The organism is Acidiphilium sp. (assembly GCF_049977125.1).
Taxonomy (GTDB): domain Bacteria; phylum Pseudomonadota; class Alphaproteobacteria; order Acetobacterales; family Acetobacteraceae; genus Acidiphilium.
Genome location: NZ_JBMFGY010000020.1, coordinates 1 through 41,384, shown reverse-complemented (window position 1 = coordinate 41,384; position 41,384 = coordinate 1). Strand labels below are relative to the sequence as shown.

Below are 41,384 nucleotides of genomic sequence, written 5' to 3'. Positions count from 1 at the left end.
CCACGGCGCAAACGCGAAAAACCCGCCACCCCCCGCCCGCGCCGACCGCGCCCGGTTGTGGTGTTCCCACCGATCACCTCATCGCCACCGCCGCTCGGTCCGGGCAATCATTATTTCATCCCCGATCGCAAGATTTTCAAAAATCGCTGATCGGCGGGCGGCGCATTGGCACGCAAAAATCGTTACGTTATCGTAATAAAACCGGTTGAGCCACGGGTGAGACCCATCAACCTTTCCCTGATTTCCCCCTCGCAACCTTGCCCCGAACCGCCCGACGTTGCAGATTGCGCCGGATGAAGGAAACCGTCACGATCTGCGAAGTCGGCCCGCGCGATGGGCTTCAGATGGCCGCGTCCATCATGGCCACCCCGGCGAAATGTGCCTGGATCGCCGCTCTCGCCGCGTCCGGTCTGCGCGAGATCGAGGTCGGCAGTTTCGTCCCGGCCCGATTGATCCCCCAGATGGCCGATACCGATGCTGTGGTCCGCTTCGCCCGCGCCATCCCCGGTCTCACCGTGGTCGCTCTCGCGCCCAATCTGCGCGGCGCCGAGGCGGCGGTTGCCGCGGGGGCGCACCGCATCAGCGTGCCGGTTTCGATCAGCGCGGGTCATTCGCGCGCCAATCTCAACCGCACGCCTGACGAACAGGTCGCGGTGGTCGCCGGCATCCTCGCCTGGATGCAGGACAACGCCCCCGGCACCGAGCTGGAAGTCGCCTGTTCCACCGCCTTCGGCTGTTCGATCGATGGCATCATCCCGCAGGCCGAGGTTGTCCGCATCGCCGCCGCCCTGGCCGAGGCCGGCGTGACCCAGATCGGCCTGGCCGACACGGTCGGCTACGCCAACCCGGCCCAGATCAAATCAACCATCCGCGCGGTCCGCGCTGAAATCGGCCCGGCCCTGGTCGGCCTGCACCTGCACGATACTTTGGGCCTCGGCATCGCCAACGCGCTCGCGGGGCTGGAGGCGGGGATTCGCGATTTCGATGCCGCTCTCGCCGGTCTCGGCGGCTGCCCTTTCGCCCCCGGCGCGTCCGGCAACATCGTCACTGAAGACCTCGTGTTCATGCTGGAAAGCATGGGTTTTGACACCGGCATCGATCTCGCTCGCCTGCTCGCGGCGCGCGCCCCGCTCCATGCCGGTCTGCCGGACGAGACGCTGCATGGCCAACTCGCCAAAGCCGGCATCCCCCGGATTTTCCATCCCGCCGCATGAGCGCCACCCCGTTATCCAACCTGCGAGTCGTCGAATTCACCCATATGGTCATGGGGCCGACCACCGGGCTGATCCTTGCCGACCTCGGCGCCGATGTGGTGAAAATCGAACCCGCCCCCGAGGGCGACAACACCCGCCGCCTCACCGGCTCCGGCATCGGCTTCTTCACCATGGCCAGCCGCAACAAGCGCAGCGTCATGCTCGACCTGAAATCTCCCGCCGGTCTTGAGGCCGCCAGACGCCTGATCGCCCGCGCCGACGTGCTGATCGAAAATTTCCGTCCCGGCGCGCTCGACAAACTCGGTCTCGGCTACGATGAATGCGCCGCCGCCAATCCGCGCCTGATCTATTGCTCGCTCAAGGGCTTCCTGCCCGGCCCCTACGAGCACCGCACCGCCCTCGATGAAGTCGTACAAATGATGGGCGGCCTCGCCTACATGACTGGCCCGGTCGGCCAGCCGCTCAGGGCCGGCGCCTCGGTCATCGACATCATGGGCGGCACCTTCGGCGCCGTCGCCATTCTCGCCGCTCTCGCCGAGCGCGCACGCACCGGCACCGGCCAGCGTGTCCAGTCCGGTCTGTTCGAATCGGTCGCGATGCTGATGGCCCAGCACATGGCCCAGGCCGCCATCACCGGCATCGAACCCCGCCCGATGAGCGCGCGCGATGTCGCCTGGCCGGTCTATGACATTTTCGCCACCGCCGATGGCGGTCAGATCTTCATTGGAATCGTGACCGACACGCAATGGCGGGTCTTCTGCACTGAATTCGACCTCACCGCCCTCGCGACCGACCCGTCCCTGACCACCCAGGCCGAACGCCGCGCCGCCCGTCCGCGCACCCTGCCGATCATCGCCGCCACCTTCGCCCGCTTCACCACGGCCGAGCTCGCCGCGACCTGCGAGCGCCTCGGCCTGCCCTTCGCCCCGATCGCCCGCCCGGCGGATCTGTTCGACGATCCCCATCTGCGCCAGTCCGGCGGCCTGCTCGACGTCTCCCTGCCGGATGGCCGCGTGGTCGGCCTGCCCGGATTGCCGATCAGCATGAACGGCACCCGCCCCGGCGTGCGCCGCGACATCCCCAAGCCAGGGGCGGACACGCACGACGTTCTGATCGAACTGGGATACGACGAGGCCGAGATCGCCGCGCTGCGTGATGGTCGCACCGTTCGATTCTGAACCAAGAGAACTCTGAATTCAAAGGATGTAAAACATGGCTAACGTCGCATTCATCGGCCTTGGCGTCATGGGCTTCCCGATGGCGGGTCATCTCGCCACCGCCGGACATCGCGTGACGGTCTATAACCGCACCCCCGCCAAGGCCGCCGCCTGGGTCGCCCGTCATGGCGGCACCGCGGCCGCGACGCCGCGCGACGCCGCTTCAGGCCAGGATGTCGTCTTCTCCTGCGTCGGCAACGACGATGATCTCCGCGCCGTGACGATCGGGCCGGATGGCGCCTTTGCCGGCATGGCGGCGGGCGCCCTGTTCGTCGATCACACCACGGCCTCGGCAAAAGTGGCGCGGGAACTGGCCGCGGCTTCGGAGGGCCGGTTCGGCGTTCTGGACGCGCCGGTCTCCGGCGGCCAGGCGGGCGCCGAAGCCGGCAGGCTGACCGTGATGATCGGCGGTGCCGCCGATGATTTCGAGCGGGCAAAGCCGGTGATCGGCTGTTACGGCGCCGCGATCAGCCATATCGGCGCGGCGGGTGCCGGGCAGTTGGCCAAAATGGTCAATCAGATCTGTATCGCCGGCGTGGTGCAGGGCCTCGCCGAAGGTCTGGCCTTCGCCCAGGCGGCCGGGCTCGACCCCGCGGCGGTGATCGGCGCGATCTCGAAAGGCGCGGCGCAAAGCTGGCAGATGGACAATCGCTGGAAGACCATGGTGGCCGGCTCATTCGATTTCGGTTTCGCCGTCGACTGGATGCGCAAGGATCTCGGCATCTGCCTTGATCAGGCGAAGGAAACCGGTGCGCGGCTACCGGTGACCGCTCTGGTCGATCAATTCTACGCCGATGTTCAGGCGATGGGGGGCCATCGGTGGGACACCTCCTCCCTCATCGCGCGCCTGGGACGCTCAAAATAACTGTGCGTTGATCGCGAGCGCCTTGCGACATCGCGGCGTATCGGCAAGCGCGCCGCCGTTATTTTCACATCTCACCACCTCCCGCATCAGACGATGCGGGTGTTTGTGATAATAGCTGGTCACGCTGTCGGCACAGCCCGCGAGCAGAACCAATGCGGAGACAAGAAGGATGAAACCCATTTGTTTCATATCGCGCTCGCTAACACCTCAGAGGCCAGGGCGGCAACAATCCAATCCACCCGCGCGGTCTTGGCCGATTGCATTTCGTTACCCATTCGCCCGATCCGCGCCATGTTCGGCCATCATAAACTTTCCGTGTGATCAACCACCAACGGAGATTTATCATGATCCTCAGCAACAAACGCCTGGCAGCCATGTTCGCAGCGACATGGATGGCCGGAGCCGCCATGGGCGGCGTCGCGATGGCCGATCAGGGTCATATGATCGCCGCCCGCAACGCGCTGTTTGCCGCGCGTGCGCAGCTTCTCGCGGCGGCGCACAACAAGCATGGCCATCGGCTTGCGGCGCTCCGTGCGGTGGACGCGGCGATCCGGCAGGTGAATATCGGCATTCGAGTCGGAAGATAACTTGTCGCCGCGGCGTCGGGCGCGTATTTCAGCCGCTATGAAACACGCACCCTTCCTGTTCCTGCTCGCCATGGCGGTCCCCGGCCTCGGTTTCGCCGCGACCACCCCTGCCACCAACGCGCCCAAACCGCTCGGCGTATTCAAATCATGGACCGCCGCGACCTATGGAACCGGGCCAGACAAGGCCTGCTACGCCTTCGCCCTCAGCACCCCGCCCAAGGGCAGCAAGGCGACCCCGGCTATGCTGACGGTCACGGAGCGGGCGGCGTTTCGCGATGAAATCTCGCTCAGCCAGGGCATCACCTATACCAAGGATGCGAAAGTGAGCCTTGCGGTCGGTGGCACCAGTTTGAAGTTTTTTACCAAGGATAACATGGCCTACGCGATGAAGGGCGCTGCAACCACCAAGGCGTTCCTGGGCGGATCGACAGTGACGGCGACAGCGAGCGCGCCGAACGCCAAACCGGTGACCGACACGTTCGGGCTGGACGGTTTTTCGGACGCCTACAAGGCGATCCAGAAAGCCTGTCCCGCCAGCGCCACCGCACCGAACAAGAGCTAGATCATGTCCGTCATGCTCGATCTCGACGAGGCCGAGCGCACCCGCATTCTGGCCAAGGCCGCCTTGTTCGCCCCACCGCCGGCCCTGCTGGAGGATGGACGCCGCGACCTCGTCGGCATGTCGCGTGCCGAACTCGCCGAAGCCGTGGCCTCGATCGGTGAGGCCCCGTTCCGCGCCAAGCAATTGTGGCACTGGATCTATCATCAAGGCGTCACCGATTTCGCCGCCATGGCGAATATCGCGAAACCGATGCGCGAAAAACTCGCCCGACATTTCGTGATCGGTCGGCCCGTCGTGGCGGTGGATCAACGCAGCGCCGACGAGACCCGCAAAATGCTGTTCCGCTTTCGCGACAACGAAGCGGTCGAGACGGTCTATATCCCGGATGTCACCGAGGATCGCGGCGCGGTCTGCATTTCCTCGCAGGTCGGCTGCACCCTGTCGTGCCGGTTCTGTCACACCGGAACCCAGCGACTGACCCGCAACCTCTCCGCGGCAGAAATTGTCGGTCAATTCATGGCAATGCGGGATGCCTACGGCGAATGGCCGAGTCCGAAGGGCGATACCCCGCGCCTGCTTTCGACCATCGTTCTGATGGGCATGGGCGAACCGCTGTATAATTACGAGAACGTCGCGACGGCGATGCGGATCATCATGGATGGTGAGGGTATCGGCCTGTCGCGCCGGCGCATTACGCTTTCGACATCCGGTGTCGTGCCGATGATGGATCGCTGCGGCGCCGAACTCGGCGTCAACCTCGCCGTCTCGCTTCACGCCGTGCGCGACGAGGTACGCGACGTGATCGTGCCGCTGAACCGCAAATACAATATCGCTGAACTGATCGCCGCCTGCCGACGCTACCCCGCGGCGTCGAACGCCCGTCGCATCACCTTCGAATATGTGATGCTCAAGGGCATCAATGATTCCGAGGCAGATGCCCATGAGCTGGTGCGCCTGATCGAGGGGATTCCGGCCAAGGTTAATCTGATTCCGTTCAACCCGTGGCCGGGCTCGCGCTATGAAACATCGAGCGGCAATGCCATCCATCGCTTCGCCGCGATCGTGATGAATGCGGGGTATTCCGCTCCGGTACGCACCCCGCGTGGGCGCGACATTCTGGCCGCGTGCGGCCAGTTGAAATCCACGGTCGAAACCGCGGCGTGACGGCACGGCTTCAGCTTTGGCCAGTATTGACCAGGCAGCAGTCAAAACTGCCAAGCGCGGTTCCCGCCTTCGCGGTCGCGGGGAAAAACCCGTTTGGTGCGAAGTGCTTGGCCTGAAAATAGGTCAATACGCCAAGGTAGTGGGGGACACCCTCGAACGATCGATCGGTGCATAATTCGGTTTGTATCGCGGCGATCGATGTCAGGGTTTTTTCCGCCCCCTTGAAGACGTCCCGATCCTGTCCGCGCGCATTCAGCTTCAGAAAGACATGCTTGGCCTTGTAGCGTGATCGCAGCAGCGGCAGGGCTTCATCGAGCGTGCGAATTGGAACAATCAGGCGACTGACGCGCGCGGTCTGCCGCTCCGGGCGCGCCGGTGGCGGCACCGAGGCGTCGGCGCGACGAAAATCCTTCAGGTCGATCACGTTGAGCGGCAGGTCGCCGCCGGCGGCACCCAAGGCGGCCTGCTCAACCGCCCAGAACTCATCGGCCGCGGCGCGCGACTCCAGCGCCTTGAAAAGGCAGGGAATCGGTTCGAACGAGGCGATCACGCCCTTGTAGCCGACGTGATCACGCAGGAAGCCACCAAACTGGCCTTTGTCGGCGCCGATATCGATCACCAGATCAATGTGCAACGCTGCGAATAAAGCCGATAGATGCGCCGCCATTTCGAGCGCGCCTTTCTGGGCGGTTGCGGCGAGTTGGAGGCCAAGACTATCGAACATGGCGCCAAAGGTGGATTTCAGTGTCGATCTCATGGACCGATCATGCCCGCAAATAATGAAGATGACGTAAACAAGCGCGCACGAAGCCATTTTTCCCCAGGATCCGGGTCTGCTCCGGTTTTTTTGAAATAGGAGGGGCTGATGGCCCCGTGACGGCGGCGGGAGACTTGACCAGATCGGCGGTTTTGGCGATACAGCATCGCAACGCCGTTCCACGGGGCCCGTGGCGCGGTCGGTTTCATGTTTTCTATCACCACCTGGCGCAAGTCGGGTTCTTTGGATCGAGGCTTTCGTTATGACCCGTCGCTGCGAAATCACTGGCAAGAGCGTGCTCACCGGCAATAATGTCAGCCATGCGAACAATAAATCGCGTCGCCGCTTCCTGCCGAACCTGCAGGACAGTTCGGTACAATCCGACGCCCTGGGCCATTCGGTTCGGTTGCGGGTGACCCCGCGTGGTCTTTCGACCATCGAACACAAGGGCGGTCTCGATGCATTCCTGCTCACCACGCCGAACCGTAAACTGACCCCTGAGGCTCTCACGCTGAAGCGTCGGGTCGTCAAGGCCGCGGCAAAGCGCGAGGCGAAGTCGGCCTGAGGCCAGTTTTCCTCCGGTATCGCCGGGAATCAACCCGTCCTTCGTGGCGGGTTTATTGTTTTGTAACCATTACCTGACATACCGCGATTGCGGTGCGCTACAAATTTCCGGTAGAGTCCGATTCGGCGAAGGCGATCCCGCCGTAAGCTTGGCTTCTGAACTCTGGAGGAGACCCCGAATGACCTCCCTGGCCTCCCATCATGCCGAATCGGTCGGCAATCCGCTCGATATCGTCGAACAAGTCATCGCTGCCAACGACTGGGCGTTCGACCGCCGCAGCGATAGTGAGATTGCCGCCGAAGCCCCCGGCCGGTGGTGCGATTACGGACTTTATTTTTCCTGGTCGCATGAAATCTCGGTGATGCATTTCTCCTGTGCGTTCGACCTCAAGGCACCGGAGCGCCGGCGCAAGGCGCTCTACGAGTTGCTGGCCCGGGCCAATGAAAAACTCTGGATCGGTCATTTCGGCATGGATCAGGACGATGGCATGCCGATATTCCGCCACTCGGTGCTGCTGCGCGGCGCCTCCGCCGCCTCGGCCGAAAGCGTCGAGGACATGGTCGATATCGCGGTCACCGAGTGTGAACGGTTTTTCCCGGCGTTCCAGTTCGTCCTCTGGGGCGGCAAGAACCCCGATGACGCGTTGGCCGCCGCCATGCTGGAGTGCGTCGGCGAGGCATGACGGATGTTCTGCCGCCGCTGCTGCTGATCGGCGGCGGCAAAATGGGCGGCGCGATGCTCGCGGGCTGGCGCGAGCGTGGTCTGTCCCGTGTCGTCGTCGTCGATCCCGGTGCCGCCGCCGCGACGTTGCAGGGCGCCGGCGTTATGGTGGTGTCCTCGATCGATGCGGTTCCGGACGATTGTATGCCGCTTGCCGTCGTTCTCGCGGTGAAGCCGCAGATTGCGCCGATCGCGGTTCCGCCGGTGGCCCGATTCGCCGAAGCGGCGGTGTTCATATCGATCATGGCGGGCAAGCCGATGGCCTGGTTGTCGCGTCTGCTCGGCCCGAATGCGGCGATCGTGCGGGCAATGCCGAATACGCCGGCGGCGATTCGCCAGGGCATAACGGTGGCTTGCGCGGGGGATGCGGTGTCGCCCGTCCAGCACGATCTGGCGCGGGTCCTGCTTGCGTCGGTCGGCGCCGTTGAATTCGTCACCGATGAGGCGCTGCTCGATCCGGTGACCGCGGTCTCAGGCGGCGGCCCGGCCTATGTGTTCCTGTTGACGGAATTACTGGAGGCGGCGGCGATCGAACAGGGCATTCCAGCCGGTCTGTCGCGCATTCTGGCCCGGCAGACCGTGATCGGCGCGGCTGGGTTGCTCGCGGCCGGCGATGAACCGGCCGCGGCGCTGCGCCGCGCCGTGACCAGCCCGAACGGAACGACCGAACGCGCACTGGCCGTTCTGATGGCGCCCGACGCCTGGTCAAAGGCGATGAGCGAGGCGATCGCCGCCGCCACCGCGCGGTCACGCGAGCTCGGGCGCGACACCGCTTCAGGCTGAAGCGACACGAACCCGGGGCAAGCCACGGCCCTGGCGCAAATGGTACCCTGATACGGGTCGATCGGATCGGCCGCGCGAACCGGCGTCATTCCTGACGCTTGTCGCCACGCACCGCCCGCGTGATCGCCGTGGCCAGCGCCTGCGCGGTGCAGCCATAACCGCGATCGTTCATGTGCAGTCCATCGGTTGCCAGAAACCCGTCGAGCGCCGCGCCGGAACGCTGCCAGTCGCGCATCAACCGGTCGCGCGAGAACAGGCTGGCGTGCTCGGATGCCGCTAGGCGCGCCAGGGCGCGGTTGATCCGCCGATTGTCCGGCGAGGCGACCAGCAATCGCGACCGCTGGTTATCCATCAGGATGACATCGGCCGGCGCCGCGCGCAGCCGCTGCAAGCCACGGCGCACCAGGCGATCGAAATGGCCGATGCCCTCTCGCCGCGCCGCCGCGTTGGCGCCGACCTGCCAGATCACCACGGTCGGTTCCAGCGCCAGCACATCCCGCGCCATGCGCTGGTCTTCCCGTCCGGCGTCCTCGCCGCCGACGCCGCGATTGATCACGCTGATCTCGGCCTCCGGCAGCAGCCTCGCCAGATCATCCTGCAATTCAGCCGGATAGGAATCCGCGATATCATGCGCCATCGCCCCCCAGGTCGACGATGAGCCGAGTGCCGCGATCACGATCGGCTGGCCGGCTTTCAACGCCGCCTTGAGGTGAGGCAAGACCAGATGCTGCACTGGCACCACCGGGCAGGCGGCCGGCTCGGCACGGGCCCGCGGCGGTGCCAGCAGCGATGCCAGCAGAAGCGGAACCAGAACCCTAGATCGTCGCCGGTTTTGCATCTTTCACCTTATACCACGCCCCGATTGCCGCCACGCCCAGCAAGGCCCCCAGACCGATGCCGTTGACCAGCACCTGCATCAACCATCCCCGATCATGATCGAGCGCAACCCGCCCGGCGAACGACAGAAGGATGCTCGCGCAGTAGGTGGTCAGGCCATGTTGCCCGATCAACACGAAAATCGACCCCGCCCGCGTCCCGATGAATGGCGCCCCCGGCGGCACGTAGCGCGACGCCAGCCACGCGAGGGCAAGAATCGAGAGCAGCCGATAGGGGTGCAGACCGGTCTTGTCGATATCATGGATCAGCGGCTTGATCGCCAAGGGCACGTGTCGGGCGAGTTGCGGTTCGATCCAGGTGGTCAGGAGAATCAGAAATCCGGTAACGAGCAACACCGCGGCCCCGATGTCGGTCGCCACATTCGGCAACCGGGGCCGGCCGAATCGCGCGAAGACCATGCCCAGGACGAACAGGAACTGCCAGGTGAGCGGGTTGAAAAACCAGACATGCCCCCCGGCGGTCGGCAGGTTCCAGCCGAATTGCCGGGCCGCGACATAGAGGGTGAAACTCGCCATCAGCAGCACGGCCGGTCGGCGCAGCAGCACCAGCAGGGGCGCCATGCCGCCCATGATCACCACATACAACGGCAATACGTTCAGAAACGACGGCTGATACAGCATGGGCACCGCATCGATCATCGCGACCAGCGGTTCCTTGATCAGCCGGTTCATCCCGACATGCGCGAGATAGGAAGGATCGGCGAACCACGTGGCAAACGCCGCCACCTCGCCGGTAAAGATCACGAATATGAAGATATGCGCGATATAAAGCGTCCAGGTCCGCTTGAGCATGTCCGCGCCGGCCGAAACCGGTCCCGCCCGGTCGAGCTTGCGGCCATAGACCAGCGATGCGGCATAACCCGCGAGAAGAATGAAAATCTCGGTCGCATCGTTCAGCGCCAGATTGCGCACGGTGAAGCGCGCCAAGGTATCGTGGGGGATATGATCGAGAAATATGCAGAACAGAGCGATGCCACGGAAAAAATCGACCCGCAGATCCCGCCCCGCGCGGACCAGCGTCATGCGGCGGAGCGCCGTGCCGACATCGCCAGCGCCAACGTGCCTTCATCCAGGATCTCGATGCTGCCACCCACCGGCACACCCTGCGCCAGGCGCGTCACCATCACCCCGAATCCGGCCAGACGCTCACCCAGATAATGTGCGGTCGATTGACCATCGACCGTTGCCGGCAGCGCCAGGATCACCTCACGCACCGAACCATCGAGCCGTGCCAGCAACCGCCCGACTCCCAATTCCTCCGGCCCGCGCCCGCCGATCGCGGAGAGCAACCCGCCCAGCACATGATACCGGCCGCGATACACCGAAGCCCGCTCCAGCGCCCATTGATCCGCCACCGATTCGACCACGCAGATCATCGGCTCCCGCGCGGCATCGCCACACACCGAACACGGATCGACACTGTCCAGCCCGCCACAGACCGAACACACCACCACACGCTGCGCCGCCGCCGTCAACGCCGCCAGCAACGGCAGCAACCGCGCCTCCCGCTCGCTCAACAAACGCAACACAATCCGCCGCGCACTCCGCGGCCCCAACCCCGGCAATCGCGCCACCTGCGCCACCAGACCCTCGATCTCAGGGCCCATCATGGGAGGGTGCCGCAAAGGCGGGGCGCTGCCCCGGACCCCGGCAAGGGGCGCTGCCCCTTGCATCCCCGCCAAAGACTTAGTCTTTGGAATCCATTGGTTCGGGTGAGGGGCCGGGGGGTATGCGCCGGGCCCCTCACCCGAAAAAACCGGGTTCTAAGGACTAAGTCCTTAGTGAGGGGTGCAGGGGGGCAAAGCCCCCTTGCCGGGGTCCGGGGCAGCGCCCCGGCCTTGCAGACACCCCCCATGACGCCCCTCAGAACGGCAGTTTGAGGCCGGGGGGTAGGGACAGGCCGCCGGTGGCTTTCTGCATTTCATCGGCGGTGATCGCTTCGAGTTTGGTTTTGGCGTCGTGATGGGCGGCGACGATGAGGTCCTGGAGCATTTCGGCGTCGTTGGGGTCGAGCAGTTTGGGGTCGATCCGGGCGGATTTCAGAACGCCTTTGCCGGAAAGGGTGAGTTTGACCAGGCCGGCGCCGGATTCGCCCTGGATTTCGAGGGCTTCGAGGCGGGCCTGCATGTCCTGCATGTTCTGTTGCATGGCCTGGGCTTGTTTCATCAGGCCGGCGAGGTTTTTCATGGGTCGATCTCCAAAGCGTCAGCGATGTCCTGATCTGACATCGGCGGGGCGTCATCGACGGTGTATGAGGGCATTGCCGCGGTGGCTGCAAGGGGTTGGGGGTCTTCGGGTTCGACGCTGGCGATTTTGGCGCCAGGGAAGGTTGCGAAAATCGCCTGGACCAGCGGATCGGCGAGGGCGTCTTCGCGGGCGGATTCCCGCGCGGTCTCACGAGCCTCGACCACGCTGGGGCGGCCGGCTTCCCGCGAGAGGGCGATGGTCCAGCGGCGGCCGGTTTCGGCTTCGAGGAATTTGGCCAGGCGCGATGACAGATCACGCGGGGCAGCGGGCGAGAGGTTGAGTTCGATGACGGGCGGGGCGAATTTCACAACCCGGGCATCGTGGCGGAGCTGGCTGGTGAGCAGCGCGTCGCGGCGCTCCTCGGCGAGGGCGATGACGTCTTCGAAGCGGCTCAACCGCGGGGCCGCGCTGGTGAGGGGAGGGCCGTTGACCATGGCGCGGGGGGCGGGATCGGGAGACTCCCGGCCGAGAGCGGGGCGGCTGGCGGCGGTTTCGGTGGTCAGGCGCCGCACCAGATCGCCCGGCGGCGGCAGGTCAGCAACGAAGCACAGGCGGATCAGGATCATTTCGGCGGCGGCGCGGCGATCGCTCGCCTGCTCGACCTCGGTGATGCCTTTCAGCAGCATTTGCCACAACCGGCCGAGCCAGGGCACCGAGAGGGTGGCGGCGAGCGCCGCGCCCCGCGTTCGTTCAAGCTCCGGCAGGGCATGTCCGGTCGCCAGATCAGGGATGGCCTTCAGCCGCGATAGAATATGGGCGAGACCGAGCAGGTCCTGCATCAGCACCACCGGGTCGGCGCCCTGGGCGTGCGCGCGATCCATCACGCCGAGCGCGTCGGCGACGCGCCCGCGCGCCACCGCCTCCATCAGCTCGAACACGGCGCCGCGATCCGCGAGGCCGAGCATGTCGCCGACCAGGGTTGCGGTGATCGTGGTGCCGTCATCGGCGCGCGCGATCGCCTGATCGAGGAGCGAGAGCCCGTCGCGTACCGAACCATCGGCTGCCCGGGCAATGGCCTCGACGGCGGCGGGGTCGATGGTGATCGCTTCGGCGGCGGCGATCCGGGCGAAATGCGCCGCCAGTATTTCGACCGGAACCCGCCTCAGGTCGAACCGCTGGCAGCGCGACAGCACCGTGATCGGCACTTTGCGGATCTCGGTGGTGGCGAACACGAATTTGACGTGCGGCGGCGGCTCCTCAAGCGTCTTCAGCAGAGCGTTGAACGCATTGCGCGAGAGCATGTGCACTTCGTCGATGATGAAGACCTTGGTCCGTGCGATCATCGGACGGAACCTTGTGGCTTCGATGATCTCGCGCACGTCATCGACGCCGGTGTTCGAGGCGGCATCCATCTCGATGACATCGGGGTGCCGGTCGGCCAGAATCGCCACGCAATTGTCGCATACCCCGCACGGATCGGGGGTTGGGCCGCCAGTGCCATCCGGCCCGGTGCAGTTCAGCGCGCGGGCGAGGATACGGGCCGTGGTGGTTTTACCGACGCCGCGCACCCCGGTGAGCATGAACGCATGCGCAATCCGGCCCATGGCGAAGGCGTTGCGCAGGGTGCGGACCAGGCCGTCCTGCCCGATCAGATCATCGAAGGTGGTCGGGCGATATTTACGGGCGAGAACGCGATAGGCTTGGGCATGCGCCGGCTCAGGCAAGATCGGCGCATCTCCGAACAAGGAGGGACCCGATGGGGGGGATGCCGCGGCGCGGCCAACGAGATCGTCATCATCGTCGAACAACCCGGCCATGCGTCCCCGATGCGGTGAGAGGTGAGGGTGGGAGACCGGGTCCGCGACCCGTGCGGAAACTCGTTGCGGCTGCTGCCTTCCGGCCCTGACCGGGTTGGCGAGGCGCCCGTCCGCGGCCGATCTCCCGGTGCCTGTATCGGATTTTTGCGCGACATTGGCAAGCTTGCCTCGGTGCGGGGGCGATGCCACGATATTTCCATGCCCGACACACCCATGCGCGATGCAAACGCCGCCAGCGCCTTGCTTTACAGTTCCGCCAGCCTCGATCGCGCCGGTCATTATCGCACCGACACGGTCTGGATCGCCGCGGCGCGCGCCGGCGAGGATGCGCTGTTCATCCCCTATTGGCGCGGGCGGATGCTTGTCGCGCTCGAACCGTCGCCGCGAGCCGTTCTGAGTGCACGACCGCGCGACGCCGCCATGCCGGCGGTGTTTCTCGGCCTTGAGTCGGGCAGGCCGGTCTTCGCGATCGACCTCTCGGCCGATGAGGCACCATTGGAGGCACTCATCGGCGCCGCGGGTGAATTCCTTGATCTGCGCGGCCTGACGGCAACCCTGCCGGCCGCCCAGGCCGGTCTGCTCGCCACCGCCAAGGCGCTGCTCTACTGGCAATCCCGTACCCGGTTCTGCAGCGTTTGCGGTGCCGCATGCCGTCCCGAACGCGCCGGGCATACGATGCAGTGCAGCGGCTGCGGCACCGAACATTTTCCCCGCACCGACCCCGCCGTGATCATGCTGGTCACCCGCGGCGACCGCGTCCTGCTCGGGCAGTCCCATAAATTCCCGGTCGAGCGCAATTTTTTTTCGACCCTGGCCGGCTTCGTCGAACCGGGCGAAAGCCTTGAAGACGCGGTGCGACGCGAGACGTTTGAGGAAGTCGGCGTCACCATCGGTGCCGTGACCTATATCGGCAGTCAGCCCTGGCCGTTTCCGGCGTCGCTCATGCTGGGTTACCGGGCCGAGGCGCTCAGCGAAACGATCACCCTCGATACCGAGGAAATGCGCGCGGCGGCGTGGTTTACGCGCGACGATCTGGCGAACCGCAGGCAGGCGGGCTTTAACCTGCCGCCCAAGGATTCCATCGCGCGCCGGCTGATCGAGGATTGGATGGCCGGCGCCACCGAGAGCGATATGCGATTAAGTTGACGCGACAGCGGCAACATAATCGCATGAAATCGCTCGAAAAAACATAGAGCTAGAGCGTTAAGCTGAAAGCATAACGCTCTAGCTCGCGACGACATCATAACGGGCGAAGGGGAAATGATCCGCACCGCCCAAAACCGCGCGACACGCACCGCTTGAGGAGATTGCAACGCTCCCGAAAGCCAACGCCACCATAGTCAACCGGCACCAAAAAGATTACCACGAAACGCGCCGCGATGATGGTGCGTGACCATTGGGCGCACCGGCGTAGAGGCTGCTTCGGTCGATGAAAAGCGAATTGATGAATTTTTCTGGGCGCCTGATCATTTACGCTTTGCTCTGGGTGAGCTTCGGCCTCAGCCATAGCCTGCTCGCGACACCGTCAGGTCGCACGCGATTGGCGCTTTTGGTCGGTTCGGGCGAGCGACTGGCGTATAACGCGATCGCGGCGGTGCATCTTGCGATCGTTCTGGCTATCGGCAGTTGGCTGCTCGCCGCCACCCCCGCCTTCGTCGTGACGCTGCCGCTGCGCGTGGTAATGCTTGGTGCGGCGGTCTCGGGCGGGATCATTCTGAGTGTTGCCGGGCGCTCATACGATCTCGGTCGTTTTCTGGGCACCACGCCCTGGCGTCAGGGCATCACCGAATCGGCGCTGCCGACCGAACCATTGGCGACACGCGGGATGAATTCTGTGGTGCGCCATCCGCTTTATCTGGGTCTGATTTTGTTGATGTTTGGCCTCAGCACAACACCGTTTCGACTTGCGACGTCGATCGCCGCGTTGATTTACATCCTGATCGGCATTTATTTTGAGGAACGCAAGCTACTGATCGTGTATGGTGACGCGTATGAGCGGTATCGGCGCCGTGTGCCGATGCTGATTCCGATGCGCTTTCCCGGTCGGGTACCCTAGGGATGCTGCGCATCTGCGCTGATTGATCCGTTTAGTTTTTCTTAATTGAAAAATATTTTTTTTACCTTTACTTAGTTATCCTATATCTGTCATATTCGTAAAGAGTGATGTGAACAACATCGCGGGGGTAAACCGGCACGAACCAGAAGGTGGTGCCTCACAAGAGGAAACGCGGTGACACAACTTATTACGGTCGTATTACGTCCCGATTGTTTTATCGGGAACCCATGAACCCGATGGCATCCGGATCGGAGTATCTTGGGCTCGGCCTCTACCTCGTTGCGATCGTAGCGATGGTGTCCGTCATGGTTGGAGGCTCGTACGTTCTCGGTCCGCGCAAGCGAGGGCCGGCAGATCCCAATCCATTTGAATCCGGCATCATGCCGATTCATGACACTCAGATCCGGTTTCCGAGCCAGTTCTACCTCGTTGCGATGTTCTTCGTGGTGTTCGATCTCGAAATGGTGTTCGTTTTCGCGTGGGCTGTCTCCGCCCGTGCGGTTGGCTGGGTCGGCTATGGGGCGATCGTCACGTTTCTTGGCTTGCTGCTGGTGGCTCTGGCTTATCTCTGGAGATCTGGTGCTCTGGAATGGGGGCCAAAGCTGCGTCATCGTCCACGGGTATCAATGAAGGGGCCGATCGCATGAAACAAACCGCACCGAATCCCGCGGGCGACAATCAGAAATTCATGCTTGGCAAGCTTGAGGATTTGGTCTCCTGGGGTCAAAAAAATTCGCTCTGGCCGTTTAACTTCGGACTTTCGTGCTGTTATGTGGAAATGGCAACCTCATTTACCTCGAAGTTTGACATTGCCCGCTATGGCGCGGAAGTCTTGCGTGCGACACCACGTCAGGCCGACGTGATTGTGATCGCAGGGACCGTATTTCTGAAAATGGCACCGGTCGTGAAGTATCTTTATGAACAGATGCTTGAACCCCGCTGGGTCATTTCCATGGGGTCCTGCGCGAACTCTGGCGGGATGTACGATGTTTACAGTGTCGTGCAGGGTGTCGACAGTATCCTGCCGGTCGATGTCTATGTGCCAGGTTGTCCGCCGCGGCCTGAAGCCCTGTTCGAAGGGCTGATGTTACTGCAGAACTCGATCGGCGCGACCAAGCGGCCATTGAGTTGGATGATCGGTGAAACCGGACCGGTGCCTTATGTCAAACCGAGTCAGCGTGACCTGAAAAACGACGCACGCATGGCGATGCGCACCTCGCCGCTTCCGGATCATGTCTGATGGAGGGGGCCGCAACCATGCCCGATGATCTGGCGCGTTCCGATGCCCGGGCCAATGAAACTGCACCACGGCGGCTACCTGCGCTGCCGCCCTCGCCGCAGACCATGACCGATGGAATCGAAACGCTCTGGTGCGACGTCGATGATCTGATCGCAATGATGCAGGGGCTGAAAACCGATCCCGCGCAGAATTACCGTCTGCTCCTCGACATCACCGCGATCGACGAACGTAACCGCACCCATCGGCCCCATCCCGATTGCGCCGATGTCACCCTGCTCTATCACGTCCTCCGTCATGAAGACGGCCGCGAGCTTCGCGTGAAAGTGCCGCTCACCATCGATGCGCTGGTCGCTCCGACGCTGTGCTCGATCTATCCCAATGCCAACTGGTACGAGCGCGAAGTGTGGGACATGTTCGGCGTTCGCTTTGCTGGTCATCCCGATCTGCGCCGCATGTTGATGCCGGAAAGCTGGCCGGGGCACCCGCTGCGCAAGGATCACTATTGCCGCGCCACTGAGCAGGGGCCGTTCGTGATGCCGGCCTCCACTGAAATGGCCGAGCAGATCGCGTTGCGCGACGTTCCCGCCCTCGCGGGAATGATCGACTCAGCCGATACCGATCCTGAAACCATGATCGTCAACTTGGGACCTAATCATCCCAGCCTGCACGGCGTGTTGCGTCTGGTGGTCAAGTTACACGGCGAAGAAATCCTCGACGTCGTGCCCGAAATTGGATTTCATCATCGGGGTGCCGAGAAAATCGGCGAGCGGCAGTCCTGGCACAGTTTCATTCCCTATACCGACCGGATCGATTACGTCGCTGGCGTCATGAATAATTTCCCCTACGTCATGGGGGTCGAACAACTCGCCGGCATCACCGTGCCGCCGCGCGCTCAGATGATCCGAATCCTGCTCGCCGAGATTTTCCGCATTATCAGCCATCTCGTGTTCTTCGGCACCATGGTGCAGGATGTCGGTCAATTATCACCTGTTTTCTATGTGTTTACCGACCGCGAACGAGCGCTCGAATTGATCGAGGCGATCTGCGGCTTTCGGATGCACCCGTCGTTTTTCCGGATCGGCGGCGTTGCGGCGGATCTGCCGCAGGGATGGGATGGCAAGGTACGTGAGTTTCTGGCCTATTTGCCCAAGCGCCTCGATGAATATGATTCGATGGTTATGCGCAATAAAATCTTTCAGATTCGCACGATCGGGGTCGGTGAATACACTGCGCAAGAGGCGCTCGACTGGGGGGTTACTGGTCCGGGTCTGCGTGCAACCGGAATCGATTTTGACTATCGAAAATCTCATCCGTATTCCGGCTATGACCAGCTCGAGTTCGATGTACCGATTGCGCATCGCAGCGATTGCTTCAACCGTGTGCAACTCCGCCTCGATGAAATGCGTCAAAGTCTGCGAATCATCAAGCAATGTCTTGAACAGATGCCACCGGGCCCGGTCAAGGCGATGCATCCGCTCGCCATGCCGATGCCGCGGGAGGCTGTGCTGCGCGACATCGATTCGCTGATCCCCCATTTCCTCAACTCTACCTGGGGTGCCGTCATTCCTCCTGGTGAGGTTTCCTGCACGATTGAGGCAACGAAGGGGCTGAATACCTACCATCTCGTGAGTGATGGTCAGACCACGCCCTATCGTGTGCGAATCCGCACGCCGTCATTTGCCCATCTGCAAACGATCCCGTTGATCAGTCGCGGTGCTTATCTGGCTGATCTGATTGCTATTATTGGAAGTATTGATTTTGTGATGGCCGATGTCGATCGTTGAACGTCAATCACCACTCGACGGCGTCGAACGCGCCGCGATCGAGGAGCTGATCAGCCACTACCCGACCGCGCGCGCCGCCGCGATCGATGCGCTTAAATACGTGCAACAGCGCCGTCGCTACGTCTCCGATGGCACGTTGCACGAGGTCGCTCATCTGCTGGGCATGTCGGCCGCTGAACTTGATGAGGTCGCGACTTTCTATAATCTGATCTATCGAAAGCCGGTTGGTGAGAACGTAATATTGCTGTGCGACAGTATAAGCTGCTGGGTTGCCGGGCGTGACAAGTTGGCGCAACACATTGAGAAGACCATCGGCATCAAGCCTGGCGAAACGTCGGCCGATGACCGGTTCACGCTGCTGCCGATCGTTTGCCTCGGCCATTGCGATCACGCGCCGGCGATGATGGTGGGCGATGTTCTGCACGGTGACGTTGACGTCGCCAAACTCGACGAAATCCTCGAGGGACCGAAGGACCTGGCGCCATGAGTCCCATTCCGACCCGTCCTCTTACGCGCAACATCGCACGCGGCAGGGCGCCACTGACGATCGGTGAGTATGAGCGCGCCGAAGGTTATGTCGCCGTGCGCGACACGCTGGGAAATCTCGACCCGGCCGCTGTTGTCCAGATGGTTGCTGACTCGGGCCTCGGCGGTTGCGGCGGTGGTGGCTTTCCGACCGGGCGGAAGTGGCAGTTGATGCCGGGCGTGGCGCAGCGGCCGGGGCCGCGCTACCTGGTGGTCAACGCCGATGAGATGGAGCCCGGCACCTTCAAGGATCGTCTCCTGCTCGAAGGCGATCCGCATCAGATGATCGAAGGCATCATTCTGAGCGCCTACGCGGTTCAGGCCAATGCGGCCTATATTTTTGTTCGAGGCGAATACGTAACGGCGATCGAACGGCTGAACGTCGCGATTGCCGAGGCTGAAGCCGCCGGTCTGTTAGGCCAGAATATTCTTGGGTCCGGCTATGATCTCTCGATCCAGGTCCATGGCGGGGCCGGGCGCTACATCTGTGGCGAGGAAACCGCACTGCTGAATTCGCTCGAAGGGCGTCGTGCCATTCCGCGATCCAAACCGCCGTTTCCGCAGGTCAACGGCCTGTGGGGGCACCCGACGATCGTGAATAATGTCGAGACGATCTGCAATGTGCCTCACATCGTGCGTTACGGCGCTGCCTGGTACCGCGACCTCGGGGTCAATGGCGCTGTCGGCACCAAGATCTATGGCGTGAGCGGCAAGGTCAATCGCCCGGGTGCGTTTGAACTGCCGATGGGGACCACGATGCGCACGATGATCGAGGATTGCGCCGGCGGCATGAAGCCGGGCTATCATCTGCGTGCGGTTCTACCCGGCGGGGCCTCCACGGCGTTCTTGCTCGAAGATCAGATGGACGTGCCAATGACCTTTGCCGACATGGCGAAACGCGGCACGAGATTGGGCACCGGCACGGCCATCGTGCTCGACGACCGTACCTGCCCGGTCGGATTCATTGCAAACCTACAACAATTTTTCGCACGCGAATCATGTGGTTGGTGCGCGCCGTGCCGTGATGGTCTGCCCTGGGTTGAACGCACGCTGAAATCGATCGAGGCGGGTAAGGGGGTCGAGAGCGATCTGGATGTTCTGCTGGAAATGACTGAAAATCTGGGGCCGGGTCGTACGTTCTGTGCCCTGGCACCGGGCGCGATGGCCTCGCTGCAAAGCGGCCTCGCGTATTTCGCCGACGATTTCAAACAGCATATCGACACCAAGGCTTGCCCATGGACCTGAACCATCTCGACATCACGGTCGATCACATCACGATCACCGCTCGCCCCGGTCAGAACGTGCTGGAGGCCTGTCTGTCGGCCCAGCGCGATATTCCCTATTTCTGTTGGCATCCCGCGCTCGGCTCGGTGGGGTCGTGCCGTCAATGTGCGGTTAAAGTATTCAACGGACCGGATGATCAGACCGGACAGATCGTGATGGCCTGCATGACGCCGGTGACGCCCGGCATGCGCCTCTCGATCGCTGACCCTGACGCGACGCAGTTTCGTGACCGGGTGATCGAATTCGTTCTGACCAATCATCCGCATGATTGTCCGGTCTGCGAAGTTGGTGGCGAATGTCATCTGCAAGACATGACCGCGATGGTGAAACATTCGCAGCGGCGTTACCGGTTTACCAAACGCACCCATCTCAACCAGGATCTCGGCCCGTTTATTCGCCACGAAATGAACCGCTGCATTGGTTGTTATCGCTGCACGCGATTCTATCGTGATTATGCCGGTGGCCATGATTTCGGTGTGTTCGGTGCCAATCGCAATATTTATTTCGGTCGTGCCGAGCCCGGCGTGCTTGAAAGCGAATTTGCCGGCAATCTCGTCGAGGTCTGTCCGACCGGGGTATTCGTCGATAAGCCATTTTCGGCCCGGTTCCGCCGCAAATGGGACATGCGGGCAACCCCCTCGGTTTGTCCGCATTGCGCGGTTGGCTGCAACATCACGGTGCAGGAGCGCGAGGGCGAATTCAGGCGTGTGACCAATCGCTACAACGAAACGCTCAACGGCTATTTCTTGTGCGATCGTGGCCGCTTCGGCACCGGGTTTCTGGAAACCGCCGCGCGTCTGCGCGATGCGCGGCGCCGAGGCGCCGATGATGTGACGTCAGCGATCGACCTGCCTGTGGCAAGGGCCGATCTGGCCTCGCTGCTCAAACAAGGCGGCGTTATCGGCATCGGATCGCCACGCGCTTCGATCGAGGCTAATTTCGCGTTGCGCGCGGTGGTTGGCGTCAGTCATTTCTATGCGGGTATCAACGATCACGACGCTGAAATACTCGATCGCGCGGTCGGGCTGATGCGTGATCACGCCATGCCGATCGCAACCCTGGCCGATGCTGAACATGCCGATGCGGCTTTGATCCTTGGTGACGATCCTTCGGGCATCGCGCCGCGGTTGGCCTTGTCGCTGCGCCAGATCACCCAGCATGCCAACACCGCGACGCTCGACGCCCGGCAGATCCCGGACTGGAATGATACGCCGGCGCGTATTGCGGCGGAGGGCCATCGCAATCCGGTGATCATCACAACACCGATGCCAACACGCCTCGACGATTGCGCCGCGATGGCGTTGCGGCTGTCCCCTCGGTCGGTCGTTGCCCTGGGGTTTGCCGTTGCGCATCATCTCGACGACGCGGCACCGAGCTCTGCCAGCGATCCGGATATCGCCGCCCAAATCGCCACCATACTCGGCCGGGCGAAGTCACCCGTGATCGTGGTCGGCGGTGAGGCTTGTGGCAGTGATCTGCTGCTGGCCGCTGCGAATATTGTGATCGCCCTGCGTCGCGCCGGATCTGCGGCGCGACTGTCAATTCTGCTGCCGGAGGTGAACAGCCTCGGTCTCGGTCTTCTGGCCGCGAAGCCGCTCTCGGCGGCGCTGGCCGCGATCGCGGAGGGTGCGGCGAATCGTGTGATCGTGCTGGAAAACGATTTGTTCCGCCGCGCCGAGCCGGAGGTGCTTGAGCGCAAATTTTCCTCCGTCGCCGCGCTTTGCGTGCTCGACCATATCGAAACGCCAACGACCGCGACCGCCGATCTTGCCATCGGCGTTGGCAGTTTCGCCGATAGCGATGTCACCTACGTCAACCTCGAAGGTCGTGCGCAGCGTGGCTTCAAGGCGATATTCAGCCCCGACGCGCCGCCACAATCGTGGCAGTTGCTGCGCGATGCCGGCATTGATGCCGGGCGGCTGGCGCCGGGTACCTGGCACAATCATACCGCGATGATCGGCGCCATAACGACGGCAATTCCGAGCCTTGCGGGTTGTGCGATCGTCTGGCCGGAAGCGCCCTATGGCGACATGCAACGACCGGCCACACTGCCGCATCGCTATAGCGGCCGCACGGCGGTCAATGCCGGTGTGAATGTTCGTGAACCCAAGCCGTTCGCGCATCCTGATTCACCGCTCGGAACAACCATGGAAGGGCCGATCCTGCGACCGGATTCGGCACTGGTGCCCTATTTCTGGTCACCTGGCTGGAATTCCGCCCAGGCTATCAACAAGTTCCAAACCACCATCGGTGGTGGTTTGATGTCTGATAGCGGTGGGATCATCCTGTTCACCGGCAGTGCGAGCCGGACCAGCTATTTCGTCGTGCCGCCCGCTCAGCCACAGCGGGATGGTCTCATGTTCCTGCCGGTTACCGAGGCATTTGGTTCGGAAGAACTCAGCGCGCTCGCACCGGCGATCGCCGCGCGCATGACTTCACCAATGGTGAGGATCAACCCAAGTGACGCCGCGTTATTTAATCTGACTGCAGGTTGTCATGCGGATTGTACCATCGGGACCACCACGGTCGATCGCGTCGTCGTGATCGATCCCACTTTGCCCTGCGGAATCCTTGGCGTGGCCACCGGCTTTCCCGGCGAGCCGGCACTCCTGCTGCCTGGCATTGGAACTATCCTTGCTGCGGCGCGGGAGATGTCATGATTACTGTCCTGATCGAACTCGCCGAAGCGGCCGGCATTTTGCTCGGCGTCACGCTGCTCGCCGCGGGCCTCACTTTCGCCGAGAGACGCCTCCTTGGTTTCTGGCAGGATAGGCTCGGCCCTAACCGTGTTGGCTGGCAGGGCACGCTGCAAATCGTTGCCGACATGGTCAAAATTTTCTTCAAACAGGATTGGACGCCGCCGTTCGCCGATCCGGTCATTTTCGTCGCGGCACCGATCATTGTGCTCGTCACTGTCGTGCTGGGTTTCGCGGTGGTGCCGATTACGCCACTGGTCGGCATCATCCCTGACATGAACATCGGCCTGTTATTTTTTCTCGGCATGACATCGCTGTCGGTCTATGGCGTTATTTTGGCGGGATGGTCATCGAACAGTAAATTCGCCCTGCTGGGGGGCATGCGCGCCGCCGCGCAAATGGTCAGCTACGAAGTTTTCATGGGCCTTGCCGTCATCGGCGTTGTGATGCTGACCGGCTCGTTCAACCTCGGCAAGATCGTTGACGCACAAACCCATCTCTGGTTCGTCATTCCACAGTTTTTCGGTTTCCTGCCGTTCCTGATCGCCGGCATCGCCGAAGCCCATCGCCTGCCGTTCGATCTGCCGGAAGGCGAGAATGAATTGGGTGCAGGGTTCCACACCGAATATTCCAGCATGAAATTCGGCATGTTCTTTGTCGGTGAGTACGCGAGCATCGTGCTGATCTCCTCGATCACCGTGGTGCTCTATTTCGGTGGATGGCACGGGCCGTTTCTGCCGCCAGCGCTGTGGTTCGCGCTGAAGATCGGATTTTTTATCGCTTTCTTCATCCTGCTCCGCGCCGCCTTGCCGCGTCCGCGCTACGATCAATTAATGTCCTATGGCTGGAAGCTGATGCTGCCTCTCTCGATTGCGAATCTCGCGATCACCGGCGCGCTCATGCTCGCCGGCATCGGCTGAAAGGGCAACGCCGTGTTCATCATCAGTGCCATCCGTACCTTGTGGCTCACCTTTCTGCATCTGTTCCACAAGACCGAAACCATCCAGTATCCTGAGGAAAAACCCTATCTTGCCCCGCGCTACCGCGGCCGGATCGTGCTGACCCGCGATCCCGATGGCGAGGAACGGTGTGTCTCCTGTTATCTCTGCGCCGCCGTCTGTCCCGTCGATTGCATTAGTCTACAAAAAACCTCTGAGCCCGACAAATGGACCCCGGAACACTTCAGGATCAATTTCTCCCGCTGCATCTTCTGTGGTTTTTGCGAGGAGGCTTGCCCAACCTCCGCGATTCAACTCATCCCCGATTTCGAGATGAGCGAGTTTTCTCGTCAGAACCTTGTTTATGAGAAGGAGAATCTGCTGATCGCCGGCACTGGAAAGGTTCCCGATTACAATTTTTACCGCGTCGCTGGCGTTAACGTCGGTACCAAGGACAAAGGCATGGCTCTGAATGAAGCCGCACCGGTTGATCCACGAGGATTGATGCCATGAGCGTCTCAGGATTTGATCTTGTCTTCTATGCGGCCGCCGGGTTCAGCGTTGTTACCACTGTGGTCGCAATTACGCGTGCCAATCCAGTTTATGGTCTGCTCTTTTTCGTGCTTTCCCTGCTCGGCATGGCGATTGTGTTCTACACGCTCGGCGCCCCCTTCGCGGCGGCCCTGGAAGTGATCGTCTATGCCGGTGCCATCATGGTATTGTTCCTGTTCGTGGTGATGATGCTGAAACTCGATCGCGCCGCCGCGGCACGCGAAGTCAGCTGGATCAGCCGAACGATCTGGATTGTGCCAATCGTGCTCGGCGCGATGCTCGGCGGCGAACTGATCTATGTGCTCTTGCAAAAAACGGCAACGGGCGGTGCGCATCAGGTCATTTCGCCACAGGCGGTCGGGTTGCGCCTGTTTACCACCGACCTCGGCGCGGTCGAGCTTGCCTCGATGTTGTTGCTGGCCGGATTGATCGGCGCCTATCACCTCGGTCGACCCTCCAGAGAGGGACAATAATCATGGTCGATATTTCCTGGCAGTTGCCGACGGCGCTGTCCGCCGTCCTGTTCGTCATCGGCCTGCTGGGCCTGCTGGCTCGGCGAAGTCTGGTCTTCGTGCTGATGGCGATCGAGATCATGCTCAACGCGGTTGCGCTCCTGTTCGTCACCGCTGGCATGCGGTGGGCCAATCCCGAAGGCCAGATCATGTTCATCTTCGTGATCAATCTAGCCGGAGCCGAAATCGCTCTCGGCCTGATTCTTCTGCTGCGTCTGCGCGCGCGGGTAACCTCGCTCGACAGCGATGCCGCCAATCTGTTGCGGGATGTGCAGGCATGAACCATCTCCTTTGGCTGATCCCGGCTTTGCCGCTCCTTGGCGCGTTATTGCTCGGTCTGTTTGGCGGTGTTCTGCCCGAGTGGGGCGCTGCCCTGATCGGCGCCGGCAGTGTCGGCATTGCGGCGATTATTGCAGCCGCGATCGGCATTCACTGGTACAGCGCTGCCCCGGCCTCGCATGTGTTCATTCAACATCTATGGACCTGGGTCGATCTGCCCCATCTGAACATTGGATTAAGCCTGTACCTCGACCCGATTTCACTGTTGATGACGCTGGTCATCACCATCGTCGGTTTCCTGATTCACGTGTTTTCCAGTGAATATATGGCAGGCGATGAGGGATATAGCCGTTACTTTGCGTATCTTAACCTGTTCGTCGCGGCGATGCTGCTTTTGGTGCTGGCGAGTGATTTGCTGGTTATGTTTGTCGGTTGGGAAGGTGTTGGCGTATGCAGTTATCTTCTGGTCGGATTTTGGTTTCATAAAGCCGCCAACGGCTATGCTGCGCGCAAATCATTCGTTGTCACCCGCATCGCTGACATTGCAATGTTGATCGGGATTCTGTTGCTCGCGGTTAAACTCGGCACGTTGTCGATCCAGCCCATGATGGTGCGTGCCGTCCAATTATGGCCGCTTGGCGGCTTCCTGCCCAGTCTTGCCGCCGGATTGTTGCTGATCGGCGGCCTCGGCAAATCCGCCCAGGTGCCGTTCCAGACATGGCTGCCCGACGCCATGGCCGGCCCGACGCCGGTGAGTGCGCTGATCCATGCGGCCACGATGGTCACGGCCGGCGTCTATCTGATCGTGCGAACCCATGTGCTGTTCCTGCTCGCGCCGGATGTGCTGGTCGCCATATCGATCGGTGCCGCGATCACGCTGCTGCTCGCCTCGCTGGCTGCGCTGGTGCAGAGCGATATCAAGCGGGTGCTGGCGTATTCAACGATCAGCCAGATCGGCTACATGTTCCTTGCGGTTGGTGTCGGCGCCTGGTCGGCGGCGATGTTCCATTTCCTGACCCATGCGGTGTTCAAGGCGCTGCTGTTCCTTTCGGCGGGCGCGATTTCGATGCGGCTTCATCATGAACAGAATATCTTCAAAATGGGGGGGCTGCACAATAAAATCCCCCTCGCGTTCTGGAGTTTCCTGATCGGCAGCGCCTCGCTTGCAGCACTCCCGGTCGTCAGCGCGGGATCATTCAGCAAGGAAATGATCCTGGGATCGGTCTGGTTCGATCCCACGATCGGCCCGATATTGTGGGGGGCCGGCCTACTCGGCGCCTTGATTACGGCGACATATATTTCTCGCGTGGTCTTTCTGGTCTTCTTCGGTCCGGTTCATTCTGAAGTGTCGGGTCGCTACGGTCTGCGCATCATGGTTCCGTTGATCATTCTTGCGGTTGGCTCCCTTCTGGTCGGCTGGCTCGAAACCCCCGGTTTCCTTGGCGGCAACCGGATGGTCACGGTCCTCCTGCGTCCGGCCGTTGGGGCAGCCGGCATTCATCCGGCGATGGATATTCTCGCCGATGCCAGCGGCTATATCGCGCCGCTCCTCGGTGTTGCCATCGCGTACACGCTCTATCGTACCGGCTATTGGCAGCGCGCAGCCACCACCCAGCCAAGCGCCCTTCGGCGGCTGATGCACTCGGGTTTCGGCTTCGATGCCGTGTATGATGTTCTTCTCGTGCGCCCGTTCATGGCGCTGGTTCGTGGCCTGCGACATGACCCGGTCGATTTGTTTGTCACCGGCCTCTCCGCTCTCGCGATCCGGCTGCATCGTACCCTGCGGCGAAGCCAGGTTGGTCAAGTCCGCCGCTATGCCGGTTGGTTGATGGTCGGCTCAATCGCAACTGTCGCTATTCTGGTGTTCAAATGATCCTCGTCTGGCTTCTTCTTGTCCCCCTTGCCGGCGGTCTGCTCGCGTGGCCGTCCGACCGGATCAATCCGCTGCTGCCGCGCGTCATCAGCTTTGCTTCTCTCCTGCTCGAGCTTGTACTCCTGCTCCCCCTGCTACACGCCTCCACGCCGGCCAGCCTGATCGAACCCGGACACTGGCTCGCGGCGTTCGACATGCCATGGATACCGGCTTTCGGCATCAGCTTCCGTCTTGACCTCGATGGATTGAGTTGGTTGCTGATCGTGTTGACTGTGGTTATCGGTCTATTCTCAATCGTCGTGTCCTGGACCGAAATCGAGGATAATGTCGGCTTTTTCCACGCCAACCTGATGTGGTCGCTTGCCGGCTCGATTGGTGTATTTCTGGCACTTGATCTCTTTCTCTTCTTTTTCTTCTGGGAAATCATGCTGGTGCCGATGTATTTCGTCATTGCCATCTGGGGCCATGAGAATCGCCGTCGTGCCGCGATTAAGTTTTTTCTGTTTACGCAGGGCAGCGGTCTGTTGATGCTTCTGTCGATCCTCGCTCTCGCCTTCCAGCACGACCAAGAGACCGGAACGCTTACCTTCAACTACTTCAAACTTCTCGCAGACCAACCCGCTGGCATGTTCGGCTATCTGATCATGCTTGGCTTCTTCATCGCCTTCCTCGTCAAGCTGCCCTCGTTTCCCTTGCACACGTGGCTGCCCGAAACCCATACCGAAGCGCCCACCGCCGGCTCCGTCATCCTTGCCAGCATCCTGCTGAAAACGGCCGGTTACGGTCTGTTGCGCTTTGCTGTGCCGCTGTTCGTCGCCGCCGCCCACAATATTGCTCCGATCGCAATGTGGCTCGGTGTGATCAGCATATTCTACGGTGCCGTCCTCGCCTACGGTCAAAACGATTTGAAAAAACTGGTGGCCTATTCGAGCATTAGCCACATGGGCTTCGTTCTCCTCGGTATCTATAGTTTTAACATGCTCGCGTGGCAGGGTGCCGTGATCCTGATGATTGCGCATGGCGTCAGTACCGGAGCGCTGTTCATCACCGTTGGTAGTATCCAGAAGCGCCTGCACACTCGTGATCTTGGCCGCATGGGCGGACTCTGGACCGATCTGCCCCGCCTGTCCTCCTTCGGTACCTTTTTTATCCTGGCATCGATGGGAATCCCCGGTCTGGGTAATTTTGTGGGCGAATTCCTGATCTTGCGCGGTGTCTATGCCGTTGCGCCGAATATCGCGATTTTTGCCGCGGTCGGCCTGATTCCCGCCGCCCTCTATTCTTTGATTGCGATCCAGCGGGCCTTCCATGGCGATGCCAGCGAATCCCGCGGCGCCGAAACCTCAAGCATTGATGCAACGGCACCGCACGCGCCCGTCATGCACCACGCGACGGCAAATAACGCCAGAACGCATGCATTGGCCGATTTTGGCGCCCGCGAAACGGTGATCATGCTTGCCCTCGGTGCGGCCATCATCGCCATCGGCGTCTATCCGCAGCCAATCCTCAACATTGCCGCGCCTGGCCTTGCCAATCTGACCCCGGCCAAAACCACCGCCGCAATGCACGCAACGAGGACCGGAACATGATCGCAACGCTCCAGCCAGCCGCACCGCTGCTGATTCTCGCCATCGCCATCACGCTTCTACTCGCCGCCATCGCGGTGAAACGCTCATTCGCCAGTTCCCTGGCGATCGCCGCGATTGGATTAATCGCCGCCGTCGGCAGCATCCCATGGGCCATGCGCGGCGAGAGCACTTTCATGGCCAGTTTGTTCAGCTTCACCCCGGCATCCCTCGGTTTCGTCGGATTGCTTCTCCTCGCCTCGCTCATGACCCTGGTTCTTGCCGCCGATTACTTTGAAACGGGTATCCCCGTCCCGCGGGAGGAATATCCATTACTTTTACTGCTCAGCAGCCTCGGCGCCGTCGCCTTGATCACCAGCGCAAGCTTCATCACCCTATTCCTCGGCATGGAGACCATGAGTCTCGCGATGATCGGCATGATCGCCTATCCGCGATTCCGCCCTGGTGCCGAGGAGGCCGGGTTAAAATACCTCGTTCTGTCCGGCATGTCGTCAGCCATCGTTCTGTTTGGCATTGGATTGATCGAGCTCGCGACCGGTCATCTGCAACTTACCGCCGCAGTTGCCTCCGGCATCACCAGCCCGATTCTCCTGACGGCCCTCGCCTTGATCGGCGTCGGCGCCGGCTTCAAACTCGCCGTGGTGCCCTTCCACATCTGGGTTCCGGATGTGTACGCCGGTGCCCCGGCACCCAGCGCAGGATTTGTTGCGGTTATCCCGAAAATCGCGGTCCTCGCGGTGATCATCAGGGTCATGGCGATGCCCGGTGCGGCCTTCTCACCCGCCACGATCACCGCGATCAGCGGCGTTGCCATCCTCTCGATGCTGATCGGCAATCTACTCGCCCTGATGCAGGAAAACCTGAAGCGCGTGATGGGTTACTCGTCGATCGCCCACCTCGGCTACGTTTTGGTCGCCCTGCTCGCCACCAGCGCCATCGGGCGCGCTGGCGTGGTATTTTACCTGGTTACCTATACCATCACCGTGATCGGGGCTTTCGGTGTCATTGGCGTCCTGTCGCGCGCGGCCGCCGCGCGCGATCTTGATCAGATCGCCGAGCTGCAAGGTCTGTTCTGGTCTCGACCCTTTTTGGCCTCAGTCATGACACTGATCCTACTCTCTCTCGCGGGCATTCCCCCGGCTATCGGCTTCATCGCGAAAATGTACATCATGGCCGCCGGCGTTAGTGCAAATCTACGCATTCTCACGGCCACTTTGGTGATCAGTAGCGTGATTGGCTTGTTCTACTACCTCCGCATCATTCTGGTTATGTCTCTCAAACCGACCGAACGTGGCGTCACCCCCTATGGCGTGGTCGTCATGCCAATGACTGGCTGGATCGCCATGGCAGCCGTTGGCACTCTCATTGTTGCGTTCGGAATCGACCCCCAATCCCTGATCGTGATGCTTAAATCTTTATTCGGCTAGAGCGATATGCAATTAAGTTGACGCGGTAGCGGCAACATAATCGTATGAAATCGCTCGAAAAAATAAAGATCTAGAGCGTTACGCTGAAAGCATCACGCTCTAGATGTTTGATCGCGGTTTTGAATGGCGCGAAACCATCCCTTGGTCGGAACAAGGTGTTTTCGTCCAAATATGACCTGAGCGCGCCACGGCGAAAGCCTTGCTGCATCGAGCGATGCAACGGGAAAGCGACGAGAGAGACGAAAACAATCGTCCCGCCGCGTTGGGATCAGGGTTCGTTCCGCCACGCGACGGTCACCGAAAGCGCGGCCAAAGCGCACGCGACGGCTCAGTGTCCGATCATCCACGGCCGCTTGCCGGGGAAGGATTTTTTCACGCTGGCGTTCGGCACCACCGGCTTGCAGCAGCCGCAACTGGCTGGGTGTTTGCCGGTGCGGCGGGAGGTTTCGGGGGCGTTGGCGCTGCGCTCGTTGGTGGCGAAGGCGTTCCGCCGTGCTGATCCCATCATCGCCAGCATCGGCACCGACAGCAGAGCCCGCGGCGCGGCATCGCCGCAATCCGGACAGGGCTGCGGCTGGTCGAATTGCGCGATCGGGGCGATGGTTTCGAACCCGCCGCAACTGGGGCATTCGTATTCGTAGACCGGCATTTCGGCTCCGTGGGCTAGGGGCAGGGGAGGGAGGCAAGCGCGTCTTTTTTGTAAAAAAGAAGCAAAAAACTTTTGTTAATCTGGGGGATCGGCGGTTTCACCGGTATTGACCAGACTAATAGAAGTTTTTTTGCTTCTTTTTTTTCAAAAAAAGAAGTCCTTTCTTCGCCTTCCCTACACTTCATAGATCAGGCGCAAGCAGCACATCCGACCCTGCCATATCGCGCGGCACTGGTCCATCCGCGTTCGGATTGATATCGAAATCGAAAATTTCGGTCGGCAGATAGAGGGTGGCGCAGGCGTTGGGGATGTCGACCACGCCGGAGATGTGGCCGTGGACTGGGGCGGTACCGAGGATGGAGTAGGCCTGGGCGCCGGAGTAGCCGAATTTTTTGAGGTAGTTGATCGCGTTGAGGCAGGCTTGCTGGTAGGCGACGAAGACGTCGAGGTAGTGTTGGCCACCGTGTTCGTCGACCGAGATGCCTTCGAAGATCAGGAAGTCGTTGTAATCGGGTTTGATCGGGCTGGGTTTGAAGATCGGGTTTTTGATGCCGTATTTGGCGACGCCGCCTTTGATGAGGGAGTGGATGCCGAGGTGGATCCAGCCGGGCATTTCGATGGCGCCGCAGAAGGTGATTTCACCGTCGCCCTGGCTGAAATGGAGGTCGCCGACCGAGAGACCGGCACCTTTGACGTAGACCGGGAAGTAGACGCGCGCGCCGCGCGAGAGGTCCTTGATGTCGCAGTTGCCGCCATGTTCGCGGGGCGGGACGGTGCGGGCACCGGTTGCGGCGGCGGCATCGCGGGCTTCGCCTTTGAGCCGGCCCATATGAGCGGTGCCGGCGAAGGGGGCGTTGGCCAGGGGCGGGATGCGGGTGGGGTTGGTGGCGATGAAATCGGTCTCGCGTTTGTTCCAGGTGGCAAGCAGCGAGGGGTCGGGCAGGCAGCCGATCAGGCCGGGGTGGACCAGGCCGGCGAAGCGGACACCGGGGATATGGCGCGAGGAGGTGAACATGCCCTTGATATCCCAGATTGATTTCTGGGCCTGGGGGAAATGGTCGGTCAGGAAGCCGCCGCCGTTGTTTTTCGAGAAGAAGCCGTTGAAGCCCCATTCATTGCCGGGGAGGGTGCCGATGTCGAGGATGTCGACCACCAGGAGGTCGCCGGGTTCGGCGCCTTCGACGGCGATCGGGCCGGAAAGGAAGTGGACGGTGGTAAGGTCGATGTCGCGGACGTCGGCGGCGGATTCGTCGTTTTTGATGAAGCCGCCGGTCCAGTCGTAGGTTTGCAGGATGAAATCGTCGCCGGGTTTGACGGTGGCGACCATCGGGACATCCGGGTGCCAGCGGTTGTGGATCATGTCGTTATCGTAGGGGGATTGGCTGAGATCGACCTTGATCAAGGTTTCCGTCATGGCATTCTCCTGCAAAACCGGTCAATGATGATGCAGGGTCCGGCTTAATCGCGTCCGGCTGAATACGGGGTTCGGCGTATAGGCATGCGCGAGACTGCGGGCGATGAGCGCAGCGGATGGACCGGAGGGGTGGCGCGCCGTGATGGGAAAGGGTCGGCTGGTGGCAATGCGCCAACGGATTACCGCGCCGCGTCGTTCGTATAATCAATGGGTTGCGAACGAGACGATGGAGGATTACGCGCTGCGCTTCACCGCGGTGAGCGCGCGGCGGTTTTCGGCGGGGCTTGTGGCGGATACCGCGTTCGGGGCGACGGCGTTTCTGGCGCTGGAGGCGATCGGCGGGGCGATCACGCTGCGGTATGGGTTTGCCAATGCGATGCCGGCGATACTGGCGGCGGGGTTGATCATTGCGCTGACCGCCGGGCCGATCGCGCTGGTGGCGGCGCGGGCGGGGGTGGATATCGATCTGCTGACGCGGGGGGCGGGGTTCGGGTATCTGGGCTCGACCGTGACATCGCTGATCTATGCGTCGTTCACCTTTATTTTCTTTGCGATCGAGGCGTCGATATTATCGGGGATGCTGAGTTATTGTCTCGGCGTGCCGCCGTGGCTCGGGTATATCGTGTCCGCGTGCATGGTGCTGCCGATGGTGGCGTTCGGGATCACCTTCATCAGCCGGTTTCAGTGGCGCACGCGGGGGCTGTGGCTGGCGCTGAATTTTCTGCCGCTGGTGGCGTTGCTCGGGCTGGCGCTGCGCGGGCGGGTGGATTTGTCGCCCTGGGTGCATTACGGCGCGCGGTTCGACTGGCTGGATTTCGGGGCGGCGATTTCGGTGATCGTGTCGCTGATCGTGCAGATCGGCGAGCAGGTGGATTATCTAAGGTTTCTGCCGCCGCCGGGGCCGGGCGAGCGGGCGGCGTGGTGGCGGGCGGTGATGATTGCCGGGCCGGGCTGGGTGGTGCCGGGGATCGTCAAGCTGATGGCGGGGTCGCTGCTGGCGGTGCTGGCGGTGCAGGCGGGGGCAGCACTCGGCGAGGCGGGGCAGCCGGTGGCGATGTATCGCGCGGCCTGGGGGATGGTGCTGCCGCATCCGCTCGCCTTCATGGCGATCCCGCTGACCGTGGCGCTGGTGCTGGTGGCGCAATTGAAGATCAATGTGACCAATGCTTATGCCGGGTCGATCGCCTGGTCGAATTTTTTCTCGCGGCTGACGCATCGGCATCCCGGGCGGATCGTGTGGGTGTTCTTCAATGTCGCGATTGCGTTGTTGTTGATGGAGTTGGGGATCTATCGGGCGATCGAGCATATTCTGGCGTTTTATGCGGTGCTGGCGTGTTCGTGGGTGGGGGCGATTTTCGGGGATATCGCGATCGCCAAGCCGTTGGGGCTGGCGCCGCGCCGGATCGAATTCAAGCGGGCGCATCTGTTCGATCTCAACCCGGTCGGGCTGGGGGCGATGGGGCTGGCGGTGGCGGTGGGCTGCATGGCGATGGCGGGGTGGCTGGGGGCGGTGGCGCATGCGTTTTCGCCGATTCTGGCGCTGGTGATCGCGATCGGCGCGGCGCCGGCGATTGCGGCGGCGGGTGGCGGGCGGTTCTATCTGGCGCGCAAGCCGCGGGCGTCGTGGCAGGGGCGCGGGGTGTTGGTGTGCGGCGTGTGCGGCAACGGGTTCGAGGCGGCGGATATGGCGCATTGCCCGGTCTATGCCGCGCCGATCTGTTCGCTCTGCTGCACGCTGGAGGCAAGGTGCCATGATGCGTGCAAGCCGCAGGGGCGGTATGGGGTACAGTTATCAGCGATGATTGCGCCGGTGCTGCCGGATTGGCTGCGGCGCCGGCTGTCACCGCCGGTGCTGCGATTCGCCTTCGTGTTCGGTGTCGCGGTGCTGTTGCTCGGGATGGTGCTGGCGGCGTTGTATCAATTGGCGAGTCCGGGGGATGGTGCGGCGGCGGGGTTGCTGGCGCATGCTTTGTGGCGGGCGTTTTTTCTGCTCGCGATCGTGGCGGGGGTGGTCTCGTGGCTGGGTGTGCTGGGGTGGGAATCGCGGGCGGCGGCCGAGGCGGAGACGGGGCAGCAGACCGGCTTGCTGCTGGCCGAGATTGCCGCGCACCGGCGCACCGATGCGCAATTGGCGCGCGCGCGGGCGGCGGCTGAATCGGCCAATCTGGCGAAAAGCCGGTTCGTGGTCGGGATCAGTCATGAGTTGCGCTCGCCGCTCAATGCAATTCTGGGCTATGCGCAATTGCTCGAGATCGACCCCGCGATTCCGGAAAAGCGCCGCCATGCGGTGCGGGTGATCCGCCGGTCCGGCGAGCATCTGTCAGGGTTGATCGAAGGGTTGATGGATATTGCGAAGATCGAGGCGGGGCGGATCGAGATCGAGCGGCGGGAGATCCGGCTGCATGAGTTTCTGAGCCAGATTGCCGATATGTTCAGCCATCAGGCGGCGGCGCGGGGGATCGGGTTCGTGTTCGACTGCCCGCAGACCCTGCCGGAGACGGTGATGACCGACCCGACGCGGCTGCGACAGATCTTGATCAACCTGCTGTCGAACGCGATCAAATTCACAAGCGTGGGCGAGGTGCGGCTGGCGGTGCGGGTGCCGGGGCAGGTGGCGGAATTCACCGTGAGCGATACCGGGCCGGGGATTGCGCCGGATCAGCTCGCGCGGATTTTCGAGCCGTTCGAGCGGATCGCGCCGCGCGCCGGGGCGGCACCGCCGGGGATCGGGCTGGGGCTGACGATCACCAAGCTGCTCGCACAGATCCTGGGCGGCGAGGTGACGGTGCGCTCCGAACCGGGGCGGGGGAGCAGTTTCAGCGTGCGGCTGATGCTGTCGCATCGTAGCCAGGGGGTGGCGATCGCGCCGCCGCGCCCGGCGGTGAGCGGGTATCTGGGGCGGCGGCGGCGGATAGTGGTGACCGATGACAATGCGACGCATCGGGCGCTGCTGGAGGATGCGCTGGGGCCGCTGGGGTTCGAGGTTCTGGCGGCACCGGATGCCGAGACGTGTCTGCGGCTGGCCGGCTCGGCGCGGCCCGATTTGTTTCTGCTCGACCTGACCATGCCGGATTGCGACGGGCTCACGCTGGCGGCGCGGTTGCGGGGTGCGGGGCATGAGGCGACGCCGATGGTGCTGATTTCGGCCGATGCCGCGGAAGTGGCGCGGTTGCGGGGCGGTCCGGCGCCGTTCGACGCGGTGATGGCCAAGCCGGTCGATCTGCGGGGGTTGCTCGATGAGATCGGGCGGTTGCTCGATCTGACCTGGTCGAGCGAGGCGGCGAAACCGGCGGAACCGGCACCGTTGGCGCGGCTGGCACCCTATGCCGGGGAGTTGCGGCGGCTGGCAGAGATCGGGTTCGTGCGGCCGCTGCGCGAGCGGATCGACGAGATTGCGGCGGCCGATCCGGCGCTGGCGCCGGGGCTTGCGGATCTGCGGGGGTTGCTGGAGGCGTTCCGGCTGCCGGAACTGATCGCGGCCCTCGCCGATCTCGATCGGGACGCGGCATGAATTTCCGGCCGACGATTTTGGTGGTGGACGACGATCCGGCGATGCTGGGGCTGCTGACTGAGACGCTGGAAGCGGCGGGGTACAATGTGCTGGTCGCGTTGCAGGGCGAGATGGCGTTGAGCATCATCGACCGGATCACCCCGGATGCCGTGCTGCTCGATGCGATGCTGCCGGGGATCGACGGGTTCGAGACCTGCCGGCGGATCAAGCAGCGGGCTTCGTGTGCGCTGGTGCCGGTGATTTTCATGACCGGGCTTGCCGAGACCAATCACGTGATCGACGGATTGCAGGCGGGCGGGGTGGATTATGTGACCAAGCCGGTGCGGCCCGACGAGGTCGCGGCGCGGCTGAAGGTGCATCTGGCCAATGCCGGGCTGACACGGAGCGTGCAGGCGGCGATGGATGCGGCAGGGCGGTTTCTGCTCGCCTGCGACCGGGGTGGGCGGATTTTGTGGAGCACGCGTCAGGCGGCGAAACTGGCCGGGTTGGGTGCGGGCGAGCCGTTGCCGGCGGCGATCGCGGCGTGGCTGGCCGAGCGGATCGCGCGCGAGACCACGAGCGAAACCCAGATGCTCGATCTGGCGGATCGTGTGGTCGAAATCGCGCTGCTCGGGCAGATCGGGACGGATGAGTTTCTGCTGCGGATCACCCAGCAGGATGTCGAGGCGGATCTGGCGCGGTTGCGAGCGCATGCGGCGCTGACGCCGCGCGAGGCGGAAGTGCTGTTCTGGCTGGCGCGGGGGAAATCGAACCGCGACATCGGCGCGATTCTGACAGTCAGCCCCCGCACGGTCGATAAACATCTCGAGCAGATCTACGTGAAACTCGGGGTCGAAAACCGGGCGTCGGCAGTCTCGATCGCGATGCGGGCGCTGGGGTCTACGTAGTTCTACGCAGCGCGGGGCGCGATTAAGCCCATTCCGCTCTGGGGGCCTGACATGGCCTGATCAATTTACTGAAAATTCATCTTCATCGATCGAAAGGTGCAGCCATGTCGATTACCTTGCCCGAAGGCGGGAGCGTGCCGAAACCCGAAGGCGGAGCCGTGCCGAAGAAGCGGAAGTTCAACCGCTTCGTCAATAATCCGGTCATCGAGGATTATTCGCTCCGCTATGCCCCCAAGAGTTTCCGGACCTGGTCGCAATATGCGGTGTTCTCCGCAGCACTCGGCGGCATTGCGTATCTGGCCGATCAGGCGATCGGCGGATCGCTCGCGGTGCAGTACGGGTTCACCAATGCGTTTTACGGGATTCTCGCGGCGGCGACGGTGATCTTTCTCACCGGGATTCCGATTGCGTATTATTGCGCGAAATACAATGTCGACGTCGATCTGCTGACGCGCGGCGCCGGGTTCGGTTATCTGGGCTCGACGATCACCTCGGTGATCTATGCGAGCTTCACCTTCATTTTCTTCGCGCTCGAAGGCTCGATCATGGCGCAGGCCTTCCTGCTCTATTTCGGCCTGCCGCTGCCCTGGGGCTACGCGCTCGCCTCATTGCTGATCATTCCGCTGGTCGCGTTCGGGATGACGCTGCTTTCGAAATTGCAGGTCTGGACCCAGCCGGTATGGCTGTTCCTGCTGTTCTCGCCGCCGATCGCGGTGCTCGCGGTCGATCCGCATGCGATCAGCCAGTGGACCAGCTTCGCCGGGGCGTCGCCCTCGGGCACCGCGTTCAACCCGCTGCTGTTCGGTGCCGCCGCCGGGATCGCGCTGTCGCTGATCGCGCAGATCGGTGAACAGGCGGATTATCTGCGGTTCATGCCGGACAAGACCAAGCAGAACTCGATCGGCTGGTGGCTCGCCGTGCTCGGCGCGGGTCCGGGCTGGGTCATTCTCGGGGCGGCGAAGCAGTTGATGGGCTCGTTTTTTGCCTCGGTCGCGTTCAACCACGGCACGCCGCTCGCCAAGGCCAATGAACCGATCCAGATGTATCACGCCGGGTTCACCGCGATGTTCGGCGCCGGCATGGTGGCGATTTCGGTCGCGACCTTCTTCGTCGTGCTCTCGCAGATCAAGATCAACGTGACCAACGCCTATTCGGGTTCGCTGTCGTGGTCGAACTTCTTCTCGCGGCTGCTGCACGCTCATCCCGGCCGCATCGTCTACATTTTCCTCAACATCGGCATTTCGCTCACGCTGATGGAAGCCAACATGTTCAGCTTCCTCGGCAAGATCCTCGGCTTCTACTCCAATGTCGCGGTCGCCTGGATCGGTGCGGTGGTCGCCGACCTCGTGATCAACAAGCCGCTGCTGAAACTCAGCCCCTCCTACATCGAGTTCAAACGGGCGCATCTCTACAATTTCAACCCGGTCGGCTTCGGCTCGATGGTGATCGCCTCGATCATCTCGGTCGCCGCCTTCTTCGGATTGTTCGGCGCCTATGCGGCGGCGTTCTCGTCCTTCATCGCCCTCGGCGTCGCCTTCGTCGCCTCGCCGATCATCGCGATCGCGACCAAGGGTAAATACTACATCGCCCGCGAGGCGACCTACGCCGCCGGGGTGGACCACTCGACGCTGAACTGCGTGTCCTGCGGCTATGAATACGAAAAGCAGGACATGACCTCCTGCCCGTTCCACGCCGGCAGCATCTGCTCGCTCTGCTGCTCGCTCGACAGCGATTGCGGTGACATGTGCAAGCAGCCGCACGCGGCACCGGTCCTATCGTTCGGCACCCCGCCGGTCGTGTAGGTCGCAAAGCGCCGGCCGGATGCGGTATCCGGCCGGTGCTGGTCTATGCGGACGATGCACGGTGACCGGCAGCTACGGAGCCGGTCCTTCGTGTTGGTTCACCAATGAAATACGTGCGGCACCCAGTAATGATTGAAGCCGAGCCCCCGGTTTCTTCTCTCCCACAGCAGGCGGATCGCACTGTTCCGCCGTCCCTCACCTCTCACCATCCAGATCATTTCAACCCATCAGGAGACATCGGCCATGATTCACGGTGATATTTCCAGCAGCAACGACACGGTCGGCGTCGCCGTGGTCAACTACAAGATGCCCCGGCTGCACACCCGTGCCGAGGTGTTGGAAAACGCGCAGAAAATCGCGGACATGGTGGTCGGCATGAAGACCGGCCTGCCCGGCATGGACCTGGTGATCTTCCCCGAATACTCGACCCACGGCATCATGTACGACAGTGCGGAGATGTACGAAACCGCCTCGTCCTGCCCCGGCGAGGAGACCGAGATCTTCGCCGCCGCCTGCCGGAAGGCCAAGGTCTGGGGCGTCTTTTCGCTCACCGGCGAACGCCATGAAGACCACCCGCACAAAGCCCCCTACAACACGCTCATCCTGATGAACGACCAGGGCGACATCGTCCAGAAATACCGCAAGATCATGCCCTGGGTGCCGATCGAAGGCTGGTACCCCGGCAACTGTACCTACATGTCGCCCGGACCCAAGGGCCTGAAAATCAGCCTGATCATCTGCGATGACGGCAACTACCCCGAAATCTGGCGCGATTGCGCGATGAAGGGGGCCGAACTCATCATTCGCTGCCAGGGCTATATGTATCCCGCCAAGGAGCAGCAGATCATCATGGCCAAGGCGATGGCCTGGGCGAACAACACCTATGTCGCGGTCGCCAATGCCACCGGGTTCGACGGGGTCTATTCCTATTTCGGCCATTCGGCGATCATCGGGTTCGACGGCCGCACCCTCGGCGAATGCGGCACCGAGGAATACGGCATCAACTACGCTCAGCTTTCGGTCTCGCTGATCCGCGACGCAAGGCGCACCATGCAGAGCGAAAACCACCTCTTCAAGCTGCTCCATCGCGGCTACACCGGCAAGATCAACTCGCGCGAAGGTGTCACCGGTGTTGCGGAATGCCCGTATGATTTCTATCAGAAATGGATCAGCGATCCCGAAGGCACCCGCGAGATGGTCGAAGCCATGACCCGCACCACCGTCGGCGTCGAGGAATGCCCGATCGAGGGCCTCCCGAACGAAAGCACCGCCGGCCACAGATAACGGGAAGCCCCGAGCAGTGAAACCATCTCCACCCCAACTAAAAAAAGTTTTTTGCTTCTTTTTTACAAAAAAGAAGCCTTCTCTTCTTATCACCCCCAATCCATGACAACCAAAATCGCGACGGAACCCTACTACCGCCCGATCGGCAACGAGATCGCCCGGTTCACCGCCGCCCATGCTGCCCGCATGCCGATCATGCTGAAAGGCCCGACCGGCTGCGGCAAGACACGTTTCATCGAATACATGGCGTGGCGTCTCGGCAAGCCGCTGATCACCGTCGCCTGCCATGAGGACATGACCGCCGCCGATCTCACCGGCCGCCACCTGCTCGATGCGACCGGCACGATCTGGCACGACGGCCCGCTCACCCGCGCGGTGCGCCACGGCGCGATCTGCTACCTCGATGAAATCGTCGAAGCGCGGCAGGACACCACCGTGGTGATCCACCCGCTCGCCGACGACCGCCGGGTTCTCCCGCTCGAAAAAACCGGCGAGCTGATCACCGCCCACCCCGATTTCCACCTCGTGATCTCCTACAACCCCGGCTACCAGAGTGTGATGAAAGACCTCAAGGAATCGACCAAGCAGCGTTTCGCAGCACTGCAATTCCTCTATCCCGCCCCGGCGCTGGAGGCCGAAATCATCGCCCATGAAGCCGGCATCGCGCCCGATGTCGCCGACCGCCTCGTCGCCATCGGTGCCGCCGCGCGCAATCTGCGCGGCCATGGTCTCGACGAGGGGGCCTCCACCCGCATGTTGATCCACGCCGGCCGGCTCATCGCGCGCGGCATTTCGCCCGCCGATGCCTGCGAAACCGCCCTGATCCTGCCGCTCACCGACGATCCCGACCTTCGCGCCGCCCTCTCCGCCACGGTCGATGCCTGTCTCCGGTGATCCCGGACCCTCCCATGCCGTTCGCCGCAATCGAACGCCGCCTCGCCGGCTTTCTCGGCGCACTCTGGAACATCTACCCCAAGCTCGAACCCAAACCCGCGGCGGCACCCGTCACGCCCGCACGCCCCAGCTTTGCTCCGGGGGTGATCCGCCTGCCCGATCCGTTTGGCGGCCACGCGCCGAACGAAACCACCCCGATCCACTACGCCGCCATCGCCCATGCCGGCGCGCATCTGCGTTTCACCCCGGAACGCCTCGCGCCAGGTACCCTCAAGCCGATCCAGCTCGTCCTGATCGCCCTGATCGAGGACGCGCGGGTCGAACACCTCGCGACCCTCGCGTATCCCGGCCTGCGCCGCCTGTTCCAGCCGTTTCACACTGCCTCGCCGGCCAGCGGGACCACGGCCGCCGCCCGGCTCGCCCGGCTCGCCCGCGCCCTGTTCGACCCCGATTATATCGATGGCGATGCCTGGGTCGAAAAAGGCCGCACGCTGTTCCAGGCCGCCGACCCTGCCTCACCTGCCATCTCCCGCGTCATCGGCAATCTGCTGGGCAATGATTTCGGCCAGATGCGGATCGGCTTCGACGCGCGAACCCATATCGTCGAGCCGGCCTATCGCGACGACAATTCCGGCCTCTGGACCCTGCCGGACCACCCGCCGGGCGAACCCGCCTCCGAAACCTGGCTCGATGCGGCAAAGCTTGTCCCCTCCGACACCGAACCACCGCGAACACCTCCGGACCCGACCGACTCGCGACCCGCCAATGCCGCTCGCCCCGCTACCTCCGCCGAACACGAAGTCCCGCCGCTGGCCACCTACCCGGAATGGGATCAGCTCATCCGCCAGTTTCGCCCA

The 41,384-nt window shown here is 62.4% G+C and carries 40 protein-coding genes and 1 other RNA gene; 31 read left to right on the top strand and 10 right to left on the bottom strand.

All coding sequences use genetic code 11. From position 1 onward, the window contains the following. The 4 genes from ACP5E6_RS05515 to ACP5E6_RS05500 all read left to right on the top strand — a co-directional run. Positions 1-209 (top strand): hypothetical protein (locus ACP5E6_RS05515; protein ID WP_427952627.1); only part of this gene is annotated, 209 nt, incomplete at its 5' end. A gap of 84 nt (positions 210-293) precedes the next feature. Beyond that, positions 294-1,214, top strand: a complete 921-nt coding sequence (locus ACP5E6_RS05510) for a hydroxymethylglutaryl-CoA lyase (protein WP_427952625.1) — start codon at positions 294-296, stop codon at positions 1,212-1,214. After that, positions 1,211-2,392, top strand: coding sequence for a CaiB/BaiF CoA transferase family protein (locus tag ACP5E6_RS05505; RefSeq protein WP_427952623.1), 1,182 nt, complete (start codon positions 1,211-1,213; stop codon positions 2,390-2,392). The genes ACP5E6_RS05510 and ACP5E6_RS05505 overlap by 4 nt, the downstream gene beginning before the upstream one ends. Before the next feature lie 34 nt (positions 2,393-2,426). Beyond that, complete coding sequence (locus ACP5E6_RS05500; RefSeq protein WP_427952621.1) at positions 2,427-3,296, top strand: NAD(P)-dependent oxidoreductase; 870 nt, start codon at positions 2,427-2,429, stop codon at positions 3,294-3,296. Here the strand turns inward: ACP5E6_RS05500 and ACP5E6_RS05495 are convergent. Next, positions 3,288-3,485, bottom strand: coding sequence for an EexN family lipoprotein (locus ACP5E6_RS05495; RefSeq protein ID WP_427952619.1), 198 nt, complete (start codon positions 3,483-3,485; stop codon positions 3,288-3,290). The two genes, ACP5E6_RS05500 and ACP5E6_RS05495, sit on opposite strands and share 9 nt — an antisense overlap. Before the next feature lie 155 nt (positions 3,486-3,640). Here ACP5E6_RS05495 and ACP5E6_RS05490 point away from each other — a divergent pair, with 155 nt between their 5' ends. The 3 genes from ACP5E6_RS05490 to rlmN are packed head-to-tail and all read left to right on the top strand — an operon-like array spanning position 3,641 to position 5,609. Continuing rightward, positions 3,641-3,883 carry a hypothetical protein gene (locus ACP5E6_RS05490; protein WP_427952617.1) on the top strand — a complete coding sequence of 81 codons (243 nt, stop codon included), beginning with the start codon at positions 3,641-3,643 and terminating at the stop codon, positions 3,881-3,883. A 37-nt stretch (positions 3,884-3,920) separates the two neighbouring features. After that, positions 3,921-4,445 carry an invasion associated locus B family protein gene (locus tag ACP5E6_RS05485; protein ID WP_427952615.1) on the top strand — a complete coding sequence of 175 codons (525 nt, stop codon included), beginning with the start codon at positions 3,921-3,923 and terminating at the stop codon, positions 4,443-4,445. Positions 4,446-4,448: 3 nt separating this feature from the next. Next, on the top strand, positions 4,449-5,609 hold the full coding sequence (gene rlmN / locus ACP5E6_RS05480; RefSeq protein WP_427952613.1) for a 23S rRNA (adenine(2503)-C(2))-methyltransferase RlmN: 1,161 nt from the start codon (positions 4,449-4,451) through the stop codon (positions 5,607-5,609). A 10-nt stretch (positions 5,610-5,619) separates the two neighbouring features. On the opposite strand, the gene ACP5E6_RS05475 is transcribed toward rlmN, so the two are convergent. Next, positions 5,620-6,366 carry an FkbM family methyltransferase gene (locus ACP5E6_RS05475; RefSeq protein ID WP_427952611.1) on the bottom strand — a complete coding sequence of 249 codons (747 nt, stop codon included), beginning with the start codon at positions 6,364-6,366 and terminating at the stop codon, positions 5,620-5,622. A 262-nt stretch (positions 6,367-6,628) separates the two neighbouring features. Here ACP5E6_RS05475 and rpmB point away from each other — a divergent pair, with 262 nt between their 5' ends. The 3 genes from rpmB (at position 6,629) to proC (ending at position 8,434) form a co-directional block, all read left to right on the top strand. Beyond that, positions 6,629-6,931: a 50S ribosomal protein L28 gene (rpmB, locus tag ACP5E6_RS05470; RefSeq protein WP_427952609.1), complete on the top strand. Its 303-nt coding sequence runs from the start codon at positions 6,629-6,631 to the stop codon at positions 6,929-6,931. A gap of 178 nt (positions 6,932-7,109) precedes the next feature. After that, positions 7,110-7,613 carry a YbjN domain-containing protein gene (locus ACP5E6_RS05465; RefSeq protein ID WP_427952607.1) on the top strand — a complete coding sequence of 168 codons (504 nt, stop codon included), beginning with the start codon at positions 7,110-7,112 and terminating at the stop codon, positions 7,611-7,613. Continuing rightward, entirely contained in the window at positions 7,610-8,434 is an 825-nt protein-coding gene (gene proC, locus ACP5E6_RS05460) for a pyrroline-5-carboxylate reductase (protein WP_427952605.1), read from the top strand. The genes ACP5E6_RS05465 and proC overlap by 4 nt, the downstream gene beginning before the upstream one ends. An 85-nt stretch (positions 8,435-8,519) precedes the next feature. Here the strand turns inward: proC and ACP5E6_RS05455 are convergent, their stop codons facing one another. The 6 genes from ACP5E6_RS05455 to ffs all read right to left on the bottom strand — a co-directional run bounded on the left by ACP5E6_RS05455 (position 8,520) and on the right by ffs (position 13,459). After that, the gene (locus ACP5E6_RS05455; protein WP_427952603.1) at positions 8,520-9,272 is read right to left on the bottom strand and encodes an SGNH/GDSL hydrolase family protein; all 753 of its coding nucleotides are present in this window, start codon (positions 9,270-9,272) and stop codon (positions 8,520-8,522) included. Continuing rightward, on the bottom strand, positions 9,250-10,353 hold the full coding sequence (locus ACP5E6_RS05450) for an OpgC domain-containing protein (protein ID WP_427952601.1): 1,104 nt from the start codon (positions 10,351-10,353) through the stop codon (positions 9,250-9,252). Before ACP5E6_RS05450 ends, ACP5E6_RS05455 begins: the two co-directional genes overlap by 23 nt. After that, a complete protein-coding gene (gene recR / locus ACP5E6_RS05445; protein ID WP_427952599.1) occupies positions 10,350-10,940 on the bottom strand; it encodes a recombination mediator RecR in 591 nt (196 codons plus the stop codon). Before recR ends, ACP5E6_RS05450 begins: the two co-directional genes overlap by 4 nt. 253 nt (positions 10,941-11,193) lie before the next feature. After that, entirely contained in the window at positions 11,194-11,517 is a 324-nt protein-coding gene (locus ACP5E6_RS05440) for a YbaB/EbfC family nucleoid-associated protein (protein WP_427952597.1), read from the bottom strand. Further along, positions 11,514-13,334 (bottom strand): DNA polymerase III subunit gamma/tau, encoded by a 1,821-nt coding sequence (locus ACP5E6_RS05435; protein ID WP_427952595.1) that lies wholly within the window; start codon positions 13,332-13,334, stop codon positions 11,514-11,516. Before ACP5E6_RS05435 ends, ACP5E6_RS05440 begins: the two co-directional genes overlap by 4 nt. Positions 13,335-13,361: 27 nt before the next feature. Continuing rightward, positions 13,362-13,459: signal recognition particle sRNA small type (gene ffs / locus ACP5E6_RS05430), an RNA gene on the bottom strand. Between the two features lie 73 nt (positions 13,460-13,532). Here ffs and nudC point away from each other — a divergent pair. The 15 genes from nudC to ACP5E6_RS05355 all read left to right on the top strand — a co-directional run bounded on the left by nudC (position 13,533) and on the right by ACP5E6_RS05355 (position 30,086). Beyond that, positions 13,533-14,480, top strand: coding sequence for an NAD(+) diphosphatase (gene nudC / locus ACP5E6_RS05425; protein WP_427952593.1), 948 nt, complete (start codon positions 13,533-13,535; stop codon positions 14,478-14,480). 298 nt (positions 14,481-14,778) lie between these two features. Further along, positions 14,779-15,390, top strand: coding sequence for a methyltransferase family protein (locus ACP5E6_RS05420; RefSeq protein ID WP_427952591.1), 612 nt, complete (start codon positions 14,779-14,781; stop codon positions 15,388-15,390). Positions 15,391-15,617: 227 nt separating this feature from the next. After that, positions 15,618-16,037, top strand: coding sequence for an NADH-quinone oxidoreductase subunit A (locus ACP5E6_RS05415; protein WP_427952589.1), 420 nt, complete (start codon positions 15,618-15,620; stop codon positions 16,035-16,037). Then, positions 16,034-16,630, top strand: a complete 597-nt coding sequence (locus ACP5E6_RS05410) for an NADH-quinone oxidoreductase subunit B (RefSeq protein ID WP_427952587.1) — start codon at positions 16,034-16,036, stop codon at positions 16,628-16,630. The genes ACP5E6_RS05415 and ACP5E6_RS05410 overlap by 4 nt, the downstream gene beginning before the upstream one ends. Then, positions 16,630-18,414 carry an NADH-quinone oxidoreductase subunit C/D gene (gene nuoC / locus ACP5E6_RS05405; protein WP_427952585.1) on the top strand — a complete coding sequence of 595 codons (1,785 nt, stop codon included), beginning with the start codon at positions 16,630-16,632 and terminating at the stop codon, positions 18,412-18,414. The genes ACP5E6_RS05410 and nuoC overlap by 1 nt, the downstream gene beginning before the upstream one ends. Beyond that, the gene (nuoE, locus tag ACP5E6_RS05400; protein ID WP_427952583.1) at positions 18,401-18,901 is read left to right on the top strand and encodes an NADH-quinone oxidoreductase subunit NuoE; all 501 of its coding nucleotides are present in this window, start codon (positions 18,401-18,403) and stop codon (positions 18,899-18,901) included. Before nuoC ends, nuoE begins: the two co-directional genes overlap by 14 nt. Then, positions 18,898-20,184, top strand: coding sequence for an NADH-quinone oxidoreductase subunit NuoF (gene nuoF, locus ACP5E6_RS05395; RefSeq protein WP_427952581.1), 1,287 nt, complete (start codon positions 18,898-18,900; stop codon positions 20,182-20,184). The genes nuoE and nuoF overlap by 4 nt, the downstream gene beginning before the upstream one ends. Then, entirely contained in the window at positions 20,175-22,883 is a 2,709-nt protein-coding gene (gene nuoG, locus ACP5E6_RS05390) for an NADH-quinone oxidoreductase subunit NuoG (RefSeq protein WP_427952579.1), read from the top strand. The genes nuoF and nuoG overlap by 10 nt, the downstream gene beginning before the upstream one ends. Continuing rightward, positions 22,880-23,839: an NADH-quinone oxidoreductase subunit NuoH gene (gene nuoH / locus ACP5E6_RS05385; protein WP_427952577.1), complete on the top strand. Its 960-nt coding sequence runs from the start codon at positions 22,880-22,882 to the stop codon at positions 23,837-23,839. The genes nuoG and nuoH overlap by 4 nt, the downstream gene beginning before the upstream one ends. Before the next feature lie 18 nt (positions 23,840-23,857). Continuing rightward, positions 23,858-24,370, top strand: coding sequence for an NADH-quinone oxidoreductase subunit NuoI (gene nuoI / locus ACP5E6_RS05380; protein WP_427952629.1), 513 nt, complete (start codon positions 23,858-23,860; stop codon positions 24,368-24,370). Further along, the gene (gene nuoJ, locus ACP5E6_RS05375) at positions 24,367-24,882 is read left to right on the top strand and encodes an NADH-quinone oxidoreductase subunit J (protein WP_427952575.1); all 516 of its coding nucleotides are present in this window, start codon (positions 24,367-24,369) and stop codon (positions 24,880-24,882) included. The genes nuoI and nuoJ overlap by 4 nt, the downstream gene beginning before the upstream one ends. Before the next feature lie 2 nt (positions 24,883-24,884). Then, on the top strand, positions 24,885-25,202 hold the full coding sequence (gene nuoK / locus ACP5E6_RS05370) for an NADH-quinone oxidoreductase subunit NuoK (RefSeq protein ID WP_427952573.1): 318 nt from the start codon (positions 24,885-24,887) through the stop codon (positions 25,200-25,202). After that, the gene (nuoL, locus tag ACP5E6_RS05365) at positions 25,199-27,073 is read left to right on the top strand and encodes an NADH-quinone oxidoreductase subunit L (protein WP_427952571.1); all 1,875 of its coding nucleotides are present in this window, start codon (positions 25,199-25,201) and stop codon (positions 27,071-27,073) included. The genes nuoK and nuoL overlap by 4 nt, the downstream gene beginning before the upstream one ends. Then, on the top strand, positions 27,070-28,662 hold the full coding sequence (locus ACP5E6_RS05360; protein WP_427952569.1) for a complex I subunit 4 family protein: 1,593 nt from the start codon (positions 27,070-27,072) through the stop codon (positions 28,660-28,662). Before nuoL ends, ACP5E6_RS05360 begins: the two co-directional genes overlap by 4 nt. Beyond that, complete coding sequence (locus ACP5E6_RS05355; protein WP_427952567.1) at positions 28,659-30,086, top strand: NADH-quinone oxidoreductase subunit N; 1,428 nt, start codon at positions 28,659-28,661, stop codon at positions 30,084-30,086. The genes ACP5E6_RS05360 and ACP5E6_RS05355 overlap by 4 nt, the downstream gene beginning before the upstream one ends. 328 nt (positions 30,087-30,414) lie before the next feature. On the opposite strand, the gene ACP5E6_RS05350 is transcribed toward ACP5E6_RS05355, so the two are convergent. Further along, positions 30,415-30,735, bottom strand: a complete 321-nt coding sequence (locus ACP5E6_RS05350; RefSeq protein ID WP_427952565.1) for an FmdB family zinc ribbon protein — start codon at positions 30,733-30,735, stop codon at positions 30,415-30,417. Between the two features lie 181 nt (positions 30,736-30,916). Beyond that, entirely contained in the window at positions 30,917-32,149 is a 1,233-nt protein-coding gene (fmdA, locus tag ACP5E6_RS05345) for a formamidase (RefSeq protein WP_427952563.1), read from the bottom strand. A 103-nt stretch (positions 32,150-32,252) separates the two neighbouring features. Between fmdA and ACP5E6_RS05340 the strand changes: the two genes are divergently transcribed. The 6 genes from ACP5E6_RS05340 to ACP5E6_RS05315 all read left to right on the top strand — a co-directional run. Then, positions 32,253-35,660, top strand: coding sequence for a hybrid sensor histidine kinase/response regulator (locus ACP5E6_RS05340; RefSeq protein ID WP_427952561.1), 3,408 nt, complete (start codon positions 32,253-32,255; stop codon positions 35,658-35,660). Further along, complete coding sequence (locus ACP5E6_RS05335; protein ID WP_427952559.1) at positions 35,657-36,547, top strand: response regulator; 891 nt, start codon at positions 35,657-35,659, stop codon at positions 36,545-36,547. The genes ACP5E6_RS05340 and ACP5E6_RS05335 overlap by 4 nt, the downstream gene beginning before the upstream one ends. 104 nt (positions 36,548-36,651) lie before the next feature. After that, on the top strand, positions 36,652-38,349 hold the full coding sequence (locus ACP5E6_RS05330; RefSeq protein WP_427952557.1) for a purine-cytosine permease family protein: 1,698 nt from the start codon (positions 36,652-36,654) through the stop codon (positions 38,347-38,349). Between the two features lie 243 nt (positions 38,350-38,592). Next, entirely contained in the window at positions 38,593-39,633 is a 1,041-nt protein-coding gene (locus tag ACP5E6_RS05325) for an aliphatic amidase (RefSeq protein WP_427952555.1), read from the top strand. Positions 39,634-39,735: 102 nt separating this feature from the next. Continuing rightward, complete coding sequence (locus ACP5E6_RS05320) at positions 39,736-40,527, top strand: CbbQ/NirQ/NorQ/GpvN family protein (RefSeq protein ID WP_427952553.1); 792 nt, start codon at positions 39,736-39,738, stop codon at positions 40,525-40,527. A gap of 14 nt (positions 40,528-40,541) precedes the next feature. Then, the coding region (locus ACP5E6_RS05315) for a hypothetical protein (RefSeq protein WP_427952551.1) at positions 40,542-41,384 on the top strand (843 nt) is incomplete at its 3' end.

Excerpts from the sequence above, each read along its gene's own strand:
- ACP5E6_RS05510 (WP_427952625.1), top strand. The coding sequence starts at position 294 with ATGAAGGAAACCGTCACGATCTGCGAAGTCGGCCCGCGCGATGGGCTT.
- ACP5E6_RS05505 (WP_427952623.1), top strand. The coding sequence starts at position 1,211 with ATGAGCGCCACCCCGTTATCCAACCTGCGAGTCGTCGAATTCACCCAT.
- ACP5E6_RS05500 (WP_427952621.1), top strand. The coding sequence starts at position 2,427 with ATGGCTAACGTCGCATTCATCGGCCTTGGCGTCATGGGCTTCCCGATG.
- ACP5E6_RS05495 (WP_427952619.1), bottom strand. The coding sequence starts at position 3,485 with ATGAAACAAATGGGTTTCATCCTTCTTGTCTCCGCATTGGTTCTGCTC.
- ACP5E6_RS05490 (WP_427952617.1), top strand. The coding sequence starts at position 3,641 with ATGATCCTCAGCAACAAACGCCTGGCAGCCATGTTCGCAGCGACATGG.
- ACP5E6_RS05485 (WP_427952615.1), top strand. The coding sequence starts at position 3,921 with ATGAAACACGCACCCTTCCTGTTCCTGCTCGCCATGGCGGTCCCCGGC.
- rlmN (WP_427952613.1), top strand. The coding sequence starts at position 4,449 with ATGTCCGTCATGCTCGATCTCGACGAGGCCGAGCGCACCCGCATTCTG.
- ACP5E6_RS05475 (WP_427952611.1), bottom strand. The coding sequence starts at position 6,366 with ATGAGATCGACACTGAAATCCACCTTTGGCGCCATGTTCGATAGTCTT.
- rpmB (WP_427952609.1), top strand. The coding sequence starts at position 6,629 with ATGACCCGTCGCTGCGAAATCACTGGCAAGAGCGTGCTCACCGGCAAT.
- ACP5E6_RS05465 (WP_427952607.1), top strand. The coding sequence starts at position 7,110 with ATGACCTCCCTGGCCTCCCATCATGCCGAATCGGTCGGCAATCCGCTC.
- proC (WP_427952605.1), top strand. The coding sequence starts at position 7,610 with ATGACGGATGTTCTGCCGCCGCTGCTGCTGATCGGCGGCGGCAAAATG.
- ACP5E6_RS05455 (WP_427952603.1), bottom strand. The coding sequence starts at position 9,272 with ATGCAAAACCGGCGACGATCTAGGGTTCTGGTTCCGCTTCTGCTGGCA.
- ACP5E6_RS05450 (WP_427952601.1), bottom strand. The coding sequence starts at position 10,353 with ATGACGCTGGTCCGCGCGGGGCGGGATCTGCGGGTCGATTTTTTCCGT.
- recR (WP_427952599.1), bottom strand. The coding sequence starts at position 10,940 with ATGATGGGCCCTGAGATCGAGGGTCTGGTGGCGCAGGTGGCGCGATTG.
- ACP5E6_RS05440 (WP_427952597.1), bottom strand. The coding sequence starts at position 11,517 with ATGAAAAACCTCGCCGGCCTGATGAAACAAGCCCAGGCCATGCAACAG.
- ACP5E6_RS05435 (WP_427952595.1), bottom strand. The coding sequence starts at position 13,334 with ATGGCCGGGTTGTTCGACGATGATGACGATCTCGTTGGCCGCGCCGCG.
- nudC (WP_427952593.1), top strand. The coding sequence starts at position 13,533 with ATGCCCGACACACCCATGCGCGATGCAAACGCCGCCAGCGCCTTGCTT.
- ACP5E6_RS05420 (WP_427952591.1), top strand. The coding sequence starts at position 14,779 with ATGAATTTTTCTGGGCGCCTGATCATTTACGCTTTGCTCTGGGTGAGC.
- ACP5E6_RS05415 (WP_427952589.1), top strand. The coding sequence starts at position 15,618 with ATGAACCCGATGGCATCCGGATCGGAGTATCTTGGGCTCGGCCTCTAC.
- ACP5E6_RS05410 (WP_427952587.1), top strand. The coding sequence starts at position 16,034 with ATGAAACAAACCGCACCGAATCCCGCGGGCGACAATCAGAAATTCATG.
- nuoC (WP_427952585.1), top strand. The coding sequence starts at position 16,630 with ATGGAGGGGGCCGCAACCATGCCCGATGATCTGGCGCGTTCCGATGCC.
- nuoE (WP_427952583.1), top strand. The coding sequence starts at position 18,401 with ATGTCGATCGTTGAACGTCAATCACCACTCGACGGCGTCGAACGCGCC.
- nuoF (WP_427952581.1), top strand. The coding sequence starts at position 18,898 with ATGAGTCCCATTCCGACCCGTCCTCTTACGCGCAACATCGCACGCGGC.
- nuoG (WP_427952579.1), top strand. The coding sequence starts at position 20,175 with ATGGACCTGAACCATCTCGACATCACGGTCGATCACATCACGATCACC.
- nuoH (WP_427952577.1), top strand. The coding sequence starts at position 22,880 with ATGATTACTGTCCTGATCGAACTCGCCGAAGCGGCCGGCATTTTGCTC.
- nuoJ (WP_427952575.1), top strand. The coding sequence starts at position 24,367 with ATGAGCGTCTCAGGATTTGATCTTGTCTTCTATGCGGCCGCCGGGTTC.
- nuoK (WP_427952573.1), top strand. The coding sequence starts at position 24,885 with ATGGTCGATATTTCCTGGCAGTTGCCGACGGCGCTGTCCGCCGTCCTG.
- nuoL (WP_427952571.1), top strand. The coding sequence starts at position 25,199 with ATGAACCATCTCCTTTGGCTGATCCCGGCTTTGCCGCTCCTTGGCGCG.
- ACP5E6_RS05360 (WP_427952569.1), top strand. The coding sequence starts at position 27,070 with ATGATCCTCGTCTGGCTTCTTCTTGTCCCCCTTGCCGGCGGTCTGCTC.
- ACP5E6_RS05355 (WP_427952567.1), top strand. The coding sequence starts at position 28,659 with ATGATCGCAACGCTCCAGCCAGCCGCACCGCTGCTGATTCTCGCCATC.
- ACP5E6_RS05350 (WP_427952565.1), bottom strand. The coding sequence starts at position 30,735 with ATGCCGGTCTACGAATACGAATGCCCCAGTTGCGGCGGGTTCGAAACC.
- fmdA (WP_427952563.1), bottom strand. The coding sequence starts at position 32,149 with ATGACGGAAACCTTGATCAAGGTCGATCTCAGCCAATCCCCCTACGAT.
- ACP5E6_RS05340 (WP_427952561.1), top strand. The coding sequence starts at position 32,253 with ATGAGCGCAGCGGATGGACCGGAGGGGTGGCGCGCCGTGATGGGAAAG.
- ACP5E6_RS05335 (WP_427952559.1), top strand. The coding sequence starts at position 35,657 with ATGAATTTCCGGCCGACGATTTTGGTGGTGGACGACGATCCGGCGATG.
- ACP5E6_RS05330 (WP_427952557.1), top strand. The coding sequence starts at position 36,652 with ATGTCGATTACCTTGCCCGAAGGCGGGAGCGTGCCGAAACCCGAAGGC.
- ACP5E6_RS05325 (WP_427952555.1), top strand. The coding sequence starts at position 38,593 with ATGATTCACGGTGATATTTCCAGCAGCAACGACACGGTCGGCGTCGCC.
- ACP5E6_RS05320 (WP_427952553.1), top strand. The coding sequence starts at position 39,736 with ATGACAACCAAAATCGCGACGGAACCCTACTACCGCCCGATCGGCAAC.